We start from the raw sequence: 40,786 nt of genomic DNA, 5'->3' as shown, positions 1-40,786 counted from the left end.
CTGTTCAACTACAAGTTGGGCTGCTTCGAGTTTAAATTCAGGGTTAAAGGTTCTTCTTGTACGTTTTGTCATGGTGTCACCTAATGTAGATGAGGTGCATCTTAACACCTCTAATCAGGTGGCCAAATTAACTATGCCACTACAGATGAAGTGAATGTGGCATTGGAAAATAAAATAAGGGCAACACTCTAAGTGAGGGCGCCTCTAATAGTGCTAGCGCGAGAAACCTAATCAAGCACATCTGTCTGATGTTACTTGGCCATCATGAATCGTGATGATGCGTTTAGTTAGTGCTGCTAAGGCCTTATTGTGGGTCACAATGATTATTGTTCTGCCTTCGGCATGAAGTTGGCTAAAAATAGCTTCTATTTCTGCCCCTGATTTTGAATCAAGTGCGCCGGTGGGTTCGTCAGCTAAGATGAACTGAGGGGCGTTAACAAGTGCTCTGGCAATCGCTACCCTTTGTTTTTGACCGCCGGAGAGTTGATTTGGTTTGTGGTCAAAACGATCTCCTAACCCGACTTGCTCCAGTAATCTAGCTGCTCGTTCACGACGTTCATTGGCTCTAATTCCGGAATAGACTAAAGGTAGCGTCACATTATCCAACGCAGTCGCATATTCCAGTAAGTTAAAACTCTGGAATACAAAACCTATATTTCGGTTGCGAATATCTGCGAGCTGATCAGTATGTAAACTAGCGACATTTTGGCCGGCAAGGTGGTATTCGCCGGAACTTGGTTTATCTAGGCAACCGAGCACATTCATCAAGGTTGACTTTCCCGACCCTGATGGCCCAAGAATAGATAGAAACTCGCCTTGGTGAATGGTTAAGTTGATATTATCCAACGCACGGACCTCTGACTCACCATTTGAGTAGTATTTACAAACATTGTTTAGCACAACAAGCGGTAGGTTGGAGCGACGTTCGCTGATACTGTTATTAATACTCACGTAGTAGTGCCTCCTGGGGGCTCACTTTTGCTGCGAAGTTGGCTGGTAGCCAAGCGGATGCCACACCAATTACTACCAAGCAAGTAATAACGATTGTGACGACTAACCAAGATAACTCGGGCGCAGGTTTACCAAGTTGCTCATAGATATCTATACCAATTAAATCGATAGTACTGATTGATGAAACAAGTACATACGTCGCTCCCAAACCTAGTACACCTCCTAACATCATTGTTATCAGAGATTGGACGAGGTAGTGCAAGCGAACGGCGGTGGGGGTTGCGCCGACAGCCATGCGAACGCCAATGTCTCGTGTTGAACGCTTAACGGTCCCATACATCACGTTGGCAATACCTACTCCTGCAACGGCAAGGGCAATAAAACCAATGATGCCAAGAAAGCCTTGCAGACCAATTAAGAACTGCTGCATGCTTTTTTGCTCTAGGTACATGTCCTTAACTTGAATCACCTCATTATCTCTGACGCTAGCACCATGTTTGCGAGTGATAACTTGACGAATAGTTTTCGCGAGTTTTTTTCGATCTGTATTAACTTGGGGCTCTACGTTAATGCCATTAATATCTCCGTTGGCATGAAAGCGCTGCCATGTTGTTAGCGGCACAAAGCTAGACTCGTCAATAGATTGATAACCCCGTTCGATCCAGGCTGAGCTTTTTTTAAAGACTCCAATCACGGTGAACTCTTCACTGCCAAGCTTAATCGTTTTACCAATTGGATTAGCTTGTAATGTTAATGGTTCAAACCAACTGAAATCGTCTTCTGGGTTGAACAAAAATGACGCTACCGAGTAACCCAATACGACCACTTTTCGTTGTTTTTCGTGGTCGAGTCGGCTTAACCAGCGTCCAGTTTCTAATTCGGGCAGGTCCACAATAGAAGCAAAGTCATTTGAAATGGCTAATGCACTTAACCAATAAACGCGGCCATTAGCGGTAATTGGGTCTTCCCAAGTTGCAGTTGGAGCAACGTTTTTAACATCAGGTAGTGCTTTAATCACTTTGATATCTTCGACTTTCAAAGTTAGCGATTTTCCTGGATAAAACGTGCCGTAGTCGACGGTTGCTATTCCCCCGGCTACGTAAATCAAATTTCCAGCACCACTTTTCGCGGTTCTCATCACTCCTTGGCGTATCCCTTCACCGATAGCCAGCATAGACGAAATACAAACGGTAGCCCATGCAACAGAAAGAATTACCAAGCTTAGTCGTAATTTTTCCGCCGTCATTTCTTGAAAGATTTGGCCCATTGGTAGCAACATGATTACGTCCTAGAACTTAAAGCAATGACAGGAGTCAGGCGCGAAGCTCGCTTCGCCGGGAAGTAAGATGCCAACAATGCGAGAATCAACGTTAGTATCAATGACCAAAAGATGGAGCCTGGCGTAATGACAGGATACCCAAGCCAAGAAGGCAGGGTAATAGAACCTAGTGACTCAACTACCATTAAGGTGACCATCAGACCGAGTACGGTACCGAAAGTGACTAAGCACAACCCTTCCAGAATAAACAGATTAAGTATCGATTTTGGTGTTGCGCCAATCGCTAATCTAACACCGATCTCACGCGTTCGTTCCGATACAGAGAGGAACATAATGTTCGCGACCCCGAGTACACCAATCGCCAAAGTCATCGCTCCACTCGCAAAAAGGAAGATGTGAATAACACGGAAAATTTGAGTATATCTCTGTGCGAAACTGCTGTGGTCCGGAAAATAGATGGCTACGTGGTCTGTTGGGTCAAATTTGAACTGCTTGGCGTAGAAATGGACAAGAGTGCGTCGCAAGCTAGTTTTATTCATTCCTTGAATAGGTTTAAACAGCAACTTGTCTGGCTTTCCTTGCCACAAATCAAGATACGTGGTGAGAGGTATGATGGCATTACGCTCATCGCCAAATTCGAATGAATTGAACTTAGCTCTAATAATGCCAATCACCACGAACGGAATACCTTGAATTCTAATTGTTTGACCGATGTTGATTTTGCGGGATTTAGCTATCTTGTTGCCTAATACGACAACCCGTGCGCGATTAGCAATATCACTAGGTGAAAAGTTGCGAGATCCGAGCTCAAGCTTATGTTGAGCCAAAGAAAAATAGGAAGAGTCGGTACCAAATACAGTGTCCGTCAAATGAAGCCCTTTAATGGTTACATCTGCTTTGCGTTTGATATAAACGCTTGATGCATCTTCAATGAAATCAGCTTGCTTAATCATTTCAACGTGGTCTTGTTCGACGTGAATCTTGCGACGAGAGGGTAGGCCATGCCAAGCTTTACTAGTGCTTGAGGGGTATGCGATTTGCACATTGTTGTTCATAAATGACATTTCTAGGGTTTGGCGCATGTAGAAACCCTCACCTAACGCGCTCAGCACCAATACGGATACAATGCCCCATGCAATAGTGATGGTCGCTAACATGTTTTTTGTTCGGTGCGCTACCAGCGTTTGCCATGTTTGGTGAAATATACTGTTCATGAGACGAAAACTTGGGAGATAAGTGCTATGCTACTGTCATCCAACTTACCTGCGATTTTCAGTAAGCCTATGCGTTCACGCCAATAGTCATACCAACTTTTTTTCAGATTGTATTTTGCTAAGAACACTTTGTTGTGCGCCTTGATGACTTCCGAGACCTCCACTAATCCACTTTCGTAGAGCTTTTCTTGGCTGCGGAGCACTTTTTCACTAGACGTTACGAGTTCATTCTCTATTAACACTCGATTCCAATTGAAGTGAACCTCGGTAAGCCTCTGGGTGACATGTTTCTGAACCTCAATTTTGACCCTGCGTAAGTCATGTTTTGCACGGAGGACACTGAGTGATGCTTTATCGACTTTGGCACGTGTCGCTCCATTCAAATCAATCGGTACATTTAGGGAGATACTTGCGTTAAATTCGTTATCATCGCCGTAGTTAACTTTACCTTCGAGCGTTGGGTAGTAACCGCCTTTAGCTGAGTCCTTAGCAAACTCAGTCGCTTTAACGTTCTGGATGGCAACCAATAGCTCAGGACTACTGTCCATTGCTAGCTTTAACCATTGATTTTTTGAGTTTACGATCATTGGTGGCTGAACGAGCGAGTCAGTACGAACTTGGTTAACACTTTGCGGAACTAGATTAATTAAGGCCACGAGCTCTGTTCGTTTTACTTCCAACTTAGCTTGAGCACGCAGAATAGCGGCTTTCTCGGACACTTGCATTGTGTGGATCTGATCCACTTCAACGGATCTTATTTTACCCGCTTTGAAACGCGTCTCGGTGATCTTCAACAGCTTGTTGCCTTCATCCCACTTGGATTGCGCAAGTTGTAAATCGCCTTGCGCGCTTGCAACGTTTAAATAAGCGGACAATAACTTGTTTGCTAATGCATTCTGTGACTCAATTAATTTGAGTTGAGCCGTGATATAGTTGGCATTGGCAAAATCCAAATCTGACCACAAGCTGCTGTTAAAAATGGTTTGAGAAAGCGATGTTCCGTAACTAGTCGTGCTGTCTCCGGTTTCACTCCAACTTGCTGATGCTGAGGCACCCAAATTGGGTAAGAGTGAACTACGGCTAGCATTTATATTCACTTCACCAAGTTGAACGTCAATCTTAGCTTGTTCGTAACTTGGATCGTATTTTTTTGCTTCTTGCCATGCTTGTTCGATCGAGATTGCATAATTCGGTAAGCTGAAAGTTGTCACTAATATTACACAGCCAATGTGAGGTAAATAACGCTTAATCATCTGCGGCTCCATTAAACATACTGTAATCGATGATTTCTTGGTGCAGCGCCACGCCCTCTAATACTTCTACATTAATGCCGTCAGACAGGCCAAGGATTATTTTCTGTTTGTGGAAGCCTTGAGCGGAGCTGTTTGGGATCAATACATATGGAGCATTTCCATCAAATTGAAGCGCGCGCTCTGGTAGTGTGAGCGTATTCTCTGACTTGCTCAGTGTGATTCGCGCGGTAGCGGAGAACCCTGAACGCAGTGATACATTCTTGGGAACTTTTAGTTCACCGATTTCGATTCCGAAACCATTCTCGAAGCTTTTTTGGGCAGACTTATTGTTTTTTTGGGTGTTCAGTTTGTCTGACTGAAGTGCGACTTTAGTTAACGTACCTGAGATTTCCACGTCAGGATATGGTGCAATGGTTAGCCGTGCAGACATTCCTGGAGATAACAAGGCGGCATCATGTTCGTTGACACTACCTTTAAAGATGAAGTTATTCATGTCAGCGACTGACATAACTTCTGTAGCGGCCTGGCTTGATTCCGTTGAGATTATTGGCTCACCTATCTCCACTTTACGATTCAATACCGTGCCATCAATGGGGGCGTAAATAGTTGAGGTAAAACTTGCATTACCGATAGTGGCCTCACCACCACGGATCAGCGCTAGCTTTTGACGCTTTTGCAACACGTCTGCTTGTGTTGATTTCAACTTAGAACGAGCACTAATGTAATCGTTATAGTTCTTGGGAATGATGTCTTTATTCACCAAGATTTCAAGATTTGAAAGCGTCTTTATCGCAGCTTCAAGATCTGCTTCGCTCCTCATTAAATCTGTTAAAGCGTCAGTGAGATTTTGTGGTGTTGGGTTTGGGCGAACCTCAATTAATGGCTCGCCTTGTTTGATGCTTTGACCAACCTTGACGTAAATTTTGCCAACGATTCCGTTGAACTGAGACTTAATAGAGATGGAGTGCGAAGGTACGATATTACCGACCGCCACAGCTTGTTTTTCGATGGTTCCTTTTTGTACTTTGATAGTGGGAAAACCTTTTGGCTTAGGCGCAGATTCCAGATAGAAGTAAGAACCACCAACGATTAGCAAGGCGCAAGCAGCGGAGATAACCCAAGTTTTTCCCATCATAAATTCCATTCTATTGTTGTGCACTCAAGTTGCCGCTTTCTGGCGCAACGTTTGAGTGAAATTCAATACGAAATTACTGATAAAATTCGTCTGGTAAGAGTAAATTATTATTATTTATGTTGTGAACTGAATAAATTAAAAGGGCCACTCATGTTGAGGTAGCCCTTTTTATCGACGTTTTGGATGGATTAACTGTCGAATAGGTACAAATACTCGCCGTAGCCTTGTTTTTCTAACTCATCAACAGGGATGAATCGCATGGCGGCTGAGTTCATACAGTAGCGCAGGCCCGTTGGTGCTGGACCATCTTTAAATACGTGCCCAAGGTGAGAGTCAGCAAATCGACTTCTTACTTCGGTACGTGGGTAAAGTAGGTGGTAATCGGTTTTCGTGACAATGTAACCTTCATTGATTGGTTTGGTAAAGCTTGGCCAACCTGTACCAGACTTATACTTGTCTGTTGAGGAAAACAAAGGTTCACCAGTTACGATATCAACGTAAATACCGTGCTCTTTGTTGTCCCAATATTCGTTATTGAATGCGCGTTCAGTGCCTTCTTCTTGCGTCACGTAGTATTGAAGGTCTGTAAGTTTTGCTTTGATCTCTCTGTCAGACGGTTTGCTGTAAGCCTTAATGTTTGCAACGGCGTTTTTCTCATCAATCAATTGGCGCAAAGTGACAGGATTGTCTTCACGCTCATCACCGAATATGTCATCTAAATATTGGTCACGGCCAGACGCATAACGGTAGTAGTTGTAGCGAACTTTATTTCGCTTGTAATAGTCCTGGTGGTAGTCTTCGGCAGGCCAAAACTTGGTGAATTTAATCAGCTCAGTTTTAAGCGGCTTCTTAAAGATACCGAGTGCATCGATTTCAGCCACGAAGCTTTCAGCAATCTGCTTTTGTTGATCAGTATGGTAGAAGATAGCAGGGCGGTAGTGGCGACCTCTATCAACGAATGAACCTTGATCGTCCGTCGGGTCAATGTGACGGAAAAACTGATCGAGTACTTGTTCATAGTTGACCGCTTTAGGGTCATACTTTACTTCAATCACTTCGATGTGCCCGGTTTTACCCGATGACACCTGCTTATAGGTTGGGTTATCAACATTTCCGCCAGCGTAGCCTGACACGACGTCCAAGACGCCAGGAAGTTTTTCAAGGTCCGATTCCGTGCACCAAAAGCAACCACCCGCAAGTGTTGCAACTTCATATCCTTTTGAAGTTTTTGTTTTAGGCATATCACTGTCCGCGTTGCCTACAAAAGAGGCAAGGATCGCGATGGCAGCAATAGCAGAGAAGGCAAACTTAAACTTCGTTTTCATATCAACCTCATCGATTATGTATCGGTATTGAGTAATAAGAACGGGCAACAAAAAGAAAAATTGCACCTTATGTGAAGTTTTAGTCGATTAAATTTCAAAACGATCAAAAACGGCGCCTTAAAGACGCCGTTTTTCTTGATTATTTATGTAGGGAAGGTTATCAACCTAGAGCAGGTAACACACCCATAGTGATAAGTAGCTGCGCGCCAGCAATACACACACCAACAGTGCTCGTCACGGCGAGGCCAAGATTGCCGCCAATAACTTGGTAATGGTCTTGTTCAGATTGAGCGCGAGCTTTCTTAACCATCAGGATTGGCAGGAAGATAGCTAATACAACCAGAGCAATAGCCGCATAACCTAACGCCATGATAAAGCCTTGTGGGTAGAACAAAGCGAAACCCATTGGCGGTAAGAAGGTAACAGCACCAACAAGTACTCGTGAGTTGCCTTTCCCTTGTTTTTTAAGGCTGTCACCTAAGAATTCAAACAGACCTAAACTCACGCCTAAGAAAGAGGTAAGTAGCGCAAGGTCAGCGAATACACCGATGGTTTGGCCAAGGTTCGATTTATGAACTGTTGTTGCAAGAGTTGAAATAAGCGCACTTAAACCTTGGTTATCAAGCAGGGTAGATTGATTAACAACGCCCAAAGTCACCAACTGCCAAAATACGTAGATGATTAACGGAATTGCTGAACCAATAAGGATGGCTTTACGTAGCGACGGCGTGTGTCCATCTAGGTAGTTAACAATCGCTGGGATACTGCCGTGAAAGCCAAATGACGTGAAAATTACCGGGATAGCAGCAATCACCAGACCTTGCTCAACAGGCATACTAAGTAAGTATGATTCGGTGACATTAGGCGCCAAGAAGGTCAGAACCATAGCCATCGCGACAATCTTAACTAAGAAAAGCACGCGGTTTACTTTATCTACTGTAGATGTGCCAATCGTTACGACAGCGGCAACGATAAATGTAAACAGTAGGGTTGAGGTGGTGTTTGAAACCTCGATTCCAGTAAAGCCCGAAATGCGATCAGCGAACTGCGAACCACCACCAGCAATGTATGCAGCACATAATGCGTAGAACAAGAACATCATCGCGAAGCTTGCTACCCATTTGCCTTTTTTACCCAAAAATTTGTTTGCTAAGGTGTGCAGGGTGGCTTCTTGTTCGGCATGTTGGTGTATTTCAATCATTAGTAGTGCGGTATAAGCCATTAGCGACCAAAGTGCGACCATAATGATTAGTGATGTTGTGAACCCAATTCCGGCTGAAGCGAGTGGTAGCGCTAACATGCCAGCACCAATTGTAGTACCAGCGATGATCAAAGTACTACCCAATACCTTTGATTTATCCATTGTATATTTTTCTTTACGTTATTGTGGTTGAGTTTTAGTCATTTAGCCCGTATGCGGCTACATTAGCGAACTAAATAACTATCAATAGGGGCATTATTCAAGATGAACTGGATGATTTCAAGCTAAATGTACGGATTATTTACCAGTGATGTAAATTAATTTGTACATTGTTTGTTTTTGTTATTACGTAAACGTTTACTTGAGATATGATTCAAACCATAGCCAGTTTTTACTTTCTCCTTTCAAAAAACTGTCATATAAGTGGTTTAAAAAGGAACACAAGTACCGCATATTGGTACTAAGGCCTTCGCCGGTCTTGAAATAATGTTTTAAAAGGAGGTCAGAATGAGTGACCAAACAATTAACGAAGAATGCCTTGAGCTACTTGATGCGATGGAAATTGGCTTTGAGCTCTCAGACTATGAGCAGTCAATTGAAGAACTCGCAGAAGAGATCTTTAAATAAAATTCTTCGGAAATAGAAGCTACCATTTTGGTGGTTAACAGAAAGAGCCAGTGCAGATGCGCTGGCTTTGTGCTTTATACTACTAGGTAGTTCTCAATAAACACCGACTAGGAATAACCTTGAATTATCTTGCCCACCTTCATATTGCTGATCATTGCCAGTCTAGTTTGCTCGGTAACTTGTTAGGTGATTTTGTCAGAGGTAATCCTGAAAGCCAGTTCTCACCGCAAATATCAAAAGGGGTACGACTGCACCGTTTTGTCGATTCATTTACAGATAGCCATCCGTTGGTGATTGAGTCTAAGGGACACTTTCCTCAAGGAGTAAGACGCTTTTCAGGCATTGCTTTAGATATGTTCTGGGACCACTGTCTAGCTAAGCGTTGGTCGGAATTCCACTCTATGAAGCTGGATGGTTTTTGTCAGTTTGCACAGCAGAATGTTGAATCGGATGCGTTTACGACTTTGCCTGAATCCTTTGTTCGTACGTCTACGGCCATGTGGGAAGGGCGTTGGTTAGAGTCTTATCAACATGTTGAAAATATCGAGTTTGCGCTGCGCCGCATGTCTAGCCGAAGACCAACCATGAAGGTACTAGCAGAGTGCTTCCCTTACATTGAGTCAAACTATCATCAGCTTGATGAAGTATTTAGCGCCTTCTACCCAGAGATACTAACCGCTAGCAAAAGATTCTGATAGAATCGTCGACCTTGCAATTATAGGTAATTTACATGTCGACCGATTTCCAATCTCTTGGGCTGTGCTCAACGCTTTTAACTACGCTTGAAAAGCTTAACTTTAAACAGCCGACTGAAGTTCAAAAGCACGCCATTCCACATGTGTTAGAAGGCCAAGATGTTCTTGCTGGCGCTCAAACCGGAACTGGAAAAACGGCAGCGTTCGGATTACCTATTATTCAGCGTTTATTAGAGTCAGAGACGACTCGCGACATTCAAAGTAATGATGTACTGGCACTTGTACTTGTTCCGACACGTGAACTTGCCCAGCAAGTCTTCGACAACATTACTTTGTATGCTCAGGATACGAGCATAAAAGTGGTTACCGCTTATGGTGGCACGAGCATGAACGTGCAAACGCGCAACCTAGATCAGGGCTGCGATATCCTCATTGCCACGCCTGGCCGATTACTTGATCATCTGTTTTGCAAAAACATCAACCTGACTAAGACACAATACCTAGTCTTGGACGAAGCTGATCGCATGCTTGATATGGGCTTTATGCCAGACATCAAACGTATCCTTAAACGATGTAATGAAGAGCGTCAAACGATGTTCTTCTCTGCAACGTTTGATAAGCGCATTAAGACTATCGCCTACAAGATGCTTAGTGAGCCAGTTGAAGTGCAAGTAACGCCATCTAACAGTACCGCTGAAACCGTCAAACAGATGGTCTACCCAGTCGACAAAAAGCGCAAAGCAGAGCTGCTAGCCTATCTAATTGGTTCTCGTAACTGGCAACAAGTACTCGTTTTTACCAAAACTAAGCAGGGCAGCGACGCACTGGCGAAAGAGCTAAAACTTGATGGTATTAAAGCGGCATCAATCAATGGTGATAAAAGCCAAGGCGCGCGCCAAAAAGCATTAGACGACTTTAAATCGGGTCAGGTGCGTGCACTTATCGCAACGGATGTTGCAGCGCGTGGTTTAGACATTCAGCAACTCGAACAGGTTGTTAACTTCGATATGCCGTATAAGGCTGAAGATTATGTCCACCGCATTGGTCGTACTGGCCGAGCGGGTAAAGAAGGCTTCGCGGTATCTCTGATGAGCCGTGATGAAGAGTATTTGCTAGAGGCGATTGAACGCCTGTTAGACAGCAAGTTACCTCAAGAATGGCTTGAAGGGTTTGAACCAAGCTTGATTGAAGAAGTTGAAACGGATCGCTCACCAAAACGCAGAGGCCGAAACTCTGACAAGCGCAAAATGAAGGCTAAACTTAAGATTCATGCCAACCGTGGTAAAAAGCGCTAACCGTTAAGGATTAACAATGGCTGAGCAAAAGGATTTTGCTGATATTAAACTAGAGCTGCTCAGCCTTGATGATGCCGAGCAGCTATTAACGTTTGAGCTAGAGAATAAAGGCTGGTTTGAGACCTATATTCCGCCAAGGGATCAGGAGTTCTATTCTAACGAAGGTGTTCAAACTCATATTGAGCATTTCTTGCTTGAATACAAATGTCACCAGTTGCTACCACTCATCATTAAAACATCGATTGGAACTATCGCAGGTAGGCTTAACTTCACCAATGTTGATCTTAGAAAAGGCACTGCACATGTCGGTTATCGAGTGGGCAAAGCATTTACGCGTAAAGGGATCGCAAAAAGGGCACTGGCTAGGGGAATGTTCGTACTTAAAGAACGCGGTATTAAACGAATATTTGCTTATGCCGAAGTGAACAATATGGCGTCACAGAAAGTCTTAACATCAAACGGTTTCACGAAAGTTCGCGTAGTAGAAGATTACGGGAAATTGCATGGACAGAGTATTGATTGCATTGAATATACTTGTGTGTTGAAAAACGCTAACCGTCTATTTCTCTAATTCAAACAGAAAAGGCCCTCGCAATGAGGGCCTTTCGTTATTCTTTAGTTTGGTTTAAGCGTACTGCGCAACCATCGCATTCCAGCTCTTACGTTGAGCAGCAAGATCTTGCTTCATCTGTTGGTAACGTACCTTAAGAATCGAGCGTTCATACTTCTCTGCTAAGTTAGCCTTTTTGGCCTCAAGAATTTGCTTTCTTATGTCGTAGTAATCGGACATTTTTGCAACGAGCGCATCAAATTCTTTGTTTAACGCTTCATTAAGCTGTTGAGCATTGGGTAGCTTACTAACCTTCTGAGTCGCTTCGGATAGCGATTGTTTAGCGCGAGCTTTCTCAATCTTTAGCTTAGGCGTCACACGAAGTTTTGTGGTTAAGCCTAACCAAGAGCACGACTTGATTAACCACTTAGTCGGGTCGTATTGCCACCAGTAAATACCGTTACGGTAATCATTTTCAAAGATGTGGTGGTAATTGTGGTAACCCTCACCAAAGGTGAATACGGCCAGTACTGCATTGTCACGCGCTGTGTTCTTTTTCGTGTATGGCTGTGAGCCCCAGATGTGCGCAAGTGAATTGATAAAGAATGTCGAGTGATGGCTAAGTACTAAGCGCAGTACTCCGACCACGAGTAGCATGCCGATCATATCACCGTAGATTGCGCCGAGAAGAATTGGGAAACCAAAGTTGGTCGCAAGTGCCAATGGTACATAGTATTTGTGTTGCCACATTACTATTTTGTCTTTCTGTAAATCTCGGCAGTTTGAGTAGTCGGTATAGGTATTAGCATTGTACTCACGCAGCATCCAACCAATATGAGAGAACCAAAAGCCACGTTTTGCTGAATAAGGATCTTTGTCGTTGTTATCGACATGCTTATGGTGGATGCGGTGATCTGAACTCCAATGCAACGCGCTATTTTGTAGGGCGAAGGCACCACCAATGGCAAAAAGGAAACGCAATGACCAATGCGCCTCAAATGTTTTGTGTGACCATAGTCTATGGTAACCAGCAGTAATTGATAGGTTACAAAATGAAAACGCGACGATAAACCAAATAAGGTGCTCAGCGCCGTAGCCTAATGTGATTCCATACCAAGGTACAATCACAGCGGCGACGATAAATGACGATAAAAAGATAAAGATGTTTAACCAAATCAGCGGTGGTTTACTAGAGCCAGACATGGTGAATTTCCTTTCAGCTAACAGTTGTGCGCTAGAATATCAGCGTACACGTGTAAGTCAAACGGCATGGTTCAAATTTATGAGGAGTAAACGGGGATATTTGGTAACGATTTGTAGCTTTTATAAGAGTGACTATGCATTACCAATGGGTAATGTTTCAGAATGTTTGGCTTTTAGTTAAATGTTTTATAGTATGAAGGGGTAAACAATCCTTACAGGAAGTAATAAGGTACTACAAATGGAACTGAAAGTAGCTGAATATAGCGACTACGAACGCATTGCTACACTGCATGCAGAGAGCTGGAAGAAGTTTTACTACGGAATACTAGGTAAAGACTTCCTCGAAAATGACGTTCAAGAAGAACGATCCGCAATTTGGCAAACTCGCCTGATTAATCCTCCTTTTAACCAACATGTCGTGATCCTCGAAGAGGGTGGGCTGCTTTGTGGCTTTATTTGCGCATTTGGTAATCATGACTTTGAAAAGGGAACCATTATTGATGCCCTGCATATCGATCCTGCTTATCGAGGGCGTGGTTTAGGTGTGCAACTATTATCGGAAATGGCAAAGTGGATCGCTCAGTATTTCCCTGATAAAGGTGTCTACTTAGAAGTCATGAAGGACAATAAACAAGCGGTAGAATTTTACGACCATCTAGGCGGAAAATGTGACCTAGAAAGGTTATGGAACGCACCTTGTGGTAACCAAGTGCCAGAGCTTGTCTATACGTGGAGTTCCGGGCAAGAACTGCTAGATAGTGTGGCTGGTAACATAAAGTCTGAATCTGTAACAGCTTGATACACTTAAGCCAACCGTCCTGATAATTCTCGGACATTAATTTGTAGACCGTTAGGTAGCTTTAGATAATCCCATTTTTTATTTATCTAACGGTCTATTCAATGAAAAAAACGTTACTCTTCACAGCACTAAGTAGTGCTCTTTTTCTCGTAGGATGCGGCGACAATACTCAAGGACAGAAACAACTACCGGCTCAGCTCGTTGTAGCCGAGCAAGCTCAATTTACCCCTCATCAGCAGAGCAAGTCGTACATTGGACGTGTAGAAGCTGTTGAAGACACCAATATTACTGCTCAAGTGACTGGCTATCTTAAAGCGAGACATTTTGAGGAAGGTGAGATGGTCGAAAAGGGTCAATTACTCTATTCAATCGAACCCTCGTCATTTGAAGCGCAACTTGCAAGTGCGAAAGCTACTTTAGCTCAAGCAAGAGCGACGTTAAAGAAAGCGGAACTTGATTTCGAACGTGGCAAAAACCTTTTGCCAAAGGGCAGTATTTCTCAATCAGAATTCGATAACCTCAACGCAGCTTTACTAGGTGCACAGGCACAAGTTGAAGCTGGAAAGGCTCAGACTCACCTTGCAGAGGTCAATCTCTCCTATACCCAAATTAAAGCGCCATTTGCGGGCCGCATTGCACAAAGCAAGGTAAGTACCGGTGATTTAGTTTCACCTCAATCAGGTATTCTGACAACACTAGTGAGCTTAGATCCTGTCCACACCAGCTTTAGCATCAGTGAACGTGAGCGTTTAGAGCTAGGTATGGATAAAGTAAAAGGGGAAGGTTCGGCAGATGCTGTAGAAGTGCAAGTGGTATTGGAAAATGGCCAGCCGTTTGAGCATTTAGGCAAGTTAGACTTCTTAGGCAATCGAATCGACCTCAATACCGGTACATTGGCAATGCGCGCGATTGTCGATAATCCTGACTATCGTTTACTACCTGGTCAGCACATTCGTATCGAACTACGCGAAAAACAACCTATGGATGTCATCATCATTCCACGCCGCGCTGTACAAACCGACCTCGAAGGTAATTTTGTCATGGTCGTAGCAGAAGGCAACGTTGCGGAACGAAGAAACGTTGAGCTTGGAAGACAATTGGAGAAAGGAGTCATTGTCAGAAGTGGTATCAATGCGGACGAGCAAGTCATTACACAAGGATTACAACGTATCCGTAATGGTGTTCCAGTTCGTTTTGAACAGCCGCAGTCGGCTGAATAGAGAGGTGTAAATGTTAAGTCGTTTCTTTATCCAGCGCCCTAAGTTTGCGCTGGTCATCTCAATCATATTGACGCTGGCGGGTGCGATCTCATTAGCGATCTTACCTGTAGCAGAATATCCGAAAATCAGCCCTCCATCGGTGAGCGTGACTGCGTATTATACAGGCGCAAGTGCTGAAGTCGTCGAGCAGGCGATAGCAGACCCAATAGAAACGTCCGTCAATGGCGTCGAAAACATGATCTATATGTCTTCGAAAAGTGCTAATGACGGCTCATATAACCTGAACGTAACGTTTGACGTGGGTACTGACCCTGACATGGCGCAGGTGAACGTACAAAACCGTGTCTCTCAAATTGAGTCTAAACTGCCTCAAGAAGTGCGCATGGTTGGCGTAACCGTTAAAAAGCGTTCACCAGACTTGCTGATGGTACTTAACTTCTACTCACCAGATGGCAAGTATGACGATCAATTCTTGATCAACTACATCAACCTCAACGTGAAAGACCAATTGGCTCGTGTTAAGGGTATTAGTGAAGTTAGCGTTATTGGTGGCGGTGAATACGCAATGCGTGTTTGGCTCGATCCTGAAAAGATGGCGAATTTAAAGCTAACCACGAGTGATGTATATGGCGCATTAGCGGAGCAAAACGTGCAGGTTGCTGCGGGTCGTGTCGGTGCTGCACCATACAGCGAAGCTCAAGAAGTGCAATTTAACCTAGTGACTAAAGGTCGACTGGAAAGTGTTGATGAGTTCGAGAACGTGGTACTACGCGCTAATCCTGATGGTTCTTCAGTTTACCTAAAAGACGTTGCACGCGTTGAGCTAGGTAAGAAGTTCTACGACGGTAGCGGTAAATTCCGCGGCCAAGATGCATCAATCGTTGCTTTGTCTCTTCAATCTGATGCTAACGCGCTTGAAAGTGGTAAAGCGGTAATGGATCTGCTTGATAACTTAAGTGTGAACTTCCCAGAGGGGATGGCATACGAGACCAGTTACGATACGACAGTGTTTGTTGCGGAGTCGATTAAAGGGGTAGTAAAAACGCTGGTGGAAGCGATTCTACTGGTTATTGCTGTGACTTACCTGTTCTTAGGTAGTGCACGCGCAACACTTATCCCAGTGGTTGCGATTCCGGTTTCTTTAATTGGTACGTTTGCGATCATGCAGACGACAGGTTTCACGATCAATACGGTTACCTTGTTTGGTTTGATTCTCGCGATTGGTATCGTGGTTGATGATGCGATTCTAGTTATCGAAAACGTCGATACGACAATGGCGAAAGATCCTTCGTTGTCACCGCGTAAAGCTACCTTAATCGCGATGAAAGAGGTAACTGGCCCAATTGTCACCTCAACCTTGGTGTTATTGGCGGTATTCTTACCAGTAGCGATGCTTCCAGGCATTACGGGGATCATGTACCGTCAGTTCGCGCTGACGATCTGTATTTCAGTTGTTATCTCTTCTATTAACGCTCTGACACTGTCACCAGCATTGTGTTCGTTGGTGTTGAAGCAGGGCGGTGGCAATACATCCCGCTGGTTTACTGCATTTAATTCAGGCTTAGAGCGCATCACAGTACGTTATGGCCAAATAGCGGGCTTCTTGGTTAAGAAAGCATTGCTTCTGGTGACGTTCTTTGTTGTTGCGGTTGGCGCGGTTACCTTCTTCGCCAAGACCACGTCAACGGCGTTTGTACCTCAAGAAGATAAAGGCATCTTATTAGTTAACGTTCAGTTGCCAGATGCAGCGTCGCTATCGCGTACTGAAGATGTGACTGAACAGCTTATCGATATGGTTGAGCAAGAGCCGGGTGTTGATGGTATTACTGTTGCTAACGGTTATGCATTTATGACCGGTGCTGCAGCATCGAATGGTGCGTCACTATTTATCAAGCTACATGACTGGGATACAAGAAATAGCTTCGATGGCTACCATTCAGCTAACGCCATTGCACAGCGTATTAACGCACGTGCGGCAATGCAGCTGCCTCAGGCCATTGTATTTGCTATGGGGCCACCAGCGGTTCCTGGAATGGGCGCTGCGTCAGGTTTTGAGTTTGTATTAGAAGATACGCTAGGTAGAAGCAGAACCGATCTGGCGATGGTGATGGGCCAGATGATTGAGGAGGCGAACAAGCAACCTGAAATTGGCTTCACCTTCAGTACGTTCCGCGCCAACGTGCCGCACTACTATGTTGATATCGACCGTGAGAAAGCGCAGCAACTCGGCATTCCACTATCAAGTGTGTTCCAAACGCTACAGGGTAACTTAGGTTCGCTCTATGTGAACGACTTCACCATGTTTGGTAAGAACTTCCGAGTGACCATGCAAGCGGATGGGGAACACCGTAAAGGTATGGAAGACCTAGAGCGTTTCCATGTACGTTCATCAAGCGGTGAGATGATTCCTCTCAGCACCTTGGTTAGCTACGAGCAAATCTTTGAACCTGATGTGGCTTGGCGATACAACATGTACCGCAGCGCCATTATCCAAGGTCAGCCAGCGCCGGGCTACTCGAGTGGTGATGCGATTGCCGCGATGGAGCGCGTCGCAGCAGAGATACTGCCACAAGGGTATCAATACGAGTGGACAGGTATGGCTTACCAAGAGGTCCTAGCGGGTAACCAAGCCATCTTTGCTTTTGCACTTGCGTTGATCTTTATCTACTTGTTTATGGTTGCTCAATATGAGAGCTGGACGATACCGCTAGCAATCATATTGGTTGTACCAATCGCGACCTTGGGTTCTTTCCTAACTCTGAACTTAACTGGGACACCACTGAACTTGTATGCGCAGATAGGTTTAGTACTGCTTATAGCGCTCGCGGCGAAGAACGCAATTTTGATTGTCGAATTCGCCAAAGTAGAGCGTGAAGAGAAAGATGTACCGATTGATAAGGCGGCGGTAGAAGGCGGTAAGCTGCGATTTAGAGCGGTGAACATGACGTCTTGGTCGTTTATCTTGGGTATTTTCCCTCTGATCTTCGCTTCAGGTGCGGGCCATGTAAGCCAGAACTCTTTAGGTATCTCCCTAATTGGCGGACTTCTATGTGTGCTGCTTGCGGGTACGTTCTTAATCCCAGGTTTCTACGCTATGGTTCAGCGTAAACGTGAAAAAGCACATGGCGGCAATACTAAGTTGATCCCTTTGGATGACGAGTAAAGCTTTGCCCAACAATTAAGTGTATAAACAAAACCCTAGCGTAACTGCTAGGGTTTTTGTTATTCACCGTAAGACTTGACCCAATCGCGAAATACTTTGAATTTAGCGCGCGATTCCATACCTTTAGGGCAAACCAAATCGTAACCTTTGCCTGAAGGGAGCCGTTCATAAGGGGCGATGAGCTTTCCACTGTCAATTAATGGTTTCACAAACTCAAAACGACCAAGCGCTACGCCCATCGAATTCACCGCTGCATCAACAGCCAATTGATTGTCACTATAAATATCAGACTGTTGTTCACAATCGATATCTATCCCCATGTTATTAATCCAGAACTTCCAAGCTGAGCTACTTCCACTGTGAATAAAGTTAGCGTTGCTTAACTCATTAGGTTCACTGCCAAGTCCGAGAGTATTGGCATATGCTGGACTGAGTACCGGCGTCCTAACCCCTTCAAACAATCGTTCACTATGCAGATTTGGGTAGTTCCCCTCACTATAAAAAATCGCCGCATCAAATGGGTCAAATTCAAAGTCACTTCGGTTCTGTTTAGTTTGGAGTTTGATGCTTAAGTGTGGGTATAAGCGTCGAAATTCATGTAGGCGAGGAACCAGCCACGCTGAAGCAAAGTAGGGGGAGGTGGCAATATACAACTCACCACTGAGTTCGCCCGTCTGTATGTCTATGAGCTCTGAAAAGATCGACTCAAACGAAGTGTTGAGCATAGCGATAACACGCTCTCCTTCAGGAGTTAACTCTAAAACACGGGTTTTACGAACGAATAGATTAAATCCAAGAAGCTCTTCAAGTTTTTTGATTCGGTGACTCACACCGCCTTGGGTCAAGTAAAGCTCGTTTGCCGCCTTGGTAAAGCTAAGATGTTTAGCTGCGACACTGAAGGAATGTAGCAACGCAAGTAATTGGTGTTTATTCGACATTAAATTCATGCATTACTCCAACTAATTCATAATGTGTCGTAACTGGTTTGTTACGTATAGGGTGCTCATTATAAATTAAATCACGTAATCCAAACAACTGATAAGGTATCCCATATGACAAACAATAAAGAACTCAAAGTTGCGGTTATTGGTGGTGGTTCTAGCTACACCCCTGAGCTCGTGGAAGGCCTAATTAATCGATATGATGAGTTACCAATTACTCAATTGTGGCTAGTTGATATTGATGCAGGAATGGAAAAAGCGCAGGTAATTTGTGACTTAACTAAACGCATGATCAACAAGGCAGGATGTAACATTGAGGTGTATCTAACAACGGACAGAAAACAGGCTTTAGATAATGCGGACTTTGTCTGTTCTCAGTTTAGATCAGGAAGGATTGAGGCGAGGATTCGAGACGAACGTATTGCACTCAAATATCGCATGATCGGCCAAGAAACTAATGGTTTAGGCGGCTTTTCAAACGCTTGTCGAACCATTCCGATTGCACTAGAGATTGCGCGAGAAATGGAGCAATTATGTCCCAATGCTTGGCTGCTTAATTTCACCAATCCTTCAGGCATGGTTACTGAAGCGCTAACTAAGTACTCAACGATAAAAACAGTTGGATTATGCAATGTCCCCGTCAACATGGAACGCGGCGCGGCAGAGATGCTGGGTGTTGAGCGCAAAGATATTACTATGCAGATTGCGGGGTTGAATCACTTAGTATGGGCACGAAAAGTTCTGCATGAGGGTAAAGACAAGCTTCCTGAACTTATCGAAGTGCTTTTAGAAGGCAACGATAAGATGACGCCAAAAAACATTCCTCCTTTCGAATGGGATGCTGACTTGATTCGAAGCTTAGGTATTCTGCCATGTGCGTATTTACGCTACTACTATCAGTCTCGTGATATTTTGGATAAAGAGTTTGCAGCTTCTGAGAGCAAATCAAATCGAGCTGATTTAGTAGCAAAAGTTGAAGCTGAGCTGCTTGAGATCTATAAAGATCCAACTCTTGAGACCAAGCCAAAGCTCCTAGAAGAGCGCGGTGGGGCTTACTACTCGGAAGCGGCGTGTGAGCTAATGAGCAGTATTTACAACAATAAGCGCAGTATAATGCACGTTAATACACGAAATAATGGCGCAATTCAGGGCCTGCCGAATGATTGTGCCGTGGAAGTCAGTGCTGTAATTACCAGTAGCGAGATAATCCCACTGCGCGTTGAACCATTTGAACAAGATACGCTACGCCTGATTCAATTGATGAAAGAATTTGAAACCCTAACGGTGCACGCCGCTATACATGGTGATATCAATGCAGCAAAACGAGCGCTGATCTTAAACCCAATTGTAGATAGCGGCAGTCATGTAGATGAAGCTCTTAAAGAAACGATCAAAGAAAACATAGAGTTTATGCTAGCGTTTTCCCATGTAATCGAAGCTCTCTAAAGAGAAGGATTAAGCGATGAAACTTATCTTAAATGCCGATGATTTTGGTCTCACAGAATCGGTGAATAATGCTATCGTCGATTGCTTTAAAGCGGGGGTTGTAAAGTCTACGACTATCATGATGAATCAACCTGGAACAGAGCACGCGGTTGGACTATACAAACAAGGCTTAATACCAGAAGTGGGCTTACATTTTACCGTTACAGCAGGTAGACCACTGTCTAAACCGGAAGAGGTGTCAACATTAGTCGATGATGCGGGTAATTTCCTGAGTCAAAATCAACTGTTTAGCAAACATGATGTATGTCCCCAGCAAGTCGCTAAGGAGTTAAGGGCGCAATATCAAGCAGCGATAGATGTAGGTCTTAAGATTAACCATATAGACAGCCACCACTTTGCGGGTGTATTCAGTCCGCTAAAAGTTGCCTTCATTACTGTTGCCAATGAAATAGGGCTACCAGTTAGACGCGTTGATAACGTTACACCAGGCCAAGATCTACTGAACGTGGCAACTCCCGACGCTTTTGACATGAGTTTCTTTGCCGACGGTGCCGATGAAAAGCATTTGAAAACATTACTTAGTGCTTACAAGGAACAAATGCCTAGCGGGATCTTAGAGCTAATGTGTCATCCAGCGGATACAGTGACAGCAGAGTTAAATACACTCTCAAGCTATTGTGAAAAACGAGTTGAAGAGCGCACGATTCTAACAAGCCCAGCACTGCTTGAGTGGATGAAAGCTGAGGGGGTTGAACCTGTTGGTTACAGTTACTTCGACTAGCAGTCATTGACTCTTAAATAAAAAAGCCCGCAACTTAGCGGGCTTTAATACGTTTAGAGTGTCTATGATGTTTTGAACTCCGCAACGGCACTGTCCATATCCGTCGCTTGCACCGAAATGTCATCAACCTCATTGAGACATTGCTGTGCAGATCCCATGTTACCTTCAGAAATCGTATTCAGCTCAGTGATAGAGTCGCTAACTTGGTTCATCACGATACCTTGCTCTTCAATTGCTGAGGCAATACGTTCAGAGTTAGCCTGAATGTTGGTCATATCATCAATAATCTGAGACAAACTGCTATCAAGTGTTTGTGATGCTTCCAGTGTTTGCGCGCCTTGATCGTTACATTGATCGATATTGGTCACCACCTCTGACATTTGGCTCTGAATCGCGGTAACGACTTTGGTAATTTCTTCAGTTGATTGATGAGTGCGGCTTGCCAATGCACGAACTTCATCGGCAACCACAGCAAAACCACGGCCTTGTTCGCCGGCACGTGCAGCTTCTATCGCGGCATTAAGAGCGAGTAAGTTAGTTTGCTCAGCAATCTCTTGAATAATATTGACCGCATCGCCAATTTTGTCGACGTGATTATTTAGTGAGTTGATAGACTCTTGGCTACTACCCAAAATACTTGATAGCTGATCGATATTGTTCACGGTTGTTTCAACCACTTTACGACCATTTTGTGCATTGACGGATGCTTGTTGTACTCCTTCTACGGCTACTGCTGTACTTTCAGAGATTTCATTGATGGTCGACACCATCTCTTGCACTGATGTTGCCATCATACTGGTGTGATTAGCTTGGACGTGGAATTGTTCCATCACATTTTGCAGCTCGCCATGCATGTTTGAAGTGCTACCTGAAAGTGCCGATGATTTAGTCTGCGTACCTGAGATAAGGCGTTCAAACTTATCAAGCAGCATATTAAAGTAATTACCGATTTCAGATAGCTCATCGTTGCGAGTTAAATTAGCGCGCAGAGAGACGTTGTTGGTGTTGGCGATTTCTTAAATAGCGGCAAGTAATGACGCGACTTGTTGGTTGATTGAACGAGAAATCTGGAAAATGAAACCAAAGATTATCAAGACGACTAATGCTGTCATGGCCTTTTTTAAAGTCGCGAGTTGGTCCTTAGTCGCTTGAGATTGCTCATCAAGTGCTTGGACAAATGCTTTGAATTGCTTTTCAACGGTATGCGATAGGTTACGAGTATCACCTAATAGGCCTTCGTTGTATTTAAGCCCAATAACCTTACTTTGGTTGATGTAGGCTTGAGAAGATGCGGTAAGGCTAGTTGCGTTTGAAGGCAGATAATCTGGCATGAATTTACCAGCTAATACTTGTTTGTTGAATTCAAATAGCTTTACAAGCTCATCACTCGAAAGAGAGGGCTTAACGGCTGTTAAATCTGCCAAATATTGTCCTGCTAAGTTATCTTCAGCTTTGAGACCAAGTTGTTCATAGGCTCTAACAAGTTTATTAAAACCGTCTTGATAATTGAGAATATCTTTCTTTAGCTGAGCACTGGATGGGAGAGAGTGTTCAGACAAAATAACCGAAAGTTCCTTTTCTAAGTCGAGGAACGTATCCATATTCTTGTTAACTTTGTCTAGATATTTCATATCTTTACGCAGCAAGAAATCTTTCTCGTTTCTACGTAGATTTAGTAAGCGTATTTCAAGTTTGGCGACCAATAAGCTCGCATGATTCAATTGAGAAGTCGTCTGGGTAAAGTGAGTTGTTGCAAAAAGTACTGTTACAACCCCAAAAATGGCTACAACACCCAATGAATACAGTTTATTCTTGATATTCATGAGATTACCTTAGTCCGTTAAGTTCGCGATTTATAAGTATTTACAGTGATTTTAGTTGTTAATAATAAATATATCAATTCAATGCTTGCGTAAGTAGTATAGCGGACACTTATCTATGTATGCCTAAAAGTGAGTTTCAGATGTATAAAACTTTAGAGAAGTATCAAGGAATTATCTTTGATATGGATGGAACCTTGATCGATACAATGCCAGCACATCTAACTGCTTGGGCTAAAACGGCGCAGCATTTCGGTTTTCCTTTTACTAAAGAGTGGTTGCACAGCTTAGGTGGAATGCCAAGTTTTAAAATCGCGGCTGAAGTCAATGCTAAGCATGGAATGACGCTCGATCCGGCTGAAGTCTCACGCTATAAAATGGCTGCATTTGCTGAGCTTGATGAGCATGGCTCAAACATTGACTGTACGGTAGAAGTTCTCAATCACTTTAATGGCCAGAAAAAACTTGCAGTAGGGACGGGGAGTCAACGTGAGAGTGCGATTCGCCTATTAACTAAGGCAAACCTGATTGAACAGTTTCATGCAGTGGTTACGGCTACCGATGTAGAAAACCACAAACCAAATCCAGATACTTTCCTCAAAGCCGCCGAATTACTGGAGCTTGAACCACAAGAGTGTGTCGTCTTTGAAGATACATTATTGGGTTTACAAGCAGCACATTCCGCAGAAATGGATTGTGTCCTTGTGGAAGAGGGAGAGCTAAAGTTTTATCCCTGTCCAAGGTAATTAACCTCAGATCTGCATAAGCGCATCTTTCTCAAGCCGAGTCACTTTAATGCTCGGCTTTTTAGGCTGGAATGAATAGGCAATGAGTCCAGCCAGTAAATTCACCATAAAACTGACACAGCTCCGATGCCGTGAGTGCTCTATCTGTGAGATATTCTTCAACTGGTCAAACACCGTTTCGATGATAAACCGTTTCCTGAGCATTAAACGGTCCCAGAGCTTCATCACCTTGGGCTTCATGTTCTTTTTCACATCGGTTATCAATGTCACTCCCTTATCCGCTAACTCTTGCTCTAGCGGACCGGAGATATAGCCTTTATCTCCGTACAGGCTGCCCCAAAGGCTCTCGACCATCTCTGGAACAGGTTTTCTGTCATCCACATTAGCTGTCGTGACCTTCACTGAAATAATACCGCCTTGGTCATTAATAATGAGATGAAGTTTAAATCCGTAGAACCAGCCCATCGTGCCCTTCCCGCGTTTGGCGACACCTTCAAATACCTGATGTCTGGGGATACGTAGGTTATGACAAACCTGTAGCTTGGTTGAATCAACGAAGGCAATACCCGTTGGCTTCGCTTGACGATGAGTCAGGTAAGAGCAGAGGGGAACCAAGACGCTTTGCATGAGTTTGAGCATACGGGTGTAGCTGACCAGCGTGGGGAATTCCTTGGTGAGATACTGGCATACAAACTGGGTATAGTAGGTTTTGAAATCCCGATAGCCAGATTGATGAAACGAGATAACAATGGTCATCACTTCGCTGACAGAAAGACGAGAAGGTTTGTTTCTCTGTTTGGTGCCTGAAGCAATGAGGTGCTTTTCCCACGCAGGTAAGAAAGCCTGACAGAAGTCGTCGACATCGATGAAAATAGCGTCTAAATTATTCATCCCCAAGTCCTTATGCGATTGATAGTTCTCTTTAAACGATCAGATCGCGACTTGGGCATTTAGTTCATTTCTTATGCGCAGCTCAGGTTAATTAAAACAGTATAAAAAAAGCCGCTCGACAGCGGCTTTTTTTATTAACGATCCCAGTATGCTTCTTCTAGGCTATCTTCGCGCTCAGGTAGTGCGCGAGCGAGGCGAGGTGAGTGCTGAGTCAATACTTCGTAACTAACACGGTTCGCGTACTTACAAATCTGCGACAATGACGAGTATGTCAAATAAGGCTGATCATGCTTAGATGAGTTTGGAACGTTCATCTGATGATGGCTGTTTGCTGCCATATCATGAAGTAATGCTGACAAAGCGGCATCACCCGCGCCGTTGGTGTTCTTTATCTCAAGAGGGCCGCCAAGGTATGGACCGATGTGAGAGTACGCTTTAACTGGATTAACACAGTCAGAACGACGCATAGCACGGCTAAACTCATACTTATTGAACTCAGGAATGTTACCCGGTAACAATGGCAGCTCTGTTTCGCGCTTGGCTGATTCATCAGTGTAACCCGCCATGTACAAACCGACAGGACCAGAAGTACAAAGAACAACATCTACCCACTCTAATGCTTTGTCTGCGGCCAGAAGCGGATCTTTCTCACCCGTTAAGGCTTCACCTTCTTCTTCGTTCATCGCAACAATTGAGATATTTTCTTTAATGTAGTCTTGCCACCATTTCGCGTTGCCTTCAATGACCCATTTCGTACCTAAGGTAAGTACAACAGGAACATTCTTCGCTTTAGCGATTTCAATAGCACGAGCAACAGCTTGTGGCATTGGATCTTCAGGCTTACCACGCATTAGGTATGAAGAGACAACAAGCGCTGACGCTTTGTCGAATACATCTTCAGGAATGCTATCAGGACGAAGCTTGTTCATATGACCTTCGTTAATCGCGAACGTACGTTCACCATTTTCCGAAATCAATGTGTAGCAGCGACCAATAGAGCCTTCGACCATTTGTAAATGGTTAAGGTTCATGCGTGAAGAAGTGCGGCATAAGTAACGGTAAGCGAAAGAACCTACTTCGATATTACGTGACATAACGCCAAGCAAGACTGATTTGCTGTCAGCAAGAACAGAATAGTTATGAAGCGTGTTACCGATGGTGTCGCCAGGGTATTGGTGCGTGATGAGTTCACGTTCAACCAACTCTTCATAAAGAGCATCCGCTTGGCTTTCTTCTAAAACTAATGAGTGTCCCTTGCTCAGTTCGTATTTTGCGAGGAACTCGTCGTCAACTCGTGCTTCGATATCAACGATAGTCTGGCCAACACCGACCACAATTGGGCGAAATAGCTTTGGTGTTTGCTTCATCTGATTGATGAGTGGATCACGAGCGTGAGTTGGAAAGTAGTGCTTAGATTTGCGCTGTCCGGGAAACTTCATGTTAAAAGTGGAGTTGGAAATTTTCCCGCATAATATCACAAAGGTGAAAGATTGCTTTCATATTTATTACATAAAAAGGGGCCAAGCTTAACTGTTTGGCCCTTTAATAACCTATTTTTCGCCTTGATAAGCGCCGTACGCTTTCGTTCCCCAAAGTGGAACTGTTGATAGGCTGTGTTTGAAGCTACCTGATGTCTCTTTGGTAGAGTAGGACAAGTACATCAAAGTTTGGTTTTCGACGTCGATAATACGGCGAATCTTCATAGCCTTGAAAAAGATGCTTTTTGATTTCTTAAATACCACTTCGCCATTGCTAGATTTGTCGATTTTAGCAATCATCTCTGGAGTTATTTCACCCGTTTGACGACAAGATATTGAGCTATCACTTGGGTCAGCTAGACTGAAGTCTGCTTCAATCGAAGCAACATGACAGGTAACACCTGTTACAACGGGATCTTGCATATGGTTTAGTTTGATATCCTTCATCGTAAACAAACCTAGGCTTACATCACCCACTTCATCGCTGCTGTCACATGCGGTTAGTCCTAGTGCGAGTAAACCGACTACTGCAGTTTTTTTGAACATTTTAACGAGTCCTTTGCTAAGTATATTTAGGTGAAACACAATTAGCATATCAGCTTTTTTGTTTAGATGGGCAATATGTATGTAAAAGACTTGTGAGTTCAATGTGTTATCGAGTAAGCTTCAGCTAGTTATAGTACAAAGACAGGTTTAGTCATGACGACGTTGATTCCCCAAATTGCTCGAGTTAAGAATTCATGGCTGTATCAGCAAGTCGATGTGCAATTTCCTACCAAAGAAAGCCTTAAAGGTTTAGAACTCTATAAACAAGCCGTTTCGACGCGTGAATATGAAGTTCTCGCCGAGTTACCGGCCGCAGAAACATCCTTCAATTCTGACGACATTTTCCTCGTGGACTTTCATCGCCTTACGGTGATGTTCGCCCTTATTCAATCTAGTCAATGGCAAAACGAGTTTGAGCGAGAAATGATCGTTGAGTTTCTAACTCAAATCATCTATTCAGAGCCTTGCTCATTGTATCTAGGGTTTCAGTCTGGTGAGCCAGTAGCGGCTGCGATTGTTACTCAGACGGAACAAAGCATACTGATTTCAGACATTGTCGTTAAGAGTGATGAGCCTTCTGCGCACTTTGTGTCGGCATTGCTAGGCAAACTAAGTGACCAAATTGCCGCTGATATTGAGCTTATTGTCGAAAAGTAAAGCCTATGTAAAAGGGTGATGTGCTCTAAAGTTCTGAGCATCAGAGTTTTAATAACCAATAAACTGTTAACTTCGTCATTTTAATTGCAGCGTTTTTTTTTATTATTTCTTAATGCGAATTAAGAAGGTAATTTGAATGACTAAGACAAATGCTCAATGTGTAATCTTTGATTGTGACGGTACGCTTGTCGATAGTGAGAAACTTTGCTGCCAAGCATTGTGTGAGACCTTCAGTCGTTTTGGGGGCAAACTTTCAATGGAAGAGGCGGTTAGCCATTTTGAAGGTGGCAAGCTTGCCGATATCTTAGCCAGCACAAAGCATCGCCTAGGCATTAATGTTTCTATCGATAAACTTGAACCTGTTTACCGTGAAACCCTTGACGCTCTTTTCGAAGAACAGCTAGAGCCTATGGATGGCGTATTTGAAACTCTTGAGTTCCTTAAGGGAGCAGGGGTTGAATACTGCGTTGCGTCGAATGGACCGAGCCATAAAATTGAAAGGTGTTTAGAGCTCACAGGACTATTACCCTTCTTTAAAGGCAAAATCTTTTCTGCTTTTGATACCAACAGTTGGAAACCTGAACCGGACTTAATTCTTTATAGCGCGATGAACATGGGGTTCAAACTACAAGAGTGTGTCTATATTGATGATACGCCTAAAGGCCTTGAAGCGGGTGTTAGAGCAGGTGTGAAAACTGTCCACCTAGTCGGTTTGAATAATAAAAGTCACAAGCTGGACCTGCTTAAAATTCAAAACCTTAGAGAATTGCAGACAGTCTTAGAGGGCTAATGCATAGGTAAGGTGAGTAGAGGGGGCATTTCTCTACAGGCTGAAATATGCGGCATAACGGGTTGGGTGATGATGATAGATTTGATGTCTTCAAAGAATGACCCGCATTCTGCGCATAACATTTTGTCGTTGCTAGATAACAAATACTCTTCGCTACCGCAAAGTGGGCAACAAAGTACATCATGGTCGGTATGTTCTGATGTCATAAAGGTTCTCCTAGCAGCAAAAGTGACTTTAACGTTGTTTTTTTATTATGTTCACAGGTTAACTACATACCTGTGTCGTTACAATTCTATTTTAGTCTAATTCCTCTTCAGAAAGCCCGTCAGCGAGATCAATTGCAAAAGTTTGAGAAGCAATTCATATAATGCCAGCGGTCAATCTTTAAAAATACAATGTTCTGTATATAATGGTATCAAATACTATATAGAGAATCGTATTGTGAAACGTTTTTTGTTCCTGCCTATGCTCGCATCATTGATTGGGTGCGGTGATCGTGTTGGCGACGAAGTAGAACAGGTTGAATCACCAATCAAAAGCGTCAAGTTCGTTGAAACTGAGTTTAAAGGTTATCAGCAGTCACGTCAGTTTGGTGGAGAGATCAAGAGTGCGACGACCTCACCGTTGAGCTTTAAAGTCAACGGTACAGTTGAAGTCATCCATGTCAAAAAAGGTCAACGCGTTAATAAAGGTGAGTTGATAGCGGAGCTAGACAAAGAAGAGTTTCGCTTGGCACTGAATAAGGCCAATGCAGCGCTCGGCTCCGCCAACGCAGCTCATTTTCAGGCAAAAGATCAATATGATCGAGCGCGTAAACTAAAGGAAAAGGGGTTTGTCTCAGACTCTGAATTGTTCTCTATTAAAGCCGACCTCGATGCAAAAGTGCAGCAAGTTAATGTCGCTAGAACAGATGTAAACAATGCCGCACTCAACCTTTCTAGAACCTCACTTTACGCGCCGTTTTCTGGCCAAGTTAGCACTGTATTCTTAGATGAATTTACCAAAATTAGCTCTGGCACTACTGTGATTGAGTTGATCAATTCAAGCGCCTATCAGGTTGATTTCCTAGTTCCCGAATCCTTGATTCAACAAGTCGACTTTGGTTCCCAAATCAGTGTGACAGTACCTGCGCTTGAGTCTGTGACATTAACGGGGGCCGTTAGCGAGATAGGCGCCGTGGTTGAAAAAGGCAACGCCTACAGTGTCAGCTTAATGCTCGACAACGTTAATCATCAATTGCGAAACGGTATGACAGCGAATGTCGAATTTAAAGTAGGGCAAGCACATGAAAAAGTCGTGTTACTCCCTTTGTCGGCATTTAACTTTAATGATCACGATGCGAATGATCAGACAGAAAATGCAGCAATCTATATTGTTAATTCGACGATGGCGCTGGAAAAACGCTATGTGCAAGTAAGACGAAATATCAATAGTGAGGTTGTGGTTCTTAGTAACCTTAATGCGGGTGAAAAAGTAGTCGTTGCGGGTATACCATACCTTTATGAAGGGCAAAAAGTCGCTCTTTGGAACGGTATTTAAGGGCTTTACCATGCATAGACTGACTGAGCTAGCGCTCAAATACCATAGATTCACCCAAGTATTTCTAATCATGCTGCTTGTCATTGGTTATAAGACCTTCGTCGCCGCACCAAGCAAGGAAGACCCAGAGATCCTAATCCGCAATGCGATTGTCGTCGCACAGTTTCCTGGTATGTCTCCGGAAAGGATAGAAAACTTCATTACTAAACCTCTAGAACGCGAAATTAAGCAAATCCCAGAAGTAACGGATATCAAATCCTTCTCGCGTACTGGAGTTACTCAAATCAACGTAACCGTTCACGATCGCCACTTTAATTTACAACCTATATGGGACAATCTGAGAAATCGTATGGAAGCGATGAAATCTCAGTTACCCGACGGCACACAAGGACCATTCGTTAACGATGAGTTTGGCCAAGTCTATTCTGCAACGATCGCTCTTTATGGTGATGGTTTTAGCCAACGTGAGCTCAATAAGGTATCGGAGCAAATACAAGATCGGCTCAATAGTTATCCGTCTGTGTCACAAGTAGAACTGTATGGTGTCAACGAAGAACGTATTTGGATCAAAGCCAAGCCCGATGCGTTAGAAAATGAAAAATTTCAGTTTAAGCAGGTTATACAAACCTTACAGGCGCGCAATGTCGTGCTTCCCGGTGGGGTTATTGAAGCGGGAACACTAGAAGTTGAGATCGAACCGACCGGTAACTTTCAAAGTGTTGAGGATATTCTTAACCTTGACCTGTATGTGCGTGAGCTCGATAACACGGTCTTTCTACGTGACTTAGCGGATGTATACCGAGGCTACGAAGAACCATTTAACACACCTGTCTATTTCAATAATAACCGAGCAATTGTCATCGCAGCAGCGATGGTTGATGGCGCGCAAAGCGATCAGTTTGGTAAGGAAATTGAGCGTTTTCTCATTGAACAAAACGATCGGCTTCCTGTCGGAATGACACTAGAACTTGCGACGTTTCAGCCTGCCAAAGTCGATGTGGCGGTCAAATCTGCAACGAACAATTTACTCCAAACCATCGCAGTTGTGCTCGCCGTGGTCATGGTCTTCCTAGGCACACGTATGGGCCTAATCGTGGGTAGTATTGTGCCTCTAACCATTTTGATGACCGTGATCGGCATGACATTGTGGGGCGTTGAACTGCAACGAATGTCGATCGCAGCGATCATCATTGCGCTTGGCTTATTGGTTGATAACGGCATTGTGATGGCGGAATACATTAAAACCATGATATCTGAGGGAGTGGAGCGCTCTGAGGCGGCGATTGGCGCGGCAAAAACAATGGCATTACCGCTATTAACATCATCACTAACCACCATATTGGCCTTTATGCCACTACTTTTAGCACAGGACGTGACAGGAGAGTATTTACGCTCGCTTTCTCAGGTGATTACCATCGCACTGCTCAGCTCTTGGTTTTTGTGCTTGTTCGCCACACCAGTGATGTGCGTTTGGTTTATTAAGGATACGCAATGCGCGACTCGTCAGCCTAAAGACACGCGCGTTCATTTAGCTTACCGAAACGCTATCTCGACGATTTTGAATTATCGGATGAGCTTTATCATCGCAATGCTTGCGACATTTGCGCTCGCTATCTATGGCTTTAAATATGTAACGATTCAATTTATGCCGGGTTCAGAGCGCAACCAATATCTGGTGTTCGTTGACTTGCCCGCCGGAACCAAGGTCAGTGAAACGCAATTAGTCACCAAACGCTTGAATCAATGGTTATTGGATAAATCGCAAAACCCAAATGTGACGAGTACAGTCGCGTATGTGGGGGACGGCGGACCACGATTTTTTCTCGCCCTGTCTCCAATCGATCGTCAGCCTAATAGAGCATTCCTGATAGTAAACACCGTCGATGCAGGCAGTGCATTGGAGATGGTCGAGAAAACCAATCGATTCTTTATTACTGATTTACCTGAAGCGAGTGGGCAGGCCAAGCGAATGTGGTTAGGAGGCACAGAGCTTGGTTTAGTTGAGTATCAAGTTGTCGGTGAAGATATAGCAACGCTGCAACGAATCGCGCTACAAATTGAACAAGTATTGCGAAAAGTACCGGGGGCAGTGGGTGTACGTAACGACTGGGAAAACAACGTTCCTAAATTAGTGGTAAATATCGATCAGGCATTAGCACTCAGAGCAGGTGTTTCGAGTCGTGATATCGCACAAAGCCTTGATAGCTATTTGCGAGGCCGAGAAATAACCAGCTTTCGCAATGATGCTGATGTCATACCGGTAATGGTTAGTGGGGATGATGAAGATAAAAATATTGAGCAATTGTTTTCCGCTCAGATTGTAGCAAGTGGGACAGGGGCTGCGTTGCCGCTTATTCAATTTGCCAAAATAGAAGCGCACAGTGAGCCTTCAGTGATTCGCCGCTTTAATTTAGAAAGAACGATAACCATCAGTGTTAAGCACGATGAGTTACAAGCAAGCCAGCTCAACAAATTGGTTCAGCCTGAACTTGATAAATTTGTCCTGCCTGATGGCTATAGAGTGATGCTTGGTGGAGAACTTAAAGGAGCCAGTAAAGCTAACGGCGCATTATTTGGTTACTTGCCTCAGTGCTTTGCAGTAATGATTCTTTTACTGCTACTTCAGTTCAACTCAATCAGAAAACCCGCCATTATTCTTATGACAATCCCGCTTTCTTTGATCGGTGCGTCGGCAGGGCTGTTAATTACCGGGGCCTATTTTACCTTCCCGGCAATGCTCGGCATTTTCAGTTTGGCGGGGATTATTATTAACAACGGCATTGTGTTAATTGATCGAATCGAACAAGCGAAGGGTGAAGGCAAAGCAGTGAGAGAGGCAATTATCGAAGCCTGTGTCACCCGTTTTAGACCAATCGTCATGACCACACTAACAACCATACTCGGTCTTGTGCCGCTGGCGATTTCTGGAGGTGAGTTCTGGTATTCAATGGCAATCGTGATGATTTTTGGTATGGCTGTAGGTACGGTACTGACATTGGGGGTCGTGCCAGTGCTATATAGCTTGTTCTTCAGTGACAAAGAGCCCGACTTAGTGGTTCAGCAATCATAACGGACACGTAAAAAAAGCCTGCAAATATGCAGGCTTTTCTAAATCTGAGTATCCTAAGTACGATTAGCTAAGTAAGCTTCGTAATCTGGGATTTCAATATCCACTTTTTGTTCAATCAGCTCTGACTCGATAATGAACTTAGCCGTTGCACGGTTAGTTGCCACTGGAATGTTCCACACACTAGCAATACGTAGCAGTGCTTTTACATCAGGGTCATGCGGTACCGCGTTTAGAGGATCCCAGAAGAAAATCAGTACATCAATTTTACCTTCAGAAATCAAAGCGCCAAGTTGCTGGTCGCCACCCATTGGGCCGCTGATCATGCTTTTAATGGCTAATCCAGTTTCTTTGCTCAGCATTGAGCCCGTGGTGCCTGTCGCGTAAAGGAAGTGCCCTTGTAGTTTTTCTTTATTCTCTTTAACCCAGCGAAGTAACTCTGGCTTACAGTTGTCGTGTGCAACTAAAGCAATGTGTTTGTTTTCCGGTAGAGTACGAGTCGTTTTTTCCATTTAGACTTCCTAATTATTTGTTTTCGTTATAGACGTAAAAAGTTGGTCGATATTCCGAAGGAGAGAGCGATTGGTCAATCACCTTTGGATTCAATTTGTGTGGCGTGAGCGGCTCAATGATTGGAGCCATTATTTTCTCATACGGCTCACCGCGCAGGTAGCTAACCGCTTGTTGGATAGACAATCGGCCTTGTAAAACCATTTTATCAGTAGGAGCGAATTCAACTCTATCGCGCAGTAATCCACGATAGACGCCATGACTTAGATAGGTAGAAACCAAGCCTATCTTGTTAGTTTTTCCAGCGCTACGAAGTTCACTGATCGCCGCTTCAATAGCGACCGCACTACCTACGATATAATCAACATCAGGGTTATCGATAGCGGACTGAACTAGGTTACGCTGTAACTCCTTGTCGTTGTCTGCCCACAAGGTTTCGGTGATATGAATGTCACTGTTTTGAATTGCCGCATAGAAACCTTGGATAACTGGCTTGGTACCACCACTCGATTTAGGGCCCGGCAAAAGTGATACGTTTGCAATGCCTGAACCTTTAGGGTGTTTAGATTTTAAATACTCACCAGTGTAGTAACCCATCCAGTACCAATCGACGCCAACTTCACCTTTAAGGTTGGTTTTATTGTTGTCATCAACTAAGAACTTATTAACCGTAGCAAAAACGGGAGTGCTGCCAACGTACTGGCGTAGAGAGTCATAAAATAGGTCAGGAGCAACTGTGCCTAAAATAATCGCATCGGCGTTCCAACGAACACATAGCGACAAATGCTGGCGCTGCTTTTCTAGATTAAGGTAGCCACCGGCTTCAAGTACTCTTAAATCGACGTTTTGTTTCTTCGCTTCGTCAACCATGCCGTAGTTGACCGACAGCCAGTATGAGTCTTTTAAATGAGGGTAGATTCCACAGATTCGTAGCGGTTCTTGCGCCTGAGCCTGATTTGCAATAGCAATCAGTAGCACAGCGCTTAAGGTTGTAGCTCGCTTTTTAATAGCGGAGATCAAAGACATGCAGTATTTCGTTGGTAAAGGCCCTATAAACACTGCAAAATATACCGCATTATAGATGACTAAAGAAGTGAAGATTCATCGTGTTACTTGCTAAAGCCAGTATTGGGCGTAAGTTATTGTTTGCATTTTTGGCAATGGCCTTGCTGGTTTTGATTTCCGCTCTTATCGGAGTGTTTGGTTTTAGCTTTGTGGCTAAAACAGAGCGTAACGTCGTTAATTCAGCGATTCCTTCCATGATTGAGGCGCGTCAGGTCTCTGTGCTTTCCTCTCGGATCATATCTTCCGTACAGGTCCTATCTAATGCTAAGACCGAAAAAGAGCGTCAACAAGCTGGGCAGGAGCTGTTCGCTCAGTTGGAGTCTTTACTGACGCATATTAAACAGCTTGGTTCTGACTCTTTTGATTCCGAACTACTGACCAAGTTAGAGACTGATTTACAGGTTGTCATTGATACACTTGCCAAGCTGGGTATTACAGTTGAAAAGCGTCTATTCCTAGATCAAGAGTTGGTCGTACGTACAGAAGAGTTGCGTAAGCTGGCACAAGAACTGGAACAACTGACACGTACCCAGGTTTCCAATACCTCGACCATTGCTGTTGCTAACGTCACCCACATCTACGATTTACTATCTAAGCAAAAGACTCAGCAAGCGTATAAAGCACTCGATACCTTGGTTGAAGTCGACCTTGATCTTTCTGAACGTCTTCATGAGCTGCATCTGTTGGCGTTTAAGCTTCTCAATCATATTGAAGAAACTCGCACGATTTCAGACATAAACCGTATTAAAACGATTCGCCAGGAGTTTGTGAATAATCTATCGATAATGAAACGTCGCGTACAAGCAGTAGAAGATCCGACGCGTTCAATTCAAATGGTTGACTTGTTAAAGCAGCTTGATGAACGAGAAGTGGTGTTTGATGTCTTGCTGCAGCGTTATGAAAACGAAGCTTTAGCACAGCAGTTAATGCAGAACACCCTCGATCAGTTCTCGGCTCTGAATACAACGGTAAACAAACTGGTTGATGAATCGAACGCAGCAACAACCGTGGCCGTATCAGAGCTAAAAACCACCTTAGACTATGCGCAACTAACCCTGACGATCATTACCGTGCTCGGCATGGTGATCGTTGTTTTGATCGTTTGGAAAGTGGTTTATGTCTCGGTGCTCAAACGTTTGGCTGAATACTCATCGGCGCTATTGTCTATCGCTAAAGGTCAACTGAAAGTGGATGTGACGGTTAAAGGGAATGATGAGTTGGCACATATGGGGCAAGCGATCATCACTGCTCGTAATACCGCTCATGCGTTAAAAGTCGTCGCGGAAAGTGAGGCTAAAGCCAAGCGCGAGTTACAAGAACACAAAGAACACTTAGAAGAGCTAGTGACTGAACGAACTCACCAATTACAAGATGCTAACGTCCGTCTTAATGAAGAGGTGGAAAACCACGCAAGAGCGCGCACTCTAGCGGAGCAAGCAAGCCGAGCGAAATCTGCATTCTTAGCCACGATGAGTCATGAAATACGTACGCCAATGAATGGCGTGCTCGGGACAGCAAGACTACTAAAAGATGCAGGTTTAGACAGCAAGCAAGGCTATTACGTTGATGTGATAAATCGCAGTGGCACAACATTGCTGGCGATCCTAAACGACGTGCTTGATTACTCCAAAATCGAAGCTGGCCACTTAGAGATACGACCTGTCGACTTTAACCTATATTCTATGGTCGATGACACTAAGCATCTGCTGGATGGGCGAGCAAAAGAGAAATCACTAGAACTCGCTTGTACTATTGAAAGTGATGTTGAAAAGTTTTGGCATGGTGATGTCACCCGTATTAGCCAAGTGCTCAATAACTTAGTTGGTAATGCGATTAAGTTTACTGATCAGGGCTATGTCGATATCTATGTGTCACTCGACCCTGATTGTGACGGCCACGTTTTGTTTGAAGTATCAGACAGTGGTGTCGGTATCAGTGAGCAAGAGCAAGTCACACTGTTTGATGCCTTTACTCAAGCCTCCGGGGGCTTAAGTTCTAAGGGAGGGACTGGGCTGGGTTTAGCAATCAGTAAACGTATTGTCGAAGCGATGGATGGCGAATTGCTGGTTGAATCGAGCGTTGGTGAAGGGAGTCGTTTCTGGTTCTCGATTCCGTTAGCTGCAGGTCAAGAAGTTGAAGAGTCTGAAACCGTCTCGGAATGTAAACTCAAAGCTAAAGTTCTACTCATCGAAGATAATCCGGTCAATTGCATGGTTGCAGAAGGGTTCTTAGAAAGTATGGGGCATACTGTCCAAACAGCAATTGATGGCAAGCAAGCGAAGGACGTGTTTACCGATCAACGCTTCGACATAGTCTTGATGGATATAAACTTGCCAGATTGTGATGGTATTGAATTGCTCGCTGAACTCAAACAAGTAGAGGTTGAGCTCAATATAACACCAACACCTATGATCGCAGTATCTGCCCATGTATATAATGAAGAAGTACAAAGCTATCTTGCCGCAGGTTTTGATGGATATTTACCTAAACCGCTCGATAAAGACGCGCTGTGTGTCATTGTACAAAACAGCTTAGATGGGCAAGAGCTTATTCTTGAGCAAGCCGAATGTTATGAAGGTGGGGGTGACAGCGAGATGGAACAACGAGTAATCATCGACAGCAAAATCGTTATTGCAGACATGCAAGTGCTGGGCAAAGAAAAAATGCGAGACATTGGCCACTTGTTTAATCAAGGAGCGGATGAGATTCTTAAGCTCCTAGATGCCACCCAAGATAATAACGGCGTCAAGCAACTTGCTCATAAACTCAAAGGTTCTGCGGGAAGTATGGGACTCAATGCTCTGTTTGATATTTGCCTACTCATTGAGAAAGATAGTGCACCATTAACTTGTTATACCAACAACAAACAGGCGTTAATCCAATTGGTCCAGCAGTCAAAACAAGCCTTAAAAGAACTATTAAATTAGAGAGCTTTAATGTACGTAATTGAAACTAGTCATTTAAACATGTCCCAAATCTCAGAAGTAGATTGGGCGCTATTCGAACGTTTACACCAGGATGACGAAGTCATTCGATATGCTTTTGATAAACCGTCTGTCGCAGCTATTCGCGAACGCTTTGAATCACGTTTACCAGTATGGTCGTGGCCGAGCAATCATTGGTTATGTTTAGTGATAAGGGAAAAACAGACAGGAAAAGCGATTGGTGTCACAGGCCTATGTATTTCAGAACAAAATGATCGCCATGTGGAAGTTGGTTATCTGCTTCTTCCTGAGTTTCACGGTAAAGGCTACGGCACTGAATCTTTGATCGGCCTCATTGACTATATGACTGACAGTTTCCCAATAGATACCGTCAACGCGATTGTTACGGATGGCAACATTGCTTCGTGTAAGGTGCTTGAAAAGGCAGGATTTTCTTTAGCTGAGCGTGAAAAAGATGCGTACAAAATAGGCGAACACTATTATGACGACCTTATCTATCGCTACCATGTAGAAGAGCCTCAGTGTTAACTTAACACCGATAAAGTAAGTAATGCTTGGGCAGTGTAGTAGGTGATCATAATCACGTGTCTTGAGAAGGCAGAACTACTACGAAACCTATCGATGGCGAGCACTAAGTCTGAAGCGATAAAAACAATTGCCCCGAGCGCTCCATAGGCGGCGCTAATATACGGAGAAGCTGACCACAGTTCGATGGCTCCCCACGCCATCAATAGAATAGCGATACTGTAAACGGCAACAGGGACCTTCATCTCGCCGAGTGTAGGCAAAAGAAACAAATAGACGATGACCCCAATCGCAAGCAAAAGACTTAAAGTTGTGTAGTTAAAGCTAGTGGTCTCATTAAAAAATGCTGCTGTGTAGACAATATGGGCGAGGAAGAACGCGCTTAATCCCTGAATGAACTTGTCTTTTGGATGCATCAGGAAGAGGTCACCAATACTCGAAAGCAATAAGCCCGCTCCAATTAGAAGTGCGTAAGTTTGATTTGTATGGCCTTCGAAAGAGAACACGAGATAAGCCATCATCAGGATAGGAGTTGCTTTAGTCAGATAGAAAATCGTTCTATTTTTTCTATCAATGCTCCAGATATGAACGAAACATATCAGGCAAATCGCTATCCACATAAACCTTCTCTCAAAAAAAAAGCAGCAAGTGCTGCTTTTTTAGAGTAATGATTGGCGATCTGTTACGCAATAGCGCTTGCTAGAATATTGCGACTTTGGTCTAGGGTAATCGCTTGATTCTCACCTAATGCTACCATTCCATGCTGCTCTAACTGTGACACTACTGCTTCAACTGCATCGTTTTTACTACCTTGGTATTCATTAAACTCTGTAGTAACCCCGAGTGATTGGTAGAAGGCTTCAATCGCATCGATCGTCTGCTCAGCAAGAGTCTCTGATTCTGACAATCCAAATACGTTTTTGCCCATTTGCTCAAGCTTGGCTTTTTTCACTGCGAACTGATTACGAAGTAGTGAAGGCTGAACAATAGCAAGTGAACGTGCATGATCAACTCCCCAAAGGGCTGTAAATTCATGACCAATCATATGTGTTGCCCAGTCGTGAGGAACGCCAGAACCAATCAGTCCGTTAAGCGCTTGGTTGGCATTCCACATTAGGTTTGCTCGCCATGCATCGTTGTCACGATTTTCGAACTCTTCGCCCAGTTCCTTTAGGTTTTTAAGCAATGCTTCAGCGTAGCCATCTTGCACCATAGCGCCGTGAACATTCGTTAAGTATTGCTCACAGACGTGAACCCATGCGTCGACGATACCATTGACAAGCTGACGCTCAGGCAGCGTTTTCATCACATCAGGATCCATCACGGCAAATTTTGGCTGTACGTGCGGCGTCATGAAAGGCAGTTTGTCGTGAGTCTCTGCTTTAGTGATAACAGCGCCCATATTCGACTCTGAACCTGTTGCTGGTAGCGTCAGAATGGCACCTAGCGGAACTGCGGACGAAACAGGGTGCTTACCGATCATAATATCCCAACCGTCACCATCATAATGAGAAGCCGCGGCAACGTATTTAGAACCGTCAATCACTGAACCGCCACCGACAGCCAGAATGAAGTCGATACCTTTTTCTTTCACAATAGAAACCGCTTTGTCGAGCGTTTCCTTAGTTGGGTTTGGCTCTACGCCAGAAAACTCTACCCAATCGTAGCCTTGAAGCGCTGCACTAACTTGGTCATAAACACCATTTCGTTTGATTGAGCCACCGCCGTAAATCACGATAACCTTGCTGCCTTGAGGAATAATCGAATTAATACTCTGAATTTGTCCCTGACCGAATTGGATTTGAGTAGGGTTTACATAGGTAAATTTCATAGGGTGCCTTTCAGTTCTATGTGAATGCATGCTGAGTTTATATTGTGCATATTAGTCTTGACTTTATAATCATAAAAGGCCAATTTCTCTAATATTATTGCCTATTACTACAATTTACGGGGTGCTAATGTCGCTAGCTAATTTAATGCAGCAATACGTTGAGCTAAACCAACTAGAGAACCTTGAAGGGATTTCAAAGACCAAAATTGAAGGTGTATTCTTCTATCGAAGCAGTAAGGGAAACAACCGCCAGCCGTTTGTTTATCAGTCTGGTGTAATTGTTCTTGGGCAAGGGCATAAGAATATCTACCTAGGGGATAAGCCTGTTCGGTATGGTTCTGAAGACTACTTAGTAGTCGGCGTGCCAATGCCATTGGAATGTGAGTCGTTTCCTGACAACGGCGAGCCTTTGCTAGGTTTGAGTATCAGTATTGATCCGCAAGTTCTTCATCGCCTTGTCAACAAACTGGAATCACTACATTGTTATAAGCCACATGACGAACGCTGTGTAGGAGCAGGCTTAGGCGCTGTCAAAATGGATGATGGAATGCTTGATGTCTGTAAGCGCATTATGAAAGCACTATGTTGTCCGATAGAAGCGGAAATTTTGGCGGATAGCTTAATGGAAGAGTTGGCCTATCGAGCCTTGATGAGTTCAGAAGGGCAAGTGTTGTTTGATCTAGCACGACATGATGGTCATTACGCGAGAGTTGCAAAAGCACTGGAGTTTTTACATAACAACTACCATGAAACGGTGACCGTTCAGCACTTGGCACAACAAGCAAACATGAGTGTGTCAGCATTTCACCAAGCTTTTCGAGATGTAACCCTTGAGTCGCCAATTCAATACATGAAGAAAGTACGATTAAACAAAGCGCGAGAGCTAATTCAACTAGAGGGAGTTCGGGTAGGAGTCGCGGCAAGAAGTGTTGGGTACAACAGTACATCGCAGTTTTCGCGCGAATTTAAGCGACATTTTAATCAAACGCCGACTGAAATAAATGCAACGGCTGATGATTAACGACAAAACTTGTTAAAAGAGGAAATTGGATTTTACAAGTTTGCAGTGTTTTTTGAAAATTCTATAAGTAATACTAGAGGAAACAAGAGCAAAGCTCTGAAGACCCCTATAGGAGATCTAGTCAATCTTCTAACCAAGCCCCTTCATCGATTCGGTGAAGGGGCTTATTTTTTATAAGTAAAATAAATCAGTTATTAGTTATTGATGCAAAATAAGCGTCTCATTGTTGCAAAAGTGACACTTGGATTTGCGAGTGAATTTGAAGTCTAACGATTTT

Annotated in this window: 32 protein-coding genes and 1 pseudogene; 16 read left to right on the top strand and 17 right to left on the bottom strand. The window is 43.9% G+C overall.

The window, feature by feature from the left end:
• Positions 1–231 precede the first annotated feature (231 nt).
• The 7 genes from ELS82_RS06480 to ELS82_RS06450 form a co-directional block, all read right to left on the bottom strand.
• Positions 232–945 carry an ABC transporter ATP-binding protein gene (locus ELS82_RS06480; protein WP_370447454.1) on the bottom strand — a complete coding sequence of 238 codons (714 nt, stop codon included), beginning with the start codon at positions 943–945 and terminating at the stop codon, positions 232–234.
• Positions 941–2,230, bottom strand: a complete 1,290-nt coding sequence (locus ELS82_RS06475; RefSeq protein WP_134834751.1) for an ABC transporter permease — start codon at positions 2,228–2,230, stop codon at positions 941–943. Before ELS82_RS06475 ends, ELS82_RS06480 begins: the two co-directional genes overlap by 5 nt.
• A 2-nt stretch (positions 2,231–2,232) precedes the next feature.
• On the bottom strand, positions 2,233–3,444 hold the full coding sequence (locus ELS82_RS06470; protein ID WP_134834750.1) for an ABC transporter permease: 1,212 nt from the start codon (positions 3,442–3,444) through the stop codon (positions 2,233–2,235).
• The gene (locus ELS82_RS06465) at positions 3,441–4,697 is read right to left on the bottom strand and encodes a TolC family protein (protein WP_134834749.1); all 1,257 of its coding nucleotides are present in this window, start codon (positions 4,695–4,697) and stop codon (positions 3,441–3,443) included. Before ELS82_RS06465 ends, ELS82_RS06470 begins: the two co-directional genes overlap by 4 nt.
• Positions 4,690–5,829, bottom strand: a complete 1,140-nt coding sequence (locus tag ELS82_RS06460; protein WP_134834757.1) for an efflux RND transporter periplasmic adaptor subunit — start codon at positions 5,827–5,829, stop codon at positions 4,690–4,692. Before ELS82_RS06460 ends, ELS82_RS06465 begins: the two co-directional genes overlap by 8 nt.
• A 191-nt stretch (positions 5,830–6,020) precedes the next feature.
• Positions 6,021–7,157 (bottom strand): peptide-methionine (R)-S-oxide reductase MsrB, encoded by a 1,137-nt coding sequence (gene msrB, locus ELS82_RS06455; RefSeq protein ID WP_134834748.1) that lies wholly within the window; start codon positions 7,155–7,157, stop codon positions 6,021–6,023.
• Positions 7,158–7,317: 160 nt separating this feature from the next.
• Positions 7,318–8,520 carry an aromatic amino acid transport family protein gene (locus tag ELS82_RS06450; protein ID WP_134834747.1) on the bottom strand — a complete coding sequence of 401 codons (1,203 nt, stop codon included), beginning with the start codon at positions 8,518–8,520 and terminating at the stop codon, positions 7,318–7,320.
• 584 nt (positions 8,521–9,104) lie between these two features.
• Here ELS82_RS06450 and ELS82_RS06445 point away from each other — a divergent pair.
• From ELS82_RS06445 to ELS82_RS06435, 3 genes are read left to right on the top strand one after another with little or no spacing between them, the layout of a single operon-like run.
• Entirely contained in the window at positions 9,105–9,680 is a 576-nt protein-coding gene (locus ELS82_RS06445) for an acyl carrier protein phosphodiesterase (RefSeq protein WP_134834746.1), read from the top strand.
• Positions 9,681–9,715: 35 nt separating this feature from the next.
• Entirely contained in the window at positions 9,716–10,975 is a 1,260-nt protein-coding gene (locus tag ELS82_RS06440) for a DEAD/DEAH box helicase (protein WP_134834745.1), read from the top strand.
• Between the two features lie 16 nt (positions 10,976–10,991).
• Positions 10,992–11,546 carry a GNAT family N-acetyltransferase gene (locus tag ELS82_RS06435; RefSeq protein ID WP_134834744.1) on the top strand — a complete coding sequence of 185 codons (555 nt, stop codon included), beginning with the start codon at positions 10,992–10,994 and terminating at the stop codon, positions 11,544–11,546.
• A gap of 54 nt (positions 11,547–11,600) precedes the next feature.
• Here ELS82_RS06435 and ELS82_RS06430 read toward each other — a convergent pair whose 3' ends face one another.
• Positions 11,601–12,728, bottom strand: coding sequence for an acyl-CoA desaturase (locus ELS82_RS06430; protein WP_134834743.1), 1,128 nt, complete (start codon positions 12,726–12,728; stop codon positions 11,601–11,603).
• Positions 12,729–12,966: 238 nt separating this feature from the next.
• Between ELS82_RS06430 and ELS82_RS06425 the strand changes: the two genes are divergently transcribed.
• The 3 genes from ELS82_RS06425 to ELS82_RS06415 all read left to right on the top strand — a co-directional run bounded on the left by ELS82_RS06425 (position 12,967) and on the right by ELS82_RS06415 (position 17,910).
• Positions 12,967–13,527: a GNAT family N-acetyltransferase gene (locus tag ELS82_RS06425; RefSeq protein WP_134834742.1), complete on the top strand. Its 561-nt coding sequence runs from the start codon at positions 12,967–12,969 to the stop codon at positions 13,525–13,527.
• Positions 13,528–13,628: 101 nt separating this feature from the next.
• Positions 13,629–14,747 (top strand): efflux RND transporter periplasmic adaptor subunit, encoded by a 1,119-nt coding sequence (locus tag ELS82_RS06420; RefSeq protein WP_134834741.1) that lies wholly within the window; start codon positions 13,629–13,631, stop codon positions 14,745–14,747.
• A 10-nt stretch (positions 14,748–14,757) separates the two neighbouring features.
• Positions 14,758–17,910: an efflux RND transporter permease subunit gene (locus tag ELS82_RS06415; RefSeq protein ID WP_134834740.1), complete on the top strand. Its 3,153-nt coding sequence runs from the start codon at positions 14,758–14,760 to the stop codon at positions 17,908–17,910.
• Between the two features lie 59 nt (positions 17,911–17,969).
• Here ELS82_RS06415 and ELS82_RS06410 read toward each other — a convergent pair whose 3' ends face one another.
• On the bottom strand, positions 17,970–18,857 hold the full coding sequence (locus tag ELS82_RS06410; protein WP_134834739.1) for a LysR substrate-binding domain-containing protein: 888 nt from the start codon (positions 18,855–18,857) through the stop codon (positions 17,970–17,972).
• 105 nt (positions 18,858–18,962) lie between these two features.
• On the opposite strand from ELS82_RS06410, the gene ELS82_RS06405 reads away from it, so the two are divergent.
• Together ELS82_RS06405 and ELS82_RS06400 are read left to right on the top strand one after the other, a co-directional pair.
• A complete protein-coding gene (locus ELS82_RS06405) occupies positions 18,963–20,297 on the top strand; it encodes a 6-phospho-beta-glucosidase (protein WP_134834738.1) in 1,335 nt (444 codons plus the stop codon).
• A 16-nt stretch (positions 20,298–20,313) separates the two neighbouring features.
• Positions 20,314–21,078 carry a carbohydrate deacetylase gene (locus ELS82_RS06400; RefSeq protein ID WP_134834737.1) on the top strand — a complete coding sequence of 255 codons (765 nt, stop codon included), beginning with the start codon at positions 20,314–20,316 and terminating at the stop codon, positions 21,076–21,078.
• Positions 21,079–21,140: 62 nt separating this feature from the next.
• On the opposite strand, the pseudogene ELS82_RS06395 reads toward ELS82_RS06400, so the two are convergent.
• Positions 21,141–22,901: pseudogene (locus tag ELS82_RS06395) on the bottom strand (methyl-accepting chemotaxis protein).
• Between the two features lie 140 nt (positions 22,902–23,041).
• On the opposite strand from ELS82_RS06395, the gene ELS82_RS06390 reads away from it, so the two are divergent.
• A complete protein-coding gene (locus ELS82_RS06390) occupies positions 23,042–23,644 on the top strand; it encodes a beta-phosphoglucomutase family hydrolase (protein ID WP_134834736.1) in 603 nt (200 codons plus the stop codon).
• Positions 23,645–23,650: 6 nt separating this feature from the next.
• Here the strand turns inward: ELS82_RS06390 and ELS82_RS06385 are convergent, their stop codons facing one another.
• The 3 genes from ELS82_RS06385 to ELS82_RS06375 all read right to left on the bottom strand — a co-directional run bounded on the left by ELS82_RS06385 (position 23,651) and on the right by ELS82_RS06375 (position 26,559).
• Entirely contained in the window at positions 23,651–24,535 is an 885-nt protein-coding gene (locus ELS82_RS06385) for an IS982 family transposase (protein ID WP_134834735.1), read from the bottom strand.
• 134 nt (positions 24,536–24,669) lie between these two features.
• Complete coding sequence (locus tag ELS82_RS06380; protein WP_134834734.1) at positions 24,670–25,974, bottom strand: inosine/guanosine kinase; 1,305 nt, start codon at positions 25,972–25,974, stop codon at positions 24,670–24,672.
• Positions 25,975–26,085: 111 nt separating this feature from the next.
• The gene (locus ELS82_RS06375) at positions 26,086–26,559 is read right to left on the bottom strand and encodes a CreA family protein (protein ID WP_134834733.1); all 474 of its coding nucleotides are present in this window, start codon (positions 26,557–26,559) and stop codon (positions 26,086–26,088) included.
• 153 nt (positions 26,560–26,712) lie between these two features.
• Here ELS82_RS06375 and ELS82_RS06370 point away from each other — a divergent pair, with 153 nt between their 5' ends.
• From ELS82_RS06370 to ELS82_RS06350, 4 genes are all read left to right on the top strand, one after another.
• Positions 26,713–27,216 (top strand): flavodoxin, encoded by a 504-nt coding sequence (locus ELS82_RS06370; RefSeq protein ID WP_134834732.1) that lies wholly within the window; start codon positions 26,713–26,715, stop codon positions 27,214–27,216.
• A 136-nt stretch (positions 27,217–27,352) separates the two neighbouring features.
• The gene (locus tag ELS82_RS06365) at positions 27,353–28,006 is read left to right on the top strand and encodes an HAD-IA family hydrolase (RefSeq protein WP_134834731.1); all 654 of its coding nucleotides are present in this window, start codon (positions 27,353–27,355) and stop codon (positions 28,004–28,006) included.
• Between the two features lie 441 nt (positions 28,007–28,447).
• Positions 28,448–29,545 carry an efflux RND transporter periplasmic adaptor subunit gene (locus ELS82_RS06355; protein WP_134834729.1) on the top strand — a complete coding sequence of 366 codons (1,098 nt, stop codon included), beginning with the start codon at positions 28,448–28,450 and terminating at the stop codon, positions 29,543–29,545.
• Between the two features lie 10 nt (positions 29,546–29,555).
• Positions 29,556–32,615, top strand: coding sequence for an efflux RND transporter permease subunit (locus ELS82_RS06350; RefSeq protein WP_134834728.1), 3,060 nt, complete (start codon positions 29,556–29,558; stop codon positions 32,613–32,615).
• 53 nt (positions 32,616–32,668) lie between these two features.
• Here the strand turns inward: ELS82_RS06350 and ELS82_RS06345 are convergent, their stop codons facing one another.
• Together ELS82_RS06345 and torT are read right to left on the bottom strand one after the other, a co-directional pair.
• Positions 32,669–33,124 (bottom strand): methylglyoxal synthase, encoded by a 456-nt coding sequence (locus ELS82_RS06345; RefSeq protein WP_134834727.1) that lies wholly within the window; start codon positions 33,122–33,124, stop codon positions 32,669–32,671.
• A 13-nt stretch (positions 33,125–33,137) separates the two neighbouring features.
• On the bottom strand, positions 33,138–34,148 hold the full coding sequence (gene torT / locus ELS82_RS06340) for a TMAO reductase system periplasmic protein TorT (protein ID WP_134834726.1): 1,011 nt from the start codon (positions 34,146–34,148) through the stop codon (positions 33,138–33,140).
• 80 nt (positions 34,149–34,228) lie between these two features.
• Between torT and torS the strand changes: the two genes are divergently transcribed.
• Positions 34,229–37,114: a TMAO reductase system sensor histidine kinase/response regulator TorS gene (gene torS, locus ELS82_RS06335; RefSeq protein ID WP_134834725.1), complete on the top strand. Its 2,886-nt coding sequence runs from the start codon at positions 34,229–34,231 to the stop codon at positions 37,112–37,114.
• A gap of 9 nt (positions 37,115–37,123) precedes the next feature.
• A complete protein-coding gene (locus tag ELS82_RS06330; protein WP_134834724.1) occupies positions 37,124–37,660 on the top strand; it encodes a GNAT family N-acetyltransferase in 537 nt (178 codons plus the stop codon).
• Here the strand turns inward: ELS82_RS06330 and ELS82_RS06325 are convergent.
• Both ELS82_RS06325 and ELS82_RS06320 read right to left on the bottom strand, forming a co-directional pair.
• Positions 37,657–38,277, bottom strand: coding sequence for a lysoplasmalogenase (locus tag ELS82_RS06325; protein ID WP_134834723.1), 621 nt, complete (start codon positions 38,275–38,277; stop codon positions 37,657–37,659). The two genes, ELS82_RS06330 and ELS82_RS06325, sit on opposite strands and share 4 nt — an antisense overlap.
• Before the next feature lie 62 nt (positions 38,278–38,339).
• Positions 38,340–39,488, bottom strand: a complete 1,149-nt coding sequence (locus ELS82_RS06320) for an iron-containing alcohol dehydrogenase (protein WP_134834722.1) — start codon at positions 39,486–39,488, stop codon at positions 38,340–38,342.
• 127 nt (positions 39,489–39,615) lie between these two features.
• Between ELS82_RS06320 and ELS82_RS06315 the strand changes: the two genes are divergently transcribed.
• Positions 39,616–40,509, top strand: a complete 894-nt coding sequence (locus ELS82_RS06315; protein WP_134834721.1) for an AraC family transcriptional regulator — start codon at positions 39,616–39,618, stop codon at positions 40,507–40,509.
• Positions 40,510–40,786: the final 277 nt, after the last annotated feature.

Origin of the sequence: Vibrio ouci, assembly GCF_004551525.1 — a bacterium.
GTDB classification, from domain to species: domain Bacteria; phylum Pseudomonadota; class Gammaproteobacteria; order Enterobacterales; family Vibrionaceae; genus Vibrio; species Vibrio ouci.
This window is presented reverse-complemented; position numbering and strand designations above follow the sequence as displayed.

Coding starts and splice junctions, on each gene's coding strand:
- ELS82_RS06475 (WP_134834751.1), bottom strand. CDS start 2,230: ATGTTGCTACCAATGGGCCAAATCTTTCAAGAAATGACGGCGGAAAAA.
- ELS82_RS06470 (WP_134834750.1), bottom strand. CDS start 3,444: ATGAACAGTATATTTCACCAAACATGGCAAACGCTGGTAGCGCACCGA.
- ELS82_RS06465 (WP_134834749.1), bottom strand. CDS start 4,697: ATGATTAAGCGTTATTTACCTCACATTGGCTGTGTAATATTAGTGACA.
- ELS82_RS06460 (WP_134834757.1), bottom strand. CDS start 5,829: ATGGGAAAAACTTGGGTTATCTCCGCTGCTTGCGCCTTGCTAATCGTT.
- msrB (WP_134834748.1), bottom strand. CDS start 7,157: ATGAAAACGAAGTTTAAGTTTGCCTTCTCTGCTATTGCTGCCATCGCG.
- ELS82_RS06450 (WP_134834747.1), bottom strand. CDS start 8,520: ATGGATAAATCAAAGGTATTGGGTAGTACTTTGATCATCGCTGGTACT.
- ELS82_RS06440 (WP_134834745.1), top strand. CDS start 9,716: ATGTCGACCGATTTCCAATCTCTTGGGCTGTGCTCAACGCTTTTAACT.
- ELS82_RS06435 (WP_134834744.1), top strand. CDS start 10,992: ATGGCTGAGCAAAAGGATTTTGCTGATATTAAACTAGAGCTGCTCAGC.
- ELS82_RS06430 (WP_134834743.1), bottom strand. CDS start 12,728: ATGTCTGGCTCTAGTAAACCACCGCTGATTTGGTTAAACATCTTTATC.
- ELS82_RS06425 (WP_134834742.1), top strand. CDS start 12,967: ATGGAACTGAAAGTAGCTGAATATAGCGACTACGAACGCATTGCTACA.
- ELS82_RS06420 (WP_134834741.1), top strand. CDS start 13,629: ATGAAAAAAACGTTACTCTTCACAGCACTAAGTAGTGCTCTTTTTCTC.
- ELS82_RS06415 (WP_134834740.1), top strand. CDS start 14,758: ATGTTAAGTCGTTTCTTTATCCAGCGCCCTAAGTTTGCGCTGGTCATC.
- ELS82_RS06410 (WP_134834739.1), bottom strand. CDS start 18,857: ATGAATTTAATGTCGAATAAACACCAATTACTTGCGTTGCTACATTCC.
- ELS82_RS06405 (WP_134834738.1), top strand. CDS start 18,963: ATGACAAACAATAAAGAACTCAAAGTTGCGGTTATTGGTGGTGGTTCT.
- ELS82_RS06400 (WP_134834737.1), top strand. CDS start 20,314: ATGAAACTTATCTTAAATGCCGATGATTTTGGTCTCACAGAATCGGTG.
- ELS82_RS06390 (WP_134834736.1), top strand. CDS start 23,042: ATGTATAAAACTTTAGAGAAGTATCAAGGAATTATCTTTGATATGGAT.
- ELS82_RS06385 (WP_134834735.1), bottom strand. CDS start 24,535: ATGAATAATTTAGACGCTATTTTCATCGATGTCGACGACTTCTGTCAG.
- ELS82_RS06380 (WP_134834734.1), bottom strand. CDS start 25,974: ATGAAGTTTCCCGGACAGCGCAAATCTAAGCACTACTTTCCAACTCAC.
- ELS82_RS06375 (WP_134834733.1), bottom strand. CDS start 26,559: ATGTTCAAAAAAACTGCAGTAGTCGGTTTACTCGCACTAGGACTAACC.
- ELS82_RS06370 (WP_134834732.1), top strand. CDS start 26,713: ATGACGACGTTGATTCCCCAAATTGCTCGAGTTAAGAATTCATGGCTG.
- ELS82_RS06365 (WP_134834731.1), top strand. CDS start 27,353: ATGACTAAGACAAATGCTCAATGTGTAATCTTTGATTGTGACGGTACG.
- ELS82_RS06350 (WP_134834728.1), top strand. CDS start 29,556: ATGCATAGACTGACTGAGCTAGCGCTCAAATACCATAGATTCACCCAA.
- ELS82_RS06345 (WP_134834727.1), bottom strand. CDS start 33,124: ATGGAAAAAACGACTCGTACTCTACCGGAAAACAAACACATTGCTTTA.
- torT (WP_134834726.1), bottom strand. CDS start 34,148: ATGTCTTTGATCTCCGCTATTAAAAAGCGAGCTACAACCTTAAGCGCT.
- ELS82_RS06330 (WP_134834724.1), top strand. CDS start 37,124: ATGTACGTAATTGAAACTAGTCATTTAAACATGTCCCAAATCTCAGAA.
- ELS82_RS06325 (WP_134834723.1), bottom strand. CDS start 38,277: ATGTGGATAGCGATTTGCCTGATATGTTTCGTTCATATCTGGAGCATT.
- ELS82_RS06320 (WP_134834722.1), bottom strand. CDS start 39,488: ATGAAATTTACCTATGTAAACCCTACTCAAATCCAATTCGGTCAGGGA.
- ELS82_RS06315 (WP_134834721.1), top strand. CDS start 39,616: ATGTCGCTAGCTAATTTAATGCAGCAATACGTTGAGCTAAACCAACTA.